A 57,671-nucleotide genomic window follows, 5' to 3' on the forward strand; every position below is an offset into this window, starting at 1 on the left:
TGGTCGCTCTGGCGACGAGCACATCAGGCAACTGCACAACGAGCACACATCAAATCAAAAACGCAACTGTAATGCTAAGCAAATAGAATAAATGAAAGCAAGGAATACCGATTAACTTCGCGGACAGACGTCACCTTTCTTGGAGTTACCCAAGAAAAGAACCAAGCCAGCGGGATAATAAAAAATAGGATATGCTCGCGTATCTACCGATGACCAGAAGATGGACATGCAAATCAATGCCCTAAAAAGCGCAGGATGTAGGCATACATATATACAGATCGGGGGGATTTCCGGCGCTACGCCTGAAAGGCCGGGCCTGCAGCGGGGGTAATCCCGTCAGAAGTTCAGGGAACCATCCAGATTAACTTGCAGTCTTCCTGTGATTTTGCTTTGTGCAAATATGATTGAGTGTGGAATGTTGAATTCGTGGATACCGGAAAATGACAATTCTCGTGACAGGCGGAGCTGGCTATATCGGCTCGCATACTTGTGTTCAGCTGATTGAAGCTGGTTATAGCGTCGTGATCGTTGATAATTTTGCCAATAGCCATCCGGAATCCTTGCATCGCATAGAAAAAATCACCGGACGCGCACCACGCCGCGAGACGGGCGATATTCGTGATCGCGCATTTCTGGAACAGGTTATACGACAGAATAAATGCACCGCAGTTATTCACTTTGCGGGTCTCAAGGCCGTCGGCGAGTCGACCGAGAAGCCATTGTTTTACTACGACTGTAATGTCGTGGGTACCTTACGCCTGTTGCAGGCCATGGAAGCCACTGGTGTCAAGACATTGGTGTTCAGTTCGTCGGCAACGGTATACGGCGATCCGCAAAGGTTACCGATTGTCGAAAACGAACCCCTTACTGCAACCAATCCGTATGGCCGAACCAAGCTGGTCATCGAAGACATGCTGCGCGATCTCTATAATAGCGACAATAGCTGGAAAATTGCCATTCTGCGCTATTTTAATCCGGTCGGTGCGCATGAAAGCGGCTTGATTGGCGAAGATCCCAAAGGTATTCCGAACAATCTCATGCCCATTATTGCGCAGGTTGCGACCGGACGCCGCGAAAAGCTCAGTGTATGGGGCAACGATTACGCGACGCCCGACGGTACCGGGATTCGCGACTATATTCATGTGGTCGATCTGGCGGCGGGCCATCTCAAGGCGCTTGAAAAACTTGATGAACCACAATGTTTTTCGGTCAATCTGGGTACCGGGCAAGGCCATAGTGTTCTGGAAGTCATTAAGGCGTTCGAACATGCCTCAAATCGTGAAATAAAATATGAGATAGCCCCTCGCCGTCCCGGTGACGTGGCTACATGCTATGCGGACCCAGGTTTCGCGCGCAATTTCTTGGGCTGGTCAGCTGAAAAGAACCTGCGCGAGATGTGTCAGGATATGTGGAACTGGCAATCAAAGAATCCGAACGGGTATGAGTGAGCCCCCTTTAAGATCGCATCCGTCGTCCCGGCTTCTCTTTTTCTTTTTTAAACCAGGGCGCAGGTTCTTTTGCCTCGACATACGGCAGCAAGCGTAAGGGCTGCGGTTGCAGATGGCCCGTAATGACCGGATACACGGAGATTGCTTTTTTCATCACCTGCAAGCTGGCAATATTCGTATAACGTGTCTCTCCCTCCGTTCGGCCCAGATGCCCGGTAATGTCTTCCATGATCGACATTTCTATCCCCTTCTGTTTCAGCGTGTTGCTGAAACCATGCCGCAACGCATGGATTGCGCTACCCCAAAGCTGATCACCAAGCCCCGTTTCCGCTTTCAGCAAAGGGACAAAGCTCTTGTAGAAACGATCACCGGTATCGTTTTTGCGTCTTGGAGCGACCAATTCCGGAAATAAATATCTGTGTCCGAGTTCCTTCAAACGCTTTGCGTAGTCGATAAAACCCAGTCGGATAAGCTCATCTGGTACGGGGAGATCGCGGACTGATTGGAGGTTCTTCAGTCCTCGGAGCTCATTTTCCTGAATTTTGATGGACCAGATACCTTCATCCTTTGCATAAACCACCTCATCGACCATGAGGCCCGTAAATTCGGCGCGTCTTGCGCCCAGATATGCGTAAAGCATTGGCACATAATAAAGGGACGAATGATATACGGCCTGCCCAAACTCCCGCATTTCCTGCGACATGGGCCCGGCACAACCGGCGAACACCGGAATCTGGAAGATCGGTTCAACCTGCTCAGGACCGGGTTTAGCAGTCAGCGCCCGAACGGATGCGAGGCTGCGTTTCTTCGGCTTGATTCCTTTGAACGTAAACGCCCGTAACATGAAACCTGAGGCGACAAGATGGTTCAGGAACTGTTCGAGATTACCGAGGTGGCGTCTGATGGTCCCGCTAGACAAGCCGACCTTGGGTGCTGGCAAATTAAGTTTTTGTGCGCGGATTACTTCCCGTTCTGTCGCCTCACGTAATTGCACGGTCGTCATTGCCACGTAACGCGAACTGCTTCCCCATCTCGCAAGGATGTTATTGAAATGCTGACGCAACGCCGCCAAGTGGGTCTGATTAATGGCACTGCTCGTGAGAACATTGTGCTCGCCCAGAATACCACAAAAAATGCGAACAACTGTCTTGACGTCCTTTGCCGTGCCTTCGTTCCAGTTCTCACGGTTGTTGGCGATCAGAAGATCGCACTGCTTCATGAATTGCTTCACTGGCAGGTCCTCCCCAGCAAGCCCCAGCATGTCAGATGCTGATACAGGAACAGGATTTTCCACGACCGGCTGTGGCTGTGGCTGTGGCTGTGGCTGTGGCTGTGGAATGAAATCCGGCACAGGTTCCACATTTACAACCGGAACAATTGGTGCTGGCCGGGCAGGTTCTGGTTCAGCCTGCTCGTCAGGATAATCAATGAGATAGCGATCATCGGTATCGAGAAGAACGTCTGCACGCGCTTTGAAATATTCAGCCTTGGCCTTTTCGAAATTAAGGATCGAATAAGACAGACCATGCTCTTGCATGAGCGCACGCATTTCGTCGACGAAGCGCGAAGATTCTGCGTCCTCGCGCTCGCCGCGATAGGTTGCGGCGATCCCCTGATACAGGCTCTGCGGGACCTTCGATTGCTCCAGAAAGCGCCAACCCTGGCAGCTTTCCTCTTCAAACAAGACACGACGGGTGCCAAATTTTTCCAGAAGCCTGTATGCCCACCCGACTTCCAGATCGGCGGCCAGATTATCGATCTGATGGAAACCTGTCGGGGTGCGCTGGCCTGCAAATTGCAGGTTCTCCATATGATCATTCATCCGCGCGATTTCGGACTGAAACAATCGTTCGAGGGCTTCTTTCGACATCAATGCACTTCGCGGATTTTCTGCTATTTCAAACAGCATCAGATTAAGCTTGCGGGCCATACGACCCGCCTGGCGATGATCTGATTGTTTAAGGCTGAATGCAAGATGACGCGCGCCGATATGCGCGCTCATCCGTGCTGGAAGACGCGGACGCCAGTAAAAAATATTTCCGCGCCGCTGAAGGTTTTGGACCTGATGTCTGACTGCCATAAGAAGCTCGCCGTTTGGAGCCACGAGACAAGCCGACCAAGGCGAATCGGCATGTGTCATAGCTCTGTGTCACAGTTTCGTGCACATTCGGCGAAATGGAGAAAAGCTTGAGGATTCCCAGCCGGGAAACATTAAGTAAAATCAATAAGTCATTGATTTTACGCATGATTCATGGCTGGGGCGCCTGGATTCGAACCAGGGAATGCCGGTACCAAAAACCGGTGCCTTACCGCTTGGCTACGCCCCAAACTGCTAATCAGCAAGCAGGCGAGCGGCTTATAACCATTCACAAACCGAAGTGCAATCAGCAAAAATGATTTATTGGTGGATTAGCGGCAAATAAGAATCTTATCCAAAATTGATATAGCGCGTCCAGTCCGGTCGGACTATGAGTGTCGAATGATGTCCAAACGCACTGGTTATATATATGCTCTTCTTGCAGCTGCGATCTTCGCGGCTCAGGACGGCGTTTCAAAATATCTCGGCACACATTATTCGCCAATTTTCATCACCATGGTGCGGTATTGGACATTCGCGGCTTTCGTCATCCTTCTTGCCATGCGTTCGGGAGGTCTTGCCAAGGCGGCATCGACAAAGCGTCCATTCTTACAGGTTTTTCGCGGCGTTCTGCTGGCAACTGAAATCGTGATCTTCATCTTCGGCCTGACCCGCGTCGGGCTGGCCATGGCGCAATCGATCTTTCAGGTCGGTCCCTTGTTGATCACCATGCTTTCCGTACCGTTTCTTGGAGAAAAAGTCGGCTGGCGGCGCTGGACGGCTATATTTGTGGGCCTGCTCGGCGTCCTCCTTATTATCAATCCGGGGGAAGTTCAGTTTGACCTCAATCTGCTTTTCCCGCTTACTGCGACGTTTTTATTTGCCATCTACACCATCGCGACCCGCGCCGTCAGTGAATACGACACAGCCATGACGAGCTTTTTTTATACCGGAATCGGCGGAGCGGTTGTCCTGACCGTGGTGGGCATTTTTTATATAGTTCCGATACCGCCCGCAGACTGGTTCTGGATGGCAGCGCTTTGCGCCTGCGGCATAGCCAGTCATTATTGTCTTATTCAGGCTTATAATATTCTCGAAGTCGGTGAAGTACAGCCTTTAAGCTACCTGCAGCTTGTCATCGGCGCGATCATTGCGATGGTGATTTTCCACGAGCGCCTTACCTGGAACATTATTCTTGGTGCAGCCATCGTGGTTGCGGCAGGACTATTCTCTATCCTGCGCGAACAACAGCTCGCGAACAAGCAAGATCACCCTGGAACTCGCGCCTAACATTACAAATAATTAACTGGTCCATTCACATCAGGTTCATCTAAATTGACCGAAAGTACATGTACGTCATTTGACGATAACCTGTATAAAGTAATGGAGACCAACAATCATGAAATCTAAGACATTTTATATTGCTGCCATCACCTCTGCACTTCTTGCCACTTCTGCTTTCGCGCAGGATAAAAGCAATGACGCTGCCAATACACCTTCAGCAGAGACATCCATTACGCAAAAAGATGGAGCGAAAGGCAAGCGTGCGCCGGTTGATCTTGAGAAATTCTCACGGATGGAACAACTCAAAAACGCTGATACCGATGGCGACGGCATCCTTTCGCGCGCAGAAATCGAGGCGCTGGCACTCAAGCGTATCGTCGCCCGCGCGGCTGATCGTATGGAACGCCGTCTCGATATTAATGGTGACGGCAAAATCTCGCTCGAAGAAATCGAAAAACAGCGCCAGAAGGAATTCGCCGCACTTGATCGCAATGAAGACGGCACGCTCGATCGGAGCGAATTGCGCGCCGGTGGCAAGTTCCACCACAAAGGTGCCCATCATCATGGCAAGGGCAAAATGGGCCATCACTCCCATAAGATGCAGAAATAACCTGGTTCGCATGGCTCCGGATCCGTCCGGGGCCATTTTCATTCATCGCGCCACGAAACTTACGTTCCCGGCCTCTGGTTCCCGTCAGGTCGCGGTGACGATTTAATGCGCGCCTTGGGATGCACGATGAACTCCCCATCAATTTTCACAAGATGGGCGCTGATGCTGTAGACATTTTCAAGCAGCGCGGAAGTCAGCACCGCTTCCGGTTCACCATCGGCGACGATCCTGCCCTGATCGAGGACAATCAACCGGGTACAATATTGGGCGGCAAGACCAAGTTCATGCAGCGATGCAATCACCGTCCGCCCCTCTTTTGCCTGCTCTGCGAAAGTTTCCATGAGCGCCAGTTGATGCGCCGGATCAAGTCCAGCAACCGGCTCGTCCGCAAGAATAACAGGCGTATCCTGTGCAAGCACACGCGCAATCAATACCCGTGCCTTTTCACCGCCTGACAACTCATTGACCGGACGATCGCGAAAGGCAGTAACATCCATGCGCTGCATGGCAGCTTCGATCAGGGCCGCGTCTTCCGCGTCCTGTCCGGCAAAAACCGGCTTTAGTGCTGAACGGCCAAATGAAACCACCGTCTTGACGGAAACCGGCCAGGCCACATCACGCTCCTGCGGCAGATAGGCAATTGCCCTCGCCCGATGCGCGCTGCTCATGCGATGCAGTTGATGTCCGCCAAGGGAAATCTCGCCATCCGCCCGGATCAAACCCAGAAGCGCGCGCAGCAAAGTCGTCTTTCCTGCTCCGTTAGGGCCAATCAGGCCGATGAAATCGCCCTGTTTCGCCTCGAAACCAATACCCGTCAGCACGGGCTTGCCGCCCCGCAATACGCCAAGATTCCTGACTGTAAGAGCACTCATACCAGCCGCCTGCGATATTTGAAGACAAGCCAGAGGAAGAATGGCGCCCCCACAAGAGCGGTGAGCACGCCGAGCTTCAATTCGCGACCCGGCATGAGAACGCGCACTGCGACATCTGCCGCCAGCAAAAGTGCCGCGCCGCCAAATGCACTGACGATCAGCAGGCGTGAGGGACGCGCACCAACCAGCGGACGCAAAAGATGCGGCACGACCAGCCCGACAAAACCGATAGCGCCCGCAATGGCGGTCGAGGCGCCGACACAAGCGGCGGTGCCCACGATCGCCAGTATCTGCACACGCGAAAGATTGACCCCCATGCTCGCAGCCGCATCAGCGCCCAGTGTAAGACTGTCGAGCGAGCGGCCAAGCGATAAAAGCATGATCCAGCCCACAATGATGAAGGGCGCGGCCAGCGCAACATGTGTCATCGAACGGTCGGCAAGCGAACCCAGCATCCAGAACACGATTTCCATCGCCGCATAGGGATTGGGAGACAGGTTGAGCGCCAGTGCTGTCAAGGCGCCCGCAAAGCTGGTGACGGCAACGCCCGCCAGAATGACCGCCAAAGTCCCCGCATGTTGCCCGGCAAGCGCCTTGACCAGAAAGACGGACATGAATGCGCCGACCAGCGCCAGCAACGGCAGGGCAAGCGGAAACACGACCGAAAGCCCTGTATAGATCGCAATGACCGCGCCAAGCGAAGCCGATGCGCTGACGCCAAGCAATCCCGGCTCGGCCAGCGGATTGCGCAGATAACCCTGCAGGGCGGCTCCCGACAATCCCAGGGAAGCACCGATCAGCAATGCAAGCAATGCTCGCGGCAGGCGGATTTCACGCATCACCAGAACCACGGCATCGCTATCGCCCTGCCCTGAAAACAGGGCATTGATGCTCTGCACAAGCGTCAGGGAAGCGGGACCGATCAAAAGTGACACGGCAAAAAGCACGACCACCAGCAAGGTCAGCCCTGTCAGCAGAATAAGGAAGCGGGAAGTCTCACTCACGCGCAGCCTCCGCCAGTTGCGCCACCGCTTCAACGCTGAAGGGGCCACCGCAAACTGTAAGATTATCGGCAAGAGAAATCATGCGCGCTTCCGTTCCCAAGGCGTGCAATGCCGGATGCTGGAAGTTTTCGAACGCCAGCGCTGGAGCCTGCCCGCGTGAGCTGCGCACGATCATATCAGGCTTTTCCACCACCAGTAATTCCAGCGGCAATGTGGCTGAACCGCGAATGCCGAGCTTCTCCGTCAGATTATCAAGCCCGGCCCGACGCACGGCATCATCGATCAGCGTGCCCCTCCCCGCCGTATAGCTGTTGGCATAATAAAGTGCGACGGTACGGCGATGTGCAGGCTTCCTGATCGCGGCCAGTGCGGTTTTCATCGCGGCAATCTGCTTGCGCGCTTCATCTTCCCGCCCCAGAAGAGTGCCCATGCGTTCCATATGCGCCATAATATCTTCGAAATTGCGCGCCGGGGCGAATTCCTCTACCCGGACCCCTAATTGACGCAAGAGTCCGACTGTGGCGCGTGAAGAAAATGTTCCCGCCAGCACCAGATCGGGTTGAAGCAGAAAAACCTCTTCCGCCTGCGCACGATTGACAGGCAGCCTGTCTGCCTTGTCGGCCATGACCGACATCAGCGGATCACGCGCAAGGTTGGATACAGAGCGCAGCTGCCCATCCTGCGCAAGCACCATGGCCAGTTGATCCGTACAGACATTGATGGAAACGACCCGTTTTGGCACTGGCTGCGCCTGAGCACCCGATAAGCCGACCAGAAACAGCCCTGCCATGAGGCAGGCGCTGAATCCCCGGTTTGCGGGCCGTTTTCTCATCCGTTTCCTGCCTGTAATCAGAAGTTGCGTGTCAGGCCGATATTAAAGGTGCGGCCGGGCGCGATATAGCCTGATGCGGTCTGGTAATCTTCATCGAAAACATTCTCGACCGAGAGTTTAAGCTGCGATTGCTTGTCGATCTGATAAAGCGCGATGAAGTCGGCGGTTACATAGCTTTTCAGTTTGACCGAATTGGCCGCATTGGTATAGCGCGGACCACCATAAAGCAGCCTTGCAGTCAGATCGAGCTTGTCGACAGGCTTGAAATTGACTTCCGCGGTTGCCTTGAAACGCTCGCGATAGGGAAGATCATTATCTGTTTCCTCGTCGATCGCGCGTTTAACGTCGATGGAGCCTTTCGCGCTCCATTGTTCCGTAAAACGATGGCCGAGCGTCGCTTCGAAGCCGGTAACGCGGGCGCGCGCCACGTTGTAAGGCAGATAGTCGGGGGCCGTGCTCATAATCGCATCACGCAGCCAGGTCTGGTAGAAAGCCATATCAAGGCTCGTATCGACGCTGGCCTGCCAGTTCACGCCGATCTCATAGGAACGCGACTTTTCCGGCTGCAAATCGGGGTTGGCGAAACCGGGATAGTAAAGCTCGTTGAAAGTCGGCGCGCGAAAACCCGTCCCGAAGGAAGAACGCAGCACCAGATCCGGCAGGATTTCATAGCTTGCGCCCAGATTATAGGTCACGACATCGCCGAATTGCTCGTTATAATCGTAACGCACCCCGCCATCGAAATTGAACGCTTCATATTCGAGCGAGTATTGGCCGAATACAGCCGCAAGATCGCGGCTCGTCTCGTCATAAGTGACGGTCGAATTAACCTTTTCGCGGTAAGCTTCCACACCGCCGGTCATGATATGGGCAAATTTTCCGACATCGAATTGCTTTTCCGTGGATGCCAGAACGCCGAAACGTGTCGTCTTGTAGCGATCCGAACCGGGAACGCCCTTCTTGTAGTCGCGGCTGTTGTCCAGCCCGCTGCTCAGCTCGATGGTGGAAGACCAGTCAGCCGTATGGTCGACGCGCGTGCCGATCTTGCCGGCAAAGTTCGTGCTATAGCCCTCATTCGTCGAATAGCCGTCATATTCATTGTGCCAGCGGCTTACCAGGCCGTCGGCATAAATCCGGCCCCAGTCGAAATCCTTGCCCAGCGCGAAATTGAACGAACCTTGCAGGAAACCGTCCCGGTCGGGATCATGCCCGGAAATTTTCGGCGTCGTAAAATTATAACCCTGCGTGCCGATTACCGACGCACCAAAAGCATAATCGACACCCGATTCACTGCGGCCCTGAAGGGAGCCCGAAGCATAGCCGCCCCATGGATGGGTGACGCCTGTTGTCAGGCTGGCGCACCATGGGCGTTCACCGCAGGCACCGCCCTGCTTGGTGATGATATTGATGACGCCGCCCATCGCATCGGCGCCATATTGTGACGAATGCGCGCCCTTGGCGATCTCGATACGCTCGATCGCACTGATGGGAATGCTCGCAAGCGCTGTCGCGCCGGAAGTCGCCGAGGCGGTGCGCACGCCGTTGATCAGAACCACCGTCTGTTTCGATGCCATCCCGCGCATGTATAAATTGGAGGAAGAACCCTGCCCGCCATTGGCGGTGATGCTGATGCCGCTGGAATGTTGCAGCAGCGATGGCAGATCCGGCGCGGCTGAGCGTTCAAGCTCCTCCTGATCGATCACCGTCACCGACGATGTGGAGCGTTGCAGCGAAGACGCACGGCGAAGCGGCGTCACGACAATCGTATCCAGCGTCACCCCGCCCTGATCGCTGGGTAGCGCCTGGGCCATGCTTTCGAACGGAACCGTCGCCAGAATTGTCGACGCCGCCAGAACGGATAATTTGAAGCTTTGCATTTGTTCCTCTCCTGCTCGCAAATCGTGCTTCACCGCAGGGTTGGAAAACAGATGCAATCCGTCCTCGCTGCGGCAACATTTCTCAATGTCACCGCTACGGACGGCCGCGCCAGAACACACCCCGTGTCAGGCATAGGTGACGAGATACGGCAGGTCTCCTGACTTCCGGGTCGTTATCGCTTCTCCGCCTTCCCGAAAGCATTTCGCTTTCAGTGGCTTCAATCGCTATTGCGATCAATGGAGGACGACTCTCCGGTCACAGTTGCGGGGGCAGTCGCGGTATTGGTCATTGACCTCACCGTGTTCCCTTTTCATCCACTTGGAAGGTGGAACCGTTTCCTGAGCGAGCGATAGCAAGCCGATGAAGGATTCGCAACTCCATCCGGGCCTGTCTGATGAACAATTATTAGAAGAAATCCAGTTTTACCGGGCAAATCATCGGGCGCGGGTGCCGGTTTTGAGATGGAGGGCAATGCTGACAGCACCCGCTGGCTGTCGATAGGCACAACATTGCGGAAGATCGCGCATAAGCGCTCGACAGATTTCGTTAAAATAATCAGATTAGCCGGGGCACGCAGGTTCGGTTCGAACACTCCGGCCCCGGGTTGCCCGCTCTGGTGGAAACCGGCAACGATAGTCTGATAGCATCGGCCCACAGCGCATTCCTTGATTTAAATCAATCGCAGCTGCTATTTGGCTATTTCGACCGGCGACACTTGCCCCAGCTGCTTTTGAGATATTGCGAAACCTTTTTCAAACGCGGATCGGAAAGAAAACCGTGGCGAAAGAGGATGCTCCCCTTCACTTCGGGCAGCGAAGCATTGAACTCGAGCTGTTTCTTGATCTCATCGACGCCTCCGCCCGCCTGCCAGTCCGGTTCGGCCTGGCTTTTGGTCCCCGCGCGATAAAGCGCCATGCCGATATAAAGATCGGTTTTGGTGTCGCGGACCGTATCGGCCCACCATTGAACAATCGGGCCATAAGGCACTTGCCTGCGCCCGAAGGACCAGTAAACCTGCGGCGCAATATAATCGATCAGGCCATCCTTGACCCAGCGCCGCGTATCCGCAAAATCTCCGTCATAATTGGTCTTGCCAGCCCGTGTCGGCGAGCCGAGAGGATCGACCGCTGCATTGCGCCAGACACCGCCGGGGCTGATCCCGAAACGCACATTCGGCTTGATCGAGCGGATTTTCTGCGAAATCTCCTGCACCAGCCTATAGGTATTATCGCGCCGCCAGTCATATTTATTGGAAAACCGCGTTCCGAACCGGGCAAAACTCGCATCATCATCGAGCCGCGATCCGGCGGTCTCATAATAGAAATAATCGTCGAACTGAATGCCGTCGACATCATATTTCTGCACGACCTCGGCGGTGATATTCGTCACCCATTCGCGCACCGCCGGAATACCCGGATCAAGCACATAGCGGTCAGCGGACACGCCGATCCATTCGGGCCGCAGCTTGTAGATACTGGACGGAGAATCGGAAGACGAGTTTTCAAGCGCCTTTGCCGTAGATGGCTTGTCATCCATCGAAACACGATAGGGATTGAGCCAGGCGTGCAGTTCAATACCCCGTTTGCGTGCTTGAGCGATGGCAAATTCGAGAGGATCGAAGCCGGGATATTTGCCAAGCGCTCCGGTCAGATAAGACGACCACGGCAGATAATCCGATTTGTAGAATGCATCGGCGGCTGGCGACACCTGAAAAATGACAGCATTGATTCCATGCTCTTCAGCCTCATCGAACAGTCGCACCAGTTCCTGCTTCTGACGCTTCACCCGCTCGGCATCGTCCGCGATTCCGGAAGACGCTTTTGACGGCCAATCCAGATTGAGAACCGTCGCAACCCAGCTTGCATGAAACATATCGCAATCAAGTGGCATAGATTATCGGTCCTGCTGTGCCTCCGCCTGAAGCAGAGCCAATCCATGTAAATAGGGAAATTTCGCTCAAACCTGTTCCCTTTTTCCTGCGATATGTCTTATCGTCCAGATGACCGGCAGTCACACCCTTGCCTGCCGCATCATGAGGCCAAATCAAACTGAGGATACCATGTATAAGAATATTCTTGTCACCACTGACGGTTCGGAATTTGCAGAACGCGGTCTTATACATGGTTTCGATGTCGCCAAAGCCATGGGAAGCAAGGTCACAGTCGTCACGGTGACCGCCCCCTATTCCGTTTCCGGCCTTCCGGGCGGCTGGACCGACAGCCCGGCGCTCATCGAGCGTTTCGAGCAGGAATGGAAGGAATATGCGGACAATACCCTCGCCCGTGCGCTTGTGCTGGCAAACGAGGCGGGCCTGGAAATCCACACGCGGCATGTCGTGGCACCTCATCCTGCCGCCGCCATCATCGAAACGGCAAGGGAACTGCAAAACGATCTGATCGTCATGGCATCGCACGGGCGACGCGGGCTCAAGGGCATGCTGCTGGGCAGCCAGACCTATGAAGTTGTGACGCGCAGCTCCATTCCCGTGCTTGTTGTTCGCTAGAGCGGTTCCTGTTTAAACGGAATCGTTGGAACCGCTCCAGATGGGCCTTACAAGGCCCACTGAAAGGCTCGTTGAAGCGATCAGTTCGTTTCGTGCCCGGTGGCGCTTTCAATATCGACACGGAAAAAAACAGGGGTGAGTTTACGCTGCTCGCCGCTGCGGGTGACGGACTTCGTATAGGCTGGCTCCCACCAGACCGGCTGGTTCGCCATCATATTGACGATGGCATTCTGCTCTTCTTCACGAATGATTTCGCGATAACGGCCATTGACGACCACACTGCGCCATTGCGTCGGTGAAACGATGTCGTCAAACAAGATACAGACCGCATCGTTCTTGCGCATGCCATCTGTCTTCTGGCCAATCGTTGTGAATGAATAAAGCGAGCCCCCGCTGAACCGAAAGCTTAATGGCACCACATAGGGACGTCCCTCGTGGATACAGGCCAGCCGTCCCACATGGGTATGCTGGATCATATCGCGTATATCATATTCCGACATTTCCTGGATAATCATGATTGCGCCCTCGTTAAACAGCCATCTTCATCAGACGAACAGGTGGCCTTCCGCGATCTTGACCGCTGTTCCGCCGATGCGGGCAGCCGTGAGTCTCTGTCTGGATACATCAAGTTCAAGGCGTATTCGCGATGGCCGGCCCATTTCCATGCCCTGCTCGATCCAGCACTGCGAACTGCCGTCCATCGGCTTGTCATTCTGCTGGATCATGCCTGCAAACGCGGCCACGGCCGATCCTGTCGCCGGATCTTCATAGACATTAGCGCCTGTCACAAACATCCGCGCATGATAATTGCTGTCGAAAAGTATCGTTTCCCGGCAATAGACATAGATCGGCAATGGTCGTTCGCCGACATGAGGCAGGCTTTCGCTGACATAGACCGGATCGATGGAAACCTTGGCTGCGGCGATCAGATTATGCACCGGCACCAATAGATAGGGTGTTCCCGCACTCCAGATAGCCGGGATATGGTTTTCGAAACCGATTTCATGCGTGCCCAGCCCGATTGCGGCAGCAGCTTCTTCCTTTTCCACTTTGATGTCGATCTTTTCCGGCAGGCGCGGCAGATCGAATTCGGCAAAGGCGCTGTTGTCGCCTAAAATCACACCACAGCGAACAATGCCGACCTTTTCCTCCAGTGTCACCAGCCGATCGGCCTCGTCGCCGGTCTTGCGGCGGCGCGCAAGCGAAATCGCGGCCCCCACTGTGGGATGCCCTGCAAAGGGCAATTCGTAATCCGGCGTAAAAATACGCACCATCGCCTCATGCCTGGCATCGGAAGGCGGAAAGATGAAAACCGTTTCAGAGAGATTGAACTCGCGCGCAATGGCCTGCATGTGGGTGTCCGTCAATCCCTCGCTGTCATGGACGACAGCCAGCGGATTTCCAGCCAGAGGTTTGTCGGCAAAAACGTCAAAAACTTCGTAAAATCGGCCGGACACACCCGCTTCACTCATATTGCGCTTCTCCCTGAAGATTGATTTCCCCAAACCCTGTCTGATGCGAGCATAGTCAATTTCGTGGCGCTGTCATCTGTCAGTACAATTTGTCTGGCTGGGGATTAGGAAAAATGCCACTCCGTAAAAGCCCGCACATAGGAAGGCATCGCATCGCTCAGGTCTTGCGCATGGGTGAAGGGGATGATTTCCGCAAGTTCCGGCAATTCCTGTGCCGCAACATGGGCATGAATACGGCTAAGCAGTTCCGCAGTGGAAAGATCGAAACGATAGCGCCGGAAAAGCGCCACGCTGCGATTGGCCGTCACCAGATTAATGCTGTTTTCCGCCTGCGCTTCGCCAAGATCGAGCCCTGTTTCCTCGCACACTTCGCGCTGCATATTGGCTCGATAATCGACCCGGTCGCCGAAAATATCATTATCATCGATGGAACCGGCAGGAAAATAAACGCGGCCACCCACTGCGCTGTGATCACCCATGCGTGCGGCGAGCAGATGCCCTTCTGCCGAAACCACCACCCCGACCCCGAAAATGTGCCAGGGCCGCTCACGTTCCGCATCGCGCCGCCAATACATAAGCGTGGCAAAGCTGGTGCGCTGAAATTCTGCGTGGAATACACCGCTTTCAAGCTGTGCTTCCGGTGCCAGATAGATTTCTCCATCAAACAGCGTGGGCTTGGCATCACATTCCCTGCGCCAGTTCTGCGCAATATCCATCCTGTTTTTTTCGGCGTAGGCCAGTGTGCCGGGCCGGACCCGGACATCCACATGATCGATGACATAAACCGTGTTTTCTTTCACATGCCGCATCATTCGCCAGCCTCAGCCATTCTCAAACAATATTCAGCGTCGCTGCGACGGGACAATGATCACTGGCCTTCGGCCGGTCCCAGCCGGTCCGCGGATAACGATCCACATCCTGACCCGGCGGGAAAATAGTGCGCCAGGGCTGGCCGCGCCGGATGATCTTCGGAACAGCCTGCTCATTCTTCAGCGCAAAAGACGGTGACGCCAGAATATAATCGAGCTGGCACAAATGCCGCTCCTCCGGGCCGCGCGTATGATAGAGCGTCCAGCGATCCGTGACCGGGCGGCGCTCTACGAGATTGACCGCAAAACCATCCGCAAGCAACGTATCGAGCGCACTGATCTCCTCTGTGACAGGCGTGAATGTGTAGCCGTTCCACTCATCCCCGCCAATGACGAGCCGCTCCCGGTAATCGTTGAAATCGCCGCAAATCAGCCAGCGTTTACCGGCTGTCCGTCCTGTTCCGAACTTGTCTTCGATTATACGCCGGATAGCGCGGGTTTCAGCCTGCCGGACAGGCAGGGATGAGGTTCGCCCATCGAAACCATTGCGTGCGCCCGTCATCGATTTCAGGTGAACGACGAAAAGTGACAGCCGCTTGCCGCCGATGCGCAAATCAAGCTCCAGACAGTCGCGCTTGAAAATACGATCGTGCGGCTCAAGCCCAAGCTCGGCCAGCACCGGCTCATATAGTCCAAAATCATTATAGGTAAGATGAGCATGGCTCGTGACTTCCAGCACTTCTATCGGTTGGCCGTCGCGCGTTTTGTCGCGCACCATCACCGCCACATCGATGCCCCGGCTGTCATTTCCGTCAACAAGATATTTATGGCGGTAGCCATGGCCGATCATCTTGAAAAGATAGCCATATTCGAAAGCGGCAAGGGCAGCGAGATTATCCACCTCCTGCAAACAGAGAATATCGGCACGGCATTCGGCAACCGCCAGCGCAGTCATCTGTCTGGTATCGTCGGCATGGGCGATAGCGCGCGCCTGCTCCAGCAGGCGATATTGCGCTTCATCGCCAATCTCGAACAGCTTGAGTGTGCGATCCTGATGCAACTCGTTGCGAAAACCGGAGAAGTCAAACCGGCGCATCAGGTTTTCGACGTTAAATGTAGCTATTGTAAACATGGTCCCGCAATCTTGCGGCTCGCACTGTGCTTGGCAAGGACTTCTTGCATTCGTGCACAATCAAGCAAGCCAGGCAGGCTTTTTTCCTGGGCCACAATCCCTATATGAAGGACTTAATCAGGAGCCCACCATGCTGCCGGTCAATTTATTGCGCATAATTCTTTGCTCATCCCTGCTCATAACCGCGCATATAGGAATGGCAGGGGCGGTGGAGTTGCGCAAATCACCCTATCTTCCGTCCTTGACACCCGGCACTCCGGCCATTCCCGGCGGCGATGCCCGCACCACCGGCCCCAAGGCTGGCTCCAGCAAGTGCTATGGTTCCGTGGGATGCAGCGATAGCGGAAACTACATTTCCGGTGAAGGCATCGTTCGCTATAAAAACGGCGAGCCGTTGCAGGTACGCCCCTCGACACGCCCGCCGGTCAAAACATTCGGGCCGAGCGTCAATCATATCCAGTGGTGCTCGAACCGCTATCGCAGCTATCGCAGTTCCGACGACACTTATCAGCCTCTGGCCGGGCCGCGCACAAGCTGCAATTCACCGTTCAAATAAAAAGCCGGAGCGAAAGACCCCGGCTTTTCAACATCAGGCAGCTGCCGATTTCATATGTGCCCGGATCAACCGGCCCAGCCGCTTGATGCCCTCATCGATCATTTCATCATTCGCGCATGAATAGCTCAGCCGCAGCGTATTGGCACCGGTGCCATCGGCGAAGAATGCCTTGCCCGGCACGAATGCAACTTTTTCGCTGTCAATGGAAGCCGCAAGCAGGGCCGCGCCATCCATGCCTTCCGGCAGGGTCACCCAGACGAACATGCCGCCTTCAGGCTTGGTCCAGTCCGTGCCTTCCGGCATATATTCAGCCAGTGCCTGCAACATCCTGTCACGGCGATGCTTGTAAACGCGGTGCAGCTTGGCGACCTGTGCGTCAAATCCACCGGCGGCCACGCGTTGAATAGCGAGCTGATTAATCGTCGGCGAATGCAGATCGGACGCCTGCTTGATCAGCACCAGCTTGCGAATGACATTTTGCGAAGCGACCACATAGCCGACGCGCAGCCCGGGCGCGAGCGTTTTGGAGAACGAGCCGCAATAGACAGTGCGCGTCTTTTCAATATCGCCGCCATGGCGGGCAATATCGAGCGAAAGAATGGGCGGGATCGCCGCCCCGTCATAACGCAGATATTGATAGGCAGCGTCCTCGATCACAGGAATATCGAGTTCATCCGCATTCGCCAGCAGCTTTTCACGCTCGACAAGATCAACCGTTTCACCGGTCGGATTGCTGAAATCGGGCGAAAGATAAGCAAATTTGACTGCACCGCCCGCCTTTTCAGCGGCTTCCTTATAGGATTGTGGCGTGCGATTGCCATTTGCGGTCAAAATATCATAGGTCGGCTCATAGGCATTGAATGCCTGCAAGGCGCCAAGATAGGTCGGCGCGGTGACCAGTGCGGTATCGCTGGGCGAAAGAAACAGCTTGCCCAGATAATCCAGCGCCTGTTGCGAACCCGATGTGATGAAAACATTATCCTCGGTGCAGGGAATACCGATCTTGGCAAGTTCGCGCACCAGCCAGCTGCGCAGCGGCTTGTAGCCTTCCGAGACGGAATATTGCAAAGCCGCGTTGGCTTCGGGGCCTGTGAGAATGTCCTTATAGGCATTCTGGAATTCATCATGGGGGAAAAGCGCAGGGTCGGGAATGCCGCCAGCGAACGAGATAATATCCGGCCGTTCAAGCAGCTTCAGAAGCTCACGGATTTCCGAAGCGCGCATGCGTTGCGAGCGCGTTGCAAATACACTTTCCCAGTCAACCACGGGAAGTCTCCTCAAACTTTACGACGTAAAATAAAGCGATAGCGCAATTTCCGCTCCACGAGAACACCCCTGTCGATGCTCGAATGGAATTAAGATATTCGGAATTGTTCTGGTATGGCATTGAGCCGGAAGGACGCTAGTGTGGCGAATCCGAAATTCGTATCACTCTGGAGCAAGGCTGCGAACGAATTTCGGGTTCAAAGCCACACTAGCAATAAGGGGGCGCAATACGCCCCCTCAAACAGTGCCAATCGATCAAAGGATCAGTTACGAGCCTTGTCGACCAGCTTGTTCTTGGCGATCCACGGCATCATGGCGCGCAGCTTTTCGCCAACTTCTTCGATCTGGTGGCTGTCATTCATGCGGCGAATGCCCTTGAAGCGGGCAGCACCCGAATGCCATTCCTGCATCCATTCGGAGGTGAACTTGCCGGTCTGGATGTCCTTGAGGACGCGCTTCATCTCGGCTTTGGTTTCTTCGGTGATGATGCGTGGGCCGGTGGCGTATTCGCCCCATTCTGCCGTGTTCGAGATCGAGTAGTTCATGTTGGCGATGCCGCCTTCATAGATCAGGTCCACGATCAGCTTCACTTCGTGCAGGCATTCGAAATATGCCATTTCCGGCGCATAGCCAGCCTCGACCAGCGTTTCAAAACCAGCGCGGATCAGTTCGACCAGACCGCCGCACAGAACAACCTGCTCGCCGAACAGATCGGTTTCGCACTCTTCCTTGAACGTGGTCTCGATAACGCCGGAACGACCGCCGCCAACGCCCGATGCATAGGACAGCGCCAGATCATGCGCATTGCCCGACGCATCCTGATGAATGGCGATCAGGCAGGGAACGCCGCCGCCCTTCTGGTATTCGCCGCGCACCGTATGGCCGGGGCCCTTCGGCGCGATCATGACGACGTCGATGGACTTCTTCGGCTCGATCAGGCCGAAATGAACGTTGAGGCCATGGGCGAAAGCGATTGCAGCGCCATCGCGCAGATTGTCGTGGATATGATCCTTGTAGATGTCCGCCTGAAGTTCGTCCGGTGTTGCCATCATCATGAGATCGGCCCACTTGGCGGCATCGGCGACATTGAGCACTTCAAAGCCGTCAGCTTCGGCCTTGGCCTTGGTCGCGGAACCTTCACGAAGGGCAACGCGCACATTGGCGGCGCCGGAATCCTTGAGGTTGAGCGCATGGGCGCGGCCCTGGCTGCCGTAACCGACAATAACGACATTCTTGGACTTGATGAGGTTAACATCCGCATCGCGATCGTAATAAACGCGCATTTCCTATTCCCTTCATTCACATTGTTCTGCGGCTTCCTTGCGTCTGCCGATCGATTATGCCCCGTAAAGAGCGAAAAACTGCCGGGTAGCGCGCCGGGCATCCCGGATAACCACCGCATCAGTCAGTTCAAGCCGGTCGCCAAGCAGCAGCCGGATCTGCATATCCCGGACCACGAGTCCGAAAAATGCACGAAATGCTTCGTCAATATCGTCGAAGGCCAGCAGGTGCGCATCCTGCCCCATTTTGAGAATTGGCTTCAGACGCTCAGCCATGGCCACCGGCCCATTGGCGAGAACGATTTCCCCCAGGGCCGATTTTCCGGACGCCGTGTGGCTGACGGCAAGACGATTGAGCGCAATGGATGTCGGGCCGGATAGCACCAGCAGCCAGTCACGGGCAAAATGCTCCAGACTGGAGAACAGCGATTGCGCATCGAGCTTTTCGCGCGCCACCGGGACAACCCGAACCTTCGACGCCTGCCAACGCACCATGGCCGTCAGCAAGCCGTCGCGATCACCAAACCATTTATAGAGGCTTTCCTTGGAGCAATTGGCGGCGCGGGCAATGCCTGCCGTCGTAAGAGCGCGGTCGCCCCCCTCGACAAGCAAGCGCAACGCCTGCTCCAGAACATCGTTCTGACGCGGCGAAAAAGACGGCTGTGCCGGAGCCGGATTCTTTTCGCTTTTACCAGTCACGGCTTTGCCTCCTCGTTTTGTACCGTACGGTACGGTTCTATTTATTACTCACTGCCCTTATGTCCGTCAAGCAGGATTCTTCCAAAGAACGCAAAATTATGTAATCGAGACGAAACAGAAAACCGCGACGCGATTTAGATATTCACCTGCGTTCCGATCTCCACGACCCGCCCCGTCGGTATCTGGAAATATTCGGTTGCATCCGAAGCAGTTCGCGCAAGCAGGATAAACAGTTTGTCCTGCCAGATCGGCATGCTCGAATGCGCCGAGGCTTTCAGCGAGCGGCGTGAGAGGAAAAACGAAGTCGTCATAATATCGTATTTCCAGCCGAGCTTGCGGCAAAGCCCCAGCGCTCGCGGAATATTGGGCTGCTGCATATAGCCAAATGTTAACCTCACCTGCATGAACCGCTCATTATATTGCGAGATACGCACGCGGTCCGCAGAGGCAACCCATGGTTTCGATGCGGTGATGACCGTCAGAATAACATTGTTTTCATGCAGGACTTTATAATGTTTGAGGCTGTGCATCAGTGCAGTCGGCGCACTGGCGGGATCGCCCGTCAAAAACACCGCCGTTCCCGGAACGATGGTCGGCGGTCGCTTCTGCATCTGCTCGACGATGAGATCAAGCGGCACTTCGGCTTTGCGCGTCTTGTGGAACAGGTGCCGCGTACCGCGCACCCATGTCCACATGACAATCGCGAGAATTGAAGCAAAGCCAATCGACGCCCAGCCCCCGTCATGCACCTTGATGATATTGGCACTGAAAAAAGCCATGTCCACGATCAGGAAACCGGCAATGAGCGGCAAGGCGCGCACGACGCTCCAGTTCCAGATGCGGGTCATGACGATATAGAGCAAAATCGTGGTAACCAGCATATTGCCGGTCACCGCGATACCGTAAGCCGCAGCCAGATTGTTCGACTTTTCAAAGCCGAGGACCAGAATGATGACTGCCAGCCCCAAAAGCATATTGACGCGCGGAATATAGATCTGCCCGTGGCGCTTTTCAGATGTGTGCTGGATTTCCAGTCGCGGCAGAATATTGAGCTGTACCGCCTGACGCGCCACAGAAAACGCCCCGCTGATGACCGCCTGAGAGGCAATCACCGTTGCAGCGGTTGCAAGCAGCACCATGGGCCATAGCGCAAAATCCGGCAGCATCTGGAAGAAGGGCAAGGCTGCGGCTTCGCCATGCGACAAGACAAAAGCCGCCTGCCCGAAATAATTGAGCAGCAGGCAGGGAAACACGATCCATAGCCATGCGCGCACGATTGGCTTGCGCCCGAAGTGACCCAGATCGGCATAAAGCGCTTCTGCACCCGTCATGGCGAGAAAAACCGCGCCAATCGTAACAAAGGCAACGCCGGGGCTGACAATCAGAAACCGTCCGGCGTAATAGGGGTTGAGGGCGGAAAGAACCGTTGGATCGTCAAAAATGTGCCAGAGTCCGAACACGCCAAGCGCCAGAAACCACAGCGCCATGACCGGGCCGAAAACAATCGCCACCCTGCTGGTCCCGTATTTCTGAACGAAAAAGAGCACCAGCAGGATCACGACCGTTATGGGGACCACGAAGGGTGTCATATGGGGTGCAACGATATGCAGCCCCTCCACCGCCGAAAGCACCGAAATTGCTGGCGTAATGACCGCGTCGCCAAAGAAGAGCGCAGCCCCGCAAATCCCTACCCCTAAAATAATATCGGGCCGCCCTTTCAGAGCAGCCCGCGCGAGTGCCATGAGCGAGAGAATGCCGCCCTCGCCATTATTGTCGGCACGCAGCACGAAAAGCACATATTTGATGGTGACGACCAGCAAGAGCGCCCAGAAGATCAGCGATACGACGCCAAGAATATCGCTTCGCACGAGCATTCCGTCCGAAGTCGCGGCATGCAGGGCCTCTCGAAAAGCATAGATGGGGCTTGTGCCAATATCGCCATAGACGACGCCAAGCGCGCCAAGCACCAGCATTTTCATGCTTTCATTCTGATGATCACTCTCATCAGCAATCAAGGCATTATCGGAGACAGGCCCCGATGACAGCATATTTTGCATGCCTGCCTGCCCATCGCCCGAAGCTGAGGCGTCATTACCAGTCTGCTCGTTGTTCATTCGCTAGACCCTCGCAAGGCCATAAATACTTATATGAAGAACCAGAGAAAAACGTGGCGGGCGGTCTATATACTATTAGCTCTTTGTACAAATGCAGACTGCGCAGGGCTCGCCTTCCAGCCATGCGTTCTGTGCACCCCTTTATCCATTTGTGGCGGCCAGGGCTGCGATAAAACGGCTTACCGTAACGGGCATGCCATACATCAGCGCATCCGCCGTCAGGCCATGACCGATGGAGACTTCGCTCAGCTGCGGCACGCGTTTGACGAGGCTCGGCAGGTTTTCTACCGTCAGATCATGCCCCGCATTGACCGCAAGCCCCAAGGCCAGCGCGGCATCCGCCGCCTTGCCAAGCCGGCCTATCTCCCGCGCTGCTGCCGCCGGATCATCATAGGTCGCTCCATAAGGCCCGGTATAAAGCTCAACCCGGTCAGCACCAATCGCTTTCGCCCGCTCATAACCCAGAGGGTCGGGATCGGCGAATAGCGAGACGCGCATGCCTTGCGCCTTCAGCCGCGCGACAACCGGTGCCAGAAAATCAGCCTTTGAAATAAAATCCCAGCCATGATCGGATGTCGCCTGAAGCGGATCGTCGGGAACCAGCGTCACCTGTTCGGGCTGGTGTTTTTCCACGAGATCGAGAAATGCGTCCGTCGGAAATCCTTCGATGTTGAATTCGGCCTGCGGATATTCATCATCGATCAGGGCGCGAATATCGCCGAGATCGGAAAAGCGGATATGCCGCTGATCAGGGCGCGGATGCACGGTCAACCCCGCAGCGCCTGCTGCAAGCGCCGCCCGTCCCAGCCCGATGACGTTTGGCCAAGGAAGATCGCGCCGGTTGCGCAGCATGGCGATGGCGTTCAGATTGACGGACAGTTTTACAGGCATGAAGCTCGCTCCCCAAAATCGGCATAGGGCTTTATATCCCTCACGGCCAAAAAGTGTGAGCGCTTTCCGATCTCACCGAAGCGCAATCCCCAGAAGCTGGTCATAACTTGCTATCGTTGCACTTTTACTCCGGTTTTCGCAACTTTGTACGGTCCCGAACGTTTTATCGAACCCGACAAGACGTTCATAAACTGGAGGTCCATATGCGCAACGAGAGCGTTCCTGTCATCCGCCGCATTCCAACTGAACGCGATGACCTGTTTGCCTTTGCAGTCGAGGGCCATCTGAATGATGCCTCTCTTGAAAACCTGTATGGATTGCTTGAGGCCGCCTATGATACCCACGAAAAAATCGACCTGCTGATCCGCCTGAACGGCTATGATGGCATGGATTGGGGAGCGGCTTTTTCCGAGAATATGCTGAGCATGCGCGCCAAATCTCTCAAGCACCTGCGCCGATATGCCATTGTTGGCGGCCCTTTCTGGATGCAGGCCAGCATTCGCCTCATGCAGCCCTTCCTTTCAATCGAAATGCGTACATTCGAGGAAAGCGAAGAAAAAGAGGCCTGGAAATGGCTCGACGCGACGCCGGAGGAACCGTGATTATTTCACGACGGTCAATTGTTCGGCAGCGCGGGTGATCGCCGTATAAAGCCAACGCTCGCGCGTATCGCGAAAAGCAAAGCTCTCGTCGAACAAAACGACATTGTCCCACTGCGAACCCTGCGCCTTATGCACGGTCAAGGCATAGCCATAATCGAAATCGTCGAAACGCTTTTTGGTTTGCCATGGAATATCGGCATCCGGATTTTCAAACTGCGCCTTGAGCAGTTTGATCTTGGCGACACCGCGATCCTCGTCTTCCGGCGAAACCAGCAGATTGATACCAGGTTTGACCGTTTCCTTGGAGGACGTCATCACTTTCCAGAGCGAACCATTGAGCAGCCCCTTGGCCGGATCGTTGCGCAGGCAGACAAGCTTGTCACCCGCCTGCGGATAATCCGCATTGAAACCCTTGAGCTCGCGCAGACGCTGATTATAGCGCTTGCGCGTCCGGTTGGTGCCGACCAGCACCTGATCGGCGGCAAGAACCAGTTCCTGCGTCACCTCATGGCGCGAAATGACCTTGGCCCGACCTTCATCGCCATATTGAAGTTCCCTGCCCTCACGAACATCCAGCGCCATGCGGATAATCGGATTGTCGCGCGCCTGCCGGTGAATTTCGGTGAGCAGGAAATCCGGCTCATGCTCGGTGAAGAAACCTCCGCCTGAAATCGGCGGCAACTGCCCCGGATCGCCCAGCACCAGAATAGGGGTACCGAATGTCATCAGGTCACGCCCCAGCTGCTCATCGACCATGGAACATTCATCGACGACGATCAGCGCGGCCTTGGCGACAGGGCTCTGTCGGTTGAGCGAAAAGGTCGGCGCAATCGACGTCTTGCCGGTGGTTTCGTCCTCGATCGCTTCTTCGCCGCGCGGGCGATAGATCAATGAGTGAAGCGTGCGCGCATTGCTCGCGCCCTTGGAACGCAGAACCTGCGCGGCCTTTCCGGTGAAAGCTGCGAATTGAACGTCACCATCCACATGCTCGGCAAAATGGCGCGCAAGCGTGGTCTTGCCCGTTCCCGCATAGCCAAACAGCCTGAAGATCGGGGAGCGCCCTTCCTTCAGCCATTTTCCGACTGCCTTTAAAGCCTGTTCCTGCTCGGGTGAAAACTGCATGCCCTGTTCAGACAGGATTCGCCCGACAAGAGCAAGGGCAAGGTGAACAAAGAGTGAAGATTATTGCAGCAAAAGCTGCAAACGCGCGATCACGAGATCAGGGACCGGTCAACATAGGCTGGCCGGTCCGAACGGATCATAGCCCTTGCGGCCCGCGATTCATTGCAGCGACGCCGGTGCGGCAGACTTCCACCAGCCCCAGCGGCTTCATCAAGGTGATGAACTGATCAATCTTTGTCGTCTTGCCGGTAAACTCGATGATAAAATGCTCTACCGTCGCATCGACGATCTTGGCATTGAATGCATCGGCCAGACGCAATGTTTCCGCACGCGCCTCGCCCTTGCCCGCCACTTTAATCAGTGCCAGCTCCCGCTCGATCGGGCGTTCATGCCCCAGTTCGACAGCGCGATGCGTCATATCGACAACGCGGTGTACTGGCACGATTCGCTCAAGCTGATGGCGAATCTGATCGAGCACGCTTGGCGTGCCGCGCGTAACAATCGTGATGCGCGACAGATGCTGCTCATGCTCGGTTTCTGAAACCGTCAGGCTTTCAATATTGTAACCGCGGCCTGAAAACAGTCCGATGACACGGGCGAGAACGCCCGGCTCGTTATCGACGAGTACCGAAAGCGTATGCGTTTCCGGCGTTTGCGTATCGGCTGCAATAAAATATGCCGAGCCGGATGCTAGATTTTGTGCGTTCATTTTCTTTCTCCGGATCAGACGAGCGCGCGGCCCTTGGCGTCGATGGCATTGGCGACAGCTTCATCCGTCGCCTCGTCGGGCAGCAGCATTTCATTATGTGCCTTGCCGGACGGGATCATCGGGAAGCAGTTGGCAAGATTGGCGACACGGCAATCAAAGATCACCGGCTTCTTCACCTCGATCATTTCCATGATGGCATCATCGAGTTGGGCAGGCTTGTCGCAACGAATGCCATGCGCGCCATAGGCTTCCGCCAGCTTGACGAAGTCCGGCATAGCCTCAGTATAGGAGTGCGACAGGCGGTTGCCGTGCAGCAATTGCTGCCATTGCCGCACCATGCCCATATATTGATTGTTCAGGATGAAAATCTTTATCGGTGCATTATACTGGATAGCCGCCGACATTTCCTGAATGCACATCTGGATCGAAGCATCGCCCGCAATATCGATGACCAGCGCATCGGGGTGCGCAATCTGAACGCCCAAAGCCGCTGGCAGCCCATAACCCATGGTGCCCAGACCGCCCGATGTCATCCAGCGGTTTGGCGCTTCGAAATCGAAGAACTGCGCCGCCCACATCTGATGCTGGCCAACCTCGGTGGTGATATAGGTATCGTGTCCCTTGGTCAGATCATTGAGCCGCTGCAAAGCATATTGCGGCATGATGACGTCTTTATTCGGCGTATAGGCCAGAGAATTGCGCGAGCGCCAGCGGTCGATCTGCTCCCACCATGCGGCAATCGCCTGCTTTTCCGGCTTCTTTTCGGCTGCGCGGAACTGGCGGACAATATCTTCCAGAACATGGGCAACATCACCGATGATCGGCACATCGACGCGAACATTCTTGTTGATTGACGAAGGATCAATGTCGATATGAATTTTGCGCGAATGCGGCGAAAATGCATTGAGGCGTCCGGTGATACGGTCGTCGAAACGCGCACCTATGCACAGCATGACATCGCAATCATGCATGGTCATATTGGCCTCATAGGTGCCGTGCATGCCCAGCATGCCGAGCCAGTTCTTGCCCGATGCCGGGTAGGCACCAAGTCCCATCAATGTCGAGGTGATCGGGAAATTGCTGATTTCAACCAGTTCGCGCAGCAATTTCGTTGCCGCAGGCCCGGAATTGATGACGCCACCGCCCGAATAGATTACCGGTTTTTTAGCGGACAGCAGCAATTCGACAGCTTGCGAAATCGCGTTCTTGTCCCCTTCCAGCGTCGGGCGATAGCTGGTCCGCGGTGTGGTCTGCGGCGGCGTATAGATGCCCGTTGCAAACTGGATGTCCTTGGGAATATCGACCAGAACCGGCCCCGGTCGGCCCGTCGAGGCGATATGAAAGGCTTCATGCAGGATGCGCGACAGATCATCGATGCTGCGGACCAGCCAGTTATGCTTGGTGCAGGGGCGCGTAATGCCGACCGTATCGGCTTCCTGAAAACCATCCGAACCAATCAGCGTTGTGGGAACCTGCCCGGAGATGCAGACCAGCGGGATCGAGTCCATCAGCGCGTCCTGCAAGGGCGTTACCGCATTGGTCGCACCGGGGCCGGACGTGACCAGCATGACCCCGACCTTGCCGGTCGAGCGTGCATAGCCTTCGGCAGCATGTCCCGCACCCTGCTCATGACGAACCAGAATATGCTGAACCTTGTCCTGCTGGAAAAGCTCGTCATAGATCGGCAGCACGGCCCCGCCGGGATAGCCGAAAATATGCTCCACGCCATGATCGATCATGGCCTGAACCACCATTTCCGCGCCGGTCATTTCGCGTTGCCCTGCGGACATTGTCGCCGCCTCGCCTTTTGCTGCCGTCATCGTCGTTACTTCCCGTCTGCTTTACATATTCAATGTCGTTGGTGTTTTGATAACAAAAAAGGCCCCCGAGGGAGCCTGTCTTTCGCGCATGGGAGCTTTCGCCGGATGGTTACACCATCCTGCCCATGCGCGTTCGTACCACAAGAATAAGAGCTGTTCTGTTCATGGGCGGAAGACTAATCACAGCAGACCATGTCGTCAACGCATAAATGCACACATTGCGATATTTTCTTTTAGCCAGATGCCATAAAGAACAACTTTATTGCCCTGACAAAACATCCTCGCCAGAAGAAAACAATTTCCAGCTTTCATCAAGCTGGTTGCGGAACCATGTTGACTGCCGTTTGGCATATTGGCGCGTTGCAATGACAGCGCGCTCGATGGCTTCTTCACGCGACATGGCGCCATCCAGAAAAGCTGAAATCTCGCGCACGCCGATTGCCTTCATGGCAGGCAATGCCCGATCGAGATTCAGCGCCAGTAAAGCGCGAACCTCATCAATCGCACCGCGATCCCACATAAGATCGAAACGTTGGGCGATACGCTGCCCCAACCAGCCGCGGTCTGGCAGAAGCACGATCTTGCGTGCCGTTTTATCGTCGACCAGCGGCTTGCCCTTCGCCTGCTGCCAGTCAAGCAGGGATTTCCCCGTCGCCTCGAAAACTTCAAGCGCGCGCACGATACGTTGGCTGTCGGTAGGGCGCAGTGTTTGCGCAATCGCCGGATCGCGCTGTTGCAATGCCGCATGAAGAGCTTCCGGCCCTTCATCTTCCATCCGCCGCCGCCAGTGCTGACGCAAATCAGCGGGCACTTCCGGCATCTGTGACAGTCCGCCCAACAGTGCACGAAAATAAAGCCCCGTACCGCCGACAAAGATCGGCACCCGGCCTTCAAGCTCGGGGCGCGATAGAAGTGCTTCCACATCCGCAAACCATTTGCCGGTGGAATAGGAAACCGAAGGCGGCACATGACCGTAGAGATAGTGATCAGCCTTGCGAAGATCATCCATCGATGGCCGCGCCGTCAGAAGATCGAGCACATCATAGACCTGCATGGAATCGCTGTTGACGATGAAGCCGCCCACCTTCTCCGCCAGATGAAGAGCAAGAGCCGACTTGCCGCTAGCCGTCGGGCCAGCTATCAGGATTGCATCCTTCACCGCATGTTCACTCATCGCAGGAAATGCTCCTCATGTCCCGACCTGTCTCTCTCATTGCCACACTGATCGCGAATCCGGCCAAGGCAGCGCTTGTTCCATCGCTTGGGATTAAAGCCTCGGCAGCAGTGAATGCAACCGGACTTTACTGGCTGGCCGACGGCATTGCCTGCGACATCCCGCTTCCCTCCGGCATCAGCGCGCAGGAAGCAGACAGCGCGCTGCGCACCACCCTCGACAATGCACCCATCGATGTCGTGGTGCAGGAGCAGGACAGTCGGCGCAAGAAAATTCTGATCGCGGATATGGACTCGACCATGATCCAGCAGGAATGCATCGATGAACTGGCCGAGGAAGCAGGCCTGCGCGAGCAGGTCTCGACGATCACGGCGCGCGCCATGAACGGCGAGATCGCTTTCGAGCCAGCCTTGCGTGAGCGTGTGGCCTTGCTCAAGGGCCTGCCGCTTTCGGTAATCGACAAGGTCATCTCGACGCGCATTTCGCTGATGCCCGGCGGACCGGAACTTGTCCGCACCATGCGCAAGCACGGCTCCTATACAGCGCTTGTTTCCGGCGGCTTCACCTCTTTCACGCAGCGCATTGCCGAAATGATCGGCTTTAATGAAAACCGCGCCAATTTGCTGCTGGATGATGGAACTCACCTGACTGGCGAGGTCAGCGAGCCGATTCTCGGACGCGAGGCGAAAGTTGAAAAACTGGTCGAAATAGCCGACCGCCTCGGTCTGACGCCCCAGGATGCCATCGCCGTGGGCGACGGCGCAAACGATCTGGGGATGCTCCAGCTTGCCGGAACCGGCGTGGCGCTCCATGCCAAACCCGCCGTCGCTGCGCAAGCCAAGCTGCGCATAGACCACGGCGACCTGACAGCGCTTCTCTATATTCAAGGCTATCGCAAGTCTGATTTCGTCGAATAGAGCATTTCCAGCAAAACTGCGTAGCGGTTTTGCGTCCGGATAATGCGACCAAACAAAGAATTGGAGCGGCCTGATGATAAAGGGAGCCGCTCTAATTTCCACCTGAATCACATTCGCAGAAAAGCGACATAAAGGATTCAAAACACAGGGAAACTTTCCATTTCCCTGTGTTGGATTTAAAACTCAGTCGATGCGGATTGTCACGAAGCGCAGCTCGCCGGAGCGCGAGGCGAGCATGAGAAGCGCGTTCTTGCGCCCTTCACGACGCAATGCATCGATACGCTTCTTCACATCGTCCGGCGTCTTGACCACGGCCTGATTAATATCGACGATCACGTCGCCGATTTCGATGCGCTTTTCACCTGCCGCCGAACTGGGCGCAACATAAAGCACCGCCACACCCTCGACATCTTCGGCAATGCCGAACTCGCCGCGAATCTCATCGCTGATTTCGCCCAGGCGCATGCCCAGAACCGAAGGAGCCGGGGCGGGATTGGTCGTATCGGGCTGCTGTGTCGAAGGTGCGTCGGGCAATTCCTGCCCCTCTTCGCTGTCGTCCATATCGGGTGCGGGGATCTGGTCTTCGATGGCCTGATCGCCGCTCTTGTCATCCTCGACAAGCCGTCCAAGCTTGACCTTCACCGTCTTTTCCTCGCCCTCGCGGATAACGACGATTTCCACCTCGTCGCCGACGGCGCTTTCGGCCACCAGACGCGGCAGATCGCGAGCGCGTTCCACGGGCTTGCCATCATAGCGGATCACGACATCGCCCGCTTCAATGGCCTTATTATCCACGCCGGAATTTTCAATCAGACCGGCGATCAGCGCACCTTTGGCCTCTTTCAGACCAAGACTTTGCGCAATATCTTCCGTCACCGGCTGAATGCGCACACCAAGCCAGCCACGACGAACCTCACCAAACTGCTTGAGTTGATCGATGACACCGACCGCCATTTCAGCGGGAATCGCAAAACCGATACCGATCGAGCCGCCCGAAGGCGAATAGATCGCCGTATTGATACCAATCACCTTGCCGTCCATATCGAAGAGTGGACCGCCGGAATTGCCACGATTGATCGCCGCATCCGTCTGGATGAAATCATCATAGGGGCCGGATTGAATATCGCGCTTGCGCGCCGAAATGATGCCCGCCGTTACCGTTCCGCCAAGACCGAACGGATTGCCGATCGCCAGCACCCAGTCACCGATGCGCGCCTTCTCGGAATTACCAAATTGCACCGCCTTGAGCTTGTGCTTGCTCGGATCGACTTTCAGCACGGCAAGATCGGTTTTAATATCCTTGCCGACCAGTTCCGCTCTGAGCTTGGAACCGTCGACGAAATTCACCTCGATCTCGTCGGCATCGGCGATGACGTGATTATTGGTGACGAGAAAGCCTTTTTCGGCATCGATGACGAAGCCGGAACCGAGCGATTGCACCTTGCGCGATTCGGCTCCCTGCCCGCCGTCCTTATCGTTGAAAAAATCTTTGAAGAACTCCTGAAAGGGCGAGCCTTCCGGCACCTTCGGCATCTGCACGCCGCCATCATCGTTCTCGTCATCCTTGACGGTTTGCGATGTGGAAATATTGACGACGGAATCAAGCAGCCCCTCTGCAAGATCGGCGACTGATGCCGGTCCCTTCTGCGCCGATTCCTGGCTCTGCCCCTGCTCCTGCAAGGCCGTTTGCGCCATGGCGCCGGGCGCGCCGCCAATATTGATCATTCCCAGAGCAATGGTTGCCAATAGAGTGCGCGTCAATCCCGCCTTGGGTGCAATTGCCATAAAGCCCTGCTCCGTTCTTTCTGCCTTCGGTAATATCCAGAAAACTGGATCACTGCAAAATACGGCCTGTTTGCGGCTCCGCATAGGTCAGCGGTGAAAATATAACGGAAATCTGCCCTTATCCCCTGGCAAGCCATACAAGCCCCACTCCGATTGCAAGCGCTGCAATCCCCGCGATCCGCAACATGCTTTCGGGGGCCTCGCTTGCTTCGCGCGCAAGCTTTCTCGCCAACAACGGAAAGCCGCCGTAGAGCAGCCCTTCAAAGACGAAGAGAAGTCCTACGGCGGCCAGAAAATCGCTCATTCGCGATGATCTCCTTTACCGGGAAGGCGTCGCAAGCTTGCCACCCGCATCACGGAAGAACTTGAAGAACTCCGAGTCCGGCGAGAGAACCAGCGCTGTATCGGGCGTTTGCAGTGCTTCGCGATAAGCGGCCATCGACCGGTAGAATGCGAAGAAACCCGGATCCTTGGATGCTGACTGCGCGAAGATTTCACTGCGCTGCGCCTCGCCTTCACCACGAAGGATTTCAGATTCCTTGCGTGCCTCCGCCAGCGTCTCGACAACCTGACGGTCGGCGACCGCACGGATGCGCTGCGCCGCTTCACGCCCGCGTGCGCGCAAGCGCTCGGCTTCCGCCAGACGTTCAGCTTTCATGCGGTCATAGGTCTGCTGCGAAACTTCCGCGGTCAGATCCGTGCGGCGAATGCGAACATCAGTGATGGTCAAGCCCAGCGAGGTTGCATCCGGGCGAAGCTGGTTCGCCACTTCGCGCATCATGTCGCCGCGTTCTTCCGAAAGCGCCGCTTCAAATCCGCGCTGGCCGTAAACGCTACGCAGCGCCGCATCCAGACGCGTACGCAGCCGCTGCTCGGCCAGAAGCGTGCTGCCCGAAACCGTCTGGCGGAATTTGCGCGCATCCGTGATGCGATAGACCAGGAATGCATCCACGTCGTAGAACTTGCCGCCCGAAACCTGCACGCGAATATCATCGAGATCAAAGCGCAGCAGACGGTCATCTATCATCTGCACCGTATCGGCATCGAGGAAGCCGAAAGGCAGTTTGAAATAGATGCCGGGATCGGTTTTCACATCCACGATCTGGCCAAAGCGCATCACGATTGCCTGCTGGCGTTCGTTAACGATGAAAATCGAGGAATAGATCAGCAGAATAACGACAGCGACAATACCGCCAATGATCGGAAGCCTGTTCTGAGCCATTATTGGTTACCTCCGCCAATGGTCGTTGTAGCCGGCGCGCTCGTGCCTGTTGTCGGCGCACCCGTCCGCGGTGCCTGCGGACGCGTAAGTTCATTCAAGGGCAGATAAGGCACGATTTCTTTTCCCGGCTCCACGATAACTTTCTTGGTGCTTTTCAGGACATCTTCCATCGTCTCAAGGAAGAGACGGTTGCGGGTGACTTCCGGTGCTTTCACATATTCGCTGCGAACTGAATCGAAACGCTGCGCCTCACCTTCGGCTTCCTGTACGACGCGGTTTTTATATGCCGCAGCCTCTTCACGAAGCTGGGCTGCCTCACCGCGCGCCTGACCCAGCCGCTGGTTGGAATACTGATTGGATTCTTCGACGAAGCGGTCTTCGTCCTGCTCGGCGCGCTGCACTTCATCAAAGGCATCAGCCACTTCGCGCGGGGGAGCTGCATCCTCGATGGAAACGGCATTGATCTGGATACCGGCTTGATAATTGTCGAGCGAAGCCTGAACAATGTCCCTCACACTTTCAGCGATTGCCGAACGATTGTCCCGGAAAATATCCTGTGCGGGCCTGCGGCCGACGATCTCACGGATCGCGCTCTCTGAAACCTGCTGCACCATGGCGTCGGGATTGTCGACATTGAACAGGTAGGCTTTTGGATCGGAAACGCGATAGAGCACGGAGAACTGAACATTGACGATATTCTGGTCCCCTGTCAGCATGAGACCGCGTGCATCGGTGCGCGAGCCCTGCCCGCCGATATTGACCTGTTTTTCGACGATCTGCGCCTTTTCATAGGTTTCGATCGGCCACCAATGGAAATGCAGACCCGGCTCGGAGACTTCGTCCTTCGGCTTGCCGAAGCGCAGCTCCACCGCCAGTTCATCCGGCTGCACGGTATAGATCGACTGGAAAAGCCAGAAGCCCAAGACGGCAGCGCCTATCAGAAAATAGATCGGTTTGTTGCTGCTGCCCTTTCCGCCACCGCCGCCGGGGAAAACCTGCTTGAGACGGTCCTGGCCTTTGCGGAGAATATCTTCAAGATCGGGCGGAGTGTTCTGTCCACCGCCGCGCGGTCCCTTCGGCCCCTGCCCCCAGGGCCCGCCATTATTATTTCCGCCATTATTATTATCGCCACCACCGCCCCATGGGCCGCCGCCGCCATTTTGATTACTCCAGGGCATCCTCACCTCTCGTCCGGAGACGGAAAGCAAGACCCACCTCCCGTCATCAATTAATGTTTCCGTTTTATAGGCATCGCGAGGGCCGCTTTCAACGCAATGCGGCGAATTTGTTGCGCTTATTTTACCCTGTTTGCCGTTGATACTGAATATAGCGGGTCGGGTAGCTGTCTTTTTCACCGGCCGGCACGTTTTCGCTCGACACGGCCCGCCAATGCGTCGAATCGATTTGCGGGAAATACGTGTCCCCCTCGACCTGCGCCAGAACGCGTGTCAGATATATCCTGTCTGCCAGAGGCAGCGCCTGTGTATAAATCTTGCCGCCGCCGATGATGAAGATTTCATCGCTTCCGCTTTCCCGCGCAAGCTCATTTGCAAGATCGAGCGCCTGCGCAAGAGAATGCACGATCAGCGCGCCTTCCGCCGCGAAATCCCTGTTCTGCGTAATCACGATGTTCGCGCGCCCAGGCAAGGGCCGGCCAAGGGATTCCCACGTCCTGCGCCCCATGATGACCGGCTTGCCAAGCGTGAGCGCCTTGAAGCGCTTGAGATCGCTGGAAAGGCGCCACGGCATGTCATTATCGCGTCCGATAACATTGTTTTCGGCAGCAGCAGCGATGATGGATACAACCGGCTTGTCAGAAATCATGAATTTACACCGCGATCGGCGCCTTGATTGTGGGATCGGCTTCGTATCCCTCCAGTCGGAAATCCTCATAACGGAAGGCAAAGAGGTCTTTCACATCGGGATTGATATGCATGACAGGCAGTTTTTTTGGTGTGCGTGTCAGTTGCAGCCGCGCCTGCTCGAAATGGTTCGAATAGATATGGGCATCGCCAAACGTATGAACGAAATCGCCCGGCTCCAATCCGCTCACCTGTGCAATCATCATCGTCAGCAAGGCATAAGACGCGATATTGAACGGAACACCCAGAAATATATCCGCCGAGCGCTGATAGAGCTGGCAGGAAAGCCTGCCTTCGGACACATGGAACTGAAACAGGCAATGGCACGGCGGCAATGCCATCTCATCGACCAGCGCCGGGTTCCACGCCGATACGATCAGCCGCCGCGAATTAGGATTTTCGCGCAACATCTTCAAAAGTGAGGCAATCTGGTCGATGTGCCGTCCGTCCGGTGCGGGCCATGAGCGCCACTGATAGCCATAGACCGGTCCCAGATCGCCGTTCTCGTCCGCCCATTCATCCCAGATCGAAACACCGTTTTCCTTCAGATAGGCGATGTTGGTGTCGCCCTTCAGGAACCACAGCAATTCATGGATGATCGAACGCAGATGCAGTTTCTTCGTCGTAAGGACGGGAAAGCCCTCTGCGAGATCAAAGCGCATCTGATAGCCGAATACCGAGCGCGTGCCCGTACCCGTGCGGTCGTCACGGTCGACACCATTGTCGAGCACATGCTGGAGAAGATCGAGATAGCTGCGCATTGGAAAACTTTCAGGCCGATTCGTCTGTCGTCATTATAAAGAAAACCCCGGCGCAGGCGGCACCGAGGTTCGGTAGTCCCCAAAGGAATGAGGGTCAGAGATCGCCCAGCTTGCCGAGCTGCTTGGCGACGAGATAATAGAAGGTGACGCGACCCTTGTTGCGATCGCCCTTCATGACTTCCGCCACATGCGCGACGACTTCATCGCCCTTGGCTTCGTCAGCAATGCCGAGCTTCTTGGCCACCCAGTTCGTGCGAACGCGCTTCAATTCCTCAGGATCGGTTGCCGAAACGAGCGAGGAATCACGATTGCGCAATGCAATGCCCAGATGCTTGACGATCTTTTCAACGACAGCTTCGTCAGCGCCTGCATCGTAACGACGAACATCCGCGAGATATTCACTCATCTATCCACTCTCCTTAGATTGGGAATCTGCCCCGTTTCGATCTTTAGCGCAGACCGGAAGACTCATCTCTTGTCCTGCCAGTCTCGATAATAGGGCGAGGATTGACCAGCCGACGCGCACTGTCAATGGAAAAAGAACACGATGGGCGATGATGAAACATCTTCGCATGGCGCGCTAAATCTCGCGATTTCCCTCTTCCAATCGCAAGCCGGCGCACCTATATAGGCAGTGCTGGCGCAAGTCAGCTATGGCGATAAATGGACGATGTAATAACCCCATTGGACCCGGGGGCGGTACCCGGCGCCTCCACCACAATGCAGCTCACCTGATATAAGCGGGCTGCACTGCGGCGGGGGCGAAACAGGATCGACAAGGGCGTAAAGATCGATCTTTTGCTCGGCATGATACCACCGTTATCGGGTCAATTGAGTAGTTGCAAATGACAACAAAGCTCAGGGTTACGCTCTCGCTGCCTAATGGCGGTGCGGGAAACCCACTCTAAGCCCTTAGGGTTAGCACCTTAAGGCGGGGTTCGGAGGCACCTGGCAACAGAAGCCTCCACTTTATTTTCCCCTTGATTCAGATGGCCGCGGCTCTGGCATCCTGCTCTTCCCCACGGGAAAAGACAATCAGCGCGAGCAGAAACGCGGTTACAGCACAGATCGCAATTCCCCCGACCATCGGCAGCGCCGAGCCATCAAAAAATGCGCCGGTAATGCCGATAGCAAAACCGCCGATCACGAAATGCAGCGTTCCCAGCAGCGCCGAAGCCGTACCGGCTATTTCTCCGTATTCATCAAGGGCAAGCACCGCCGTCGTGGGGATCACGAGGCCGAGAAAGCCATAGCCCGCAAACAGGAAGCCTGCGATCAGCCACAAGGATTGATGCCCCATAAGCACGGCAGCAAACATGGCGAGCATTATTGCCGCAAAGCTTGATACGGCCATGCGAACGACGCGCTTCAGACCAAAGCGTGCGCCAAGCCATCCATTGAGCTGCGAAGCGCCAAAAAATGACACCGCATTGGCGGAAAATGCCAAGGCATATTGCTCCGGCGTCAGGCCGTAATGGTCGATCAGCACGAAGGACGAATTGGCGAGATAAACGAAGAATGACGCCACACCGAACCCGCCAATGCACACAAGCCCCATAAAATAACGGTCCTTGAGCAGGCGGCCATAACCGCGCAAGGCGCTGCTGATATTGCTCTCGAGCCGGGCTTGCGCACCGCGCGTTTCGTTGAGCAGCGTGGCCACCAGCACCAGGCCGACCAGCGCCGACACCAAAATTGCCCAGAAAACGCCGCGCCAGCCGATAAAGCCGATCAGCACCGACCCGGTCAAAGGCGCCAGAATAGGCGAAATCGAGAAAACGAGCATCAGCAGCGACATCAAACGCGCCGCATCCACGCCCCGGTGCAGATCACGCACGATGGCGCGCGGAATAACCGAACCGGCCGCTGCCCCTGCCCCTTGCAGCAGCCGAAACAGCACGAGCACGTCAATATCGGTCGCAAGAGCCGAACCGACGCTGCCAATGGCAAAAAGCGCCAGCCCGCCATAAAGAGGAATCTTGCGCCCGATCATGTCGGAGAGCGGGCCGCAAAAAAGCTGTGCAATCGCCAGCGCAAGAAAGAATGCGAGCAGGCTCATCTGAACTGCGCTGGTTTCCGCATGCAGATCGACTGCGATCATCGGCAGCGCCGGCAGATACATATCAATAGCAAAGGGACCGATAGCGGACAGAAGCCCAAGAATAGCTGCATTGCGCACAAGACCGGAAGCCATGGGGGACGCGCTTTCATCAATGTTTCGTGATTCGTCCGCCGCAATTCGGATCATCAGCATCGCTTGGGAGGATGTAAACCAAGAATCCGATATTGCGGTGACGCATTCTATCTTTATGTTATTACGATCTTATTTTAGAAAAGCGACCGCGATTAACGCTTTCATCGCCTTTCAGAAACAAGGAGGTGGGCCTTCAATATAGACGGGACATCAAACTGATTTGACACTAATGTCAAAATAGACACTATTGTCCAAACCGTCAACCCACCCTATGCTATAGGTATGAAACCTGCTGACATCATCGACATAGCCGCCACGGACTTCACTCCCGCGAAGGATTTGAAATCCGTGGCAATGCGCCCCGGACAATGCACGAAGCGCGACTTCATCCTGTGCGCTGCGGCTCGTATTTTTTATCGTGATGGTTTTCAGGGGGCGAGTATCGACCTGATCGCAAGCGAGGCGGGCGTTTCGCGCCAGACCATCTATAATCATTATCGCGATAAGGAGACCCTGCTGGCGAGCGTGATCGAAGATGCGCTGGACCGGATGACAACGGGTCTGTTTGCAGTCCTCACCACCTTTCCTCAAACGGGCGAGAACCTCGAAGCGAAGCTCATTGCTTTTGCGATAAGAATGAACCGCCACTGGGTTTTCGACCCCTCCAGCACATTTTTGCGCAAACTGATGCAATCCGATCATGAAGCGCTGCCGCTTGCCCCCAATATCTGCCGCAACAAGGGGCCGGGTCAGGCCATACCCGCCATCGCAGCGCACTTGTCGCGCCTCGCTCTTGCCGGGGAACTGGAAATAAGCGATCCCGATCTCGCAGCCTGTCATTATCTGGCGCTCATCAATGCGGATATTCATCATCATCTGCTGACAGGCGGGAGCATCGATGATGCCATTATCGAAAAAAGCTCGATCAATGGCGTGCGGACTTTCCTGATGGCGTTTGGAAACCGCCGCCGCGACGCGCTTTAGAACCCTTGCCAGCGAAAGTGTGAAGCCGCTTTGTCCCGGATAAGCCGGGGCCGCTCCGGCTGGCTCACTCTTGCAGCTCTGGCACAAACATTTTTTCTGACATAATTGTCGCTTCCTGCCAGAACAAACTTGACATCAACCCACGAATCCGTGGGATAAGCAAACTATGGTACAGGACCTTATCCGTTACGATATTTTAGCTCAGGAAGCCCTGCGCGGCGTCATTCGCAAGGTACTTGCGGAGGTGGCTGCAACTGGCTTGCCGGGAAACCACCATTTCTTCATCACGTTCCTGACAGGAGCGCCCGGAGTGCGGATTTCATCGCGCCTCAAGGAGAAATATCCCGAGCAGATGACAGTGGTGTTGCAGCATCAGTTCTGGGACATGTTGGTGACGGACCAGCTTTTTGAGGTCGGCCTGTCTTTTGGTGATATTCCCGAAAAACTCACCGTTCCCTTTTCAGCCATTCGCGGTTTCTACGATCCATCCGTAAATTTCGAGCTGGAGTTCGATGTTTCGGTGCTTCAGCCCGCCAGCGATAATGATGAAGGCGGCGAAGTCTCTTCAATCGAGCTTATCCCTTCCGAAGAAATATCGGAAAAGCCGCAGAAGCCAAAAACGCGACCGCGCAAGGCGGCGACTGACAAGGATAAGACCGAAGCAGCTGACGGCGCGGACAAGGCGGCAAAGCCTTCCGCCGATGTTGTTTCGCTGGATGCATTTCGCAAGAAGTAACAGGCGATCCGGCATGGTGTTTCCGCAAAAACGGCTTCGCAATCTTGAAAGAGCAATGGGCTTTCATGGGTGAAATCGTTAATCTGCGGCAGGTCAGAAAGAAAAGCGCCCGCACCGCAAAGGAGCGGGAGGCCGAGCAAAACCGCATCCTGTTCGGCAGAACCAAAGCCGAGAAGGATTTTGCGCGCAACGAAGCCCGCAAGGCGGAGCAGTTTCTTGCCTCGAACCGGCTGGAACCCGCTGGCAAGTCCGATGCAGACCCGGACGAAGGCCCGGATCAAGACAAGTGAACGCGTCCAGCCGCCTGCGCAAGCGATCTGTCAGCATTCATGGCCACGCCACCAGCTATACGCTTGAAGACCCGTTTTACGAAATGATCGAAAAGATTGCTGCTGAACGCAATTTATCCGTCGCCGCTCTTGTCGCGGAAGTCGACACCCGGCGCGAACGCACGGTAAATCTTTCTTCCGCCCTGCGCCTGCATGTACTCGACTGGCTGAAAGCAAAACTTTCCCGTCAGGACTGAGCGGCCTCACGGCAATATATTCGGCAAAGATTCGGGCGGCTGCTCAAGGGTTTTCAGAAAATCATCCAGCGACTGCCCTTCCTGCCCTGCCAGCGGCGGCAATTGCTCTGCAGGGGCCGCACCGGATTCCTCTGCTTCCAAAGCGCGCTGCCGCTCTTCTTCCTCAGCCTTTCTTGCGGCCTCTGCCCGTGCCTGTGCATCAGCCCGGCGGCGCGCTTCCTCTTCCTGCAAGGCACGTTCTCGTTCGGCCGCATCAGCGGAAAGCAGATCGAGTTGCCGGCGCAAGTTCTGCTTCTCCATGATGCTTGCCTGCATGGCTTCCACGCGTTCCTGCTCCCGCTCCAGCGCGCGCTGTGTCAGATATTGCACCAATGGTTGATGCTCGAACTCGATTTGCGGCTCATCATAATCCCCGGCCAGCAGATAGCGCACATAAGGCTCATTGCCGGGCTGGGCGGCTTCCCCGTCCCGGAACGAAAAAATGCCGCCGCCGTTCAAACCCAGAGTGGAAAGATCAAGCTGCGCCTCACCGGTCAGCGCCGCATTTGCATTGTTGAGCTCGAAAGGAGCAAGACGGGCGACGCCCCCCGCCACTGTAAAATCAAACCGCGTATTCCCGCCGTTAAAATGTCCCGCCCCCGTCGCCTGCTGGGCGATGGCGGCAAATTGCGCGGCTTCGGGAGCCCGAGCTCCATCCGGACGATCTCCGAGCGCATCAGCCGCTGCCAGCATATCCGGATAGGCTGTTTCATCCAGCCCATTGACGATGAGGTTTTCGGCTTCAATGCTCCCTGAACCCGCGAGCGACGCGACCAGATCGGCCAGGCTGTCCCCGCTGCCATTAAGCGTCAGCGCCGCCTTGAGCGTTCCGTCGAAGGGGGCAGCACTATCAGCAGGCCGGTAAACCTCCGCCAGATTGGCGCCGCTCCATTTCATGTCTGAACTCAGCAGCGCCACCCTTTCATTATTGCGCAGGGAAACAGTGCCAACAAGATAGCCTCCGCCCCAATTGCCGGTCAGTTCGCTCACGCCCAGACTGTCCATGCCCTTCTGAAGCCGGGAGGAAAAGTCCTTGATCGTCCCGAACCTGCCCATCTGCGCCTGCGCCACATTCAGCTTCATATCTATAAGCAGCGGCAGCGAAGGTCGTGTCGCGAAAGTGCCATCCGGCCAGATCGACCCGGTTTTGCCCTTCACTGGCGCAAGGGCGTCCTGCCCCAGCATGATGGCGACCAGACTGGTCATATCGAGCGTTTCAAGCTTTGCCTCGCCCTTTAATTGCGGCATGCCGCTATCGGCAAAATTGGCCTCGATGCGAGCGCTGACATTCTCCTCTCCCAGCTTTCCGCTAAAATTCGGAAACCGAAGAAACCCCTTGGCGAACTGGAAGTCGCTTGTCAGATCGGCTGACAGCCCCTGACCGAAGCCCGGCAGAACATATCCAGCCGTTGCGATGAATGGCTGCAAGTCGGCGGCATTCACCTGCGCCTTGCCGCTCGCCGCCACATCTCCCCCGGCGAGCGAGAGAATGCCATCTGCCACAGCCGTCCCATCGGGAGCCGTGAGTTTGAGTTGTGTGCGCATTCCTGCGCTCGGAGCCCCCTGCATGACGACATCCGCCGTCAATTCGCCGACAAGGCCAAGCGGCAAGGCTGGCAGGCCAAGCAAGGCCAGCACTGTTTCACCATTGTCAGAAGTTGCGGTTCCGTTAAGCTGCATCTGCATGGGGTCGTTTTCCGCACCCCCGCCGCTTGAAGTGCCGGACAGATCAAGCTTCATGCCCCCGGCCCGGCCGGACAGGCTGAAGGATACTTCACCGCCATTTGCGGCAGCTTTTTCTGGGCCGTTTTTGCTGCGCGCCGCTTTGCCGCCATCGCCAGTCCCGTTCACAGCATTTGCATCATCCGTTTCCGCTTTGGGCGGCGCAACGGCATTGGCGATAATATTGATCTCGCTATCTTCAAACAGGCCCGCATAATTATCCGCCCGCGCCGACAGCGAACGGAAGAGCGGAACCTGCGGATGTCGATGCGCCATCAGAATAATGAAATGCGCCAGATCATCGGAAAGCAGCGTTGCATCAAGAGAGCCAGAAGGTGCTGCGGCAAATGGCTCATAGGCACCCGTTGCCGTCAGCGTCGCGCCCGCGACATTGTTGATCATGAGGCGGTCGAAATCAAAGCGGCCATTGCTTATGCGGACCGCCAGATCGACATTCTCCGCTTCCATATCCTCATACTGCACCGGCCCTGCTTTAAGAGCGATGCCAAGCGTCTGCCCTTCGAGCAAGGAGATGCCCTCGCCGCTTGTAAAGAAGCCGGTAAAGGCTTTCAGCGCATCGCTATTAACCGCGCCGCCATTCAGATCAAGGTCGATCGCCGGTTCAGCCGAACCGACTACTTCCCGAAGAAAGCTGCCCTTGAACGAGGTCTGGTCGAGCACGATTTCAAGATCGTCGACGCGCTGCATACCGCTGCGCAAATCGACCTTGCCGGAGACGCCGGCACTTTCAAGCCTGCGGATCGAGTCATCAACCCTCTCATTAAGCCAGGATACAAGCCCGGAGGGCTGGCGCGAGGCGACGAGCATCTCGCCCATAAAGCCGAAATCGCTTCCCACAGACAATCTGCCCCTGGCTTCCACTTTCGTGCGTCCGGGCAGATCAGCCGCAAATTGCCGGATATTCCAGCCATTTCCGTCCGGCTCCGCGCTAATCGTAACCTCGCGGATTGTCGTGCCCCCGGCAATCACCGCAGGCAAGCGCAGATCGACGCTGCCGGGAATATCGGGTATCGGCAATTGTTCGAGCATTCCATGCGCCAGCGCGATACGCTCGGCCAGCGGCATGGGTGCAACCGGCTCCTGTTGCTGTATGTTCTCCGACGGCCCCCAGAAAATCTGCTGTCCATCCGCGCTGATCTCAAAGCGTGCTGCGTCGCCATAATCGATGAGAGCCTTGCCGTTCACCACATAGGGATTATCCCCCGGCCCCTGCTCCATGCGAAATTCTCTTGCTTCGAAATGATCTCTGTCAGCCTTAAACTTCCCGTTCACGCGCACATCGCTGAAGAACGGCTTTTCGACTGTAGCATCCGGCTTCTTGTTGCCGAGCGCATCCGCCGAGCGTAGTGAAAAATCACCCGCATAGTTCAGGCGGCCATCATCGAGTTTCATGTCGCCATCGGTCTCGAAGACCGCAGGGACGGACTGGGGTGAAACGCGCAACCGCATACGCAGCGAGCCATCGGGCTTGGCTTCGCCGCTACTTGCATCGAGCGCCAGCCTGCGACCAAGAATATCCACCGTTCCATTGGCCCGCCATGGGCCGGACAGTTTGCTTGCAGAAAGAACGGCATTGAGTGCGGTGGCTTTGTGAATGCGTCCGCTCGCCTCGTCGCGAAGCGTCACCGTGCCGTCATCAATTGCAAGGCGCTCCACCTTGATTCGCGATGGAGCGATGGGGCTTGACGGGCGGAAAGCCCAATCGACCCTGCCTTCCTTGTCGAGCGCGATATTGATATGCGGATGCTCTACACGCATATCGTAAATGAGCAATTGCCCGCGCAGGAACGGCATCAGTTCCGCATCCATCGAGAATGTATCGACGCTCATCACCGGATTTTCCGGGTCCGCGCCCACCCGCACATCGGAGAAGGCCAGCGAGGGAAAGGGCAGCAGCCTTACATTGACATCGCCCGTCACCTTGACGGGCCGACCCAGAATATGGCCGGCCTCCCGCTCAAACTCGGCCCGATAGCCACTCCAGTCGACGAAAGGCGGCACCACGAGCGCTGCTGTCAAAAGCAACACCAGAAGTCCGCCGACAATGACGAATATGCGGCCCAAGGAAGAGCTCCGGTCAAAAATAAAACTGCGCTGCTGCTATCGCTGGCGCTGAATCACGCCGTTTGTAGCATTGCAACATAAGGGCATCGGTTCGACGACAACAAGGCAAAACACCATTTCCCGGAGTGAAATTACAGCAGAGCTGAATCGCATTCTGAAAAACACTGCTTAAAAGCCTGATTTGAATCGCAAATCCAGCCTTCGCTCAGGCTTTTGCCAAAGCAAATCCCGCTGCATCCTGCTGCAAATATCCGGCGATTGCCCGCACCACCAGATTATGATCGTCTCGCTGCGGCAGCCCCGAAACGACTGCCGCGCCGATCACGCCCGCATTTCGGACGCGGATCGGAAACCCTCCCCCCGCAAGCGCATAATCGCAAACATCGAGTGCCTTGTGCGGAGCGAACATGCGATCTTCCCGCGCCTGTTCCAGAACCAGCCGATAGGTCGAAGCATGAAACCGTCGCACCACATTGAACTTGCGGCGCAGCCATTCCTGATTGTCGAGCGTGGCTCCCGCAGTCGCGGCATAAAACAGCCTGCGGTCCCAAAGCGCGATTTCGATGGCCACAGGCAATTTTTCTTTTACGGCAATATCGCGAATCCTGTGTCCCAGCGCGAAAGCCTCATCCTCGTTGAAAGAGGGGAAAACCAGCGCCTGCTCCTGCCGGATAATCTGCCTGATGTCGTCGTTCTGAACCATTGTCGCTCTTCTTTCCATGGTCTTTAAGGGAGGCAGGCCACACCATCCAGCTTGATTGATCGCTCACAAGCGGCTAGTGGAAGCCTTATGGCTCAGAACCCTATCGATGTACCTTCAAAAGACAATCGCATACCGGAATTTGTGGAAACTGCCGTCTTCAAGCGTGACGTATTTTCGGAAACGCGTGCCGGTTATTTCGCAAATGATCCCGACACGCGCATAATCCGCCGTGTCGTCAGTGCAGCGCCCTGGTGGTCGCGACCCTTGGCCTGGATTCTGGCGAAGAGGGAGATTCGCGGCCTCAAGACCGTTCGCGGCATCGAAGGCGTTCCACAGCTTCTTTTTACAGACCGCGATGGGCTTTACCGCTCCTGGACGGAAGGCACCCCGCTGCACCTCGCCCGTCCCACCAATCCTGAATGGTATCGCACCGCTCATCATATCCTGCGCAACATGCGCCGTCTCGGTGTCACCCACAATGATCTCGCCAAGCCGCAAAACTGGCTGATGACCCCGGAAGGCAAAGCCGCCGTCATCGATTTCCAGCTTGCGAGCGTACATAGACGGCGCGGCGCGCTTTATCGCCTGCTGGCCTATGAAGACTTCCGCCATCTCATCAAGCAGAAGCGCGCTTTTGCCGAACATCTGATGACCCCGACCGAAAAGCGCGTTCTGGCGCGCCGCTCGCTGCCTTCACGCATCTGGCTGGCCACAGGCAAGAAGGTCTATAATTTCATCACCCGCGGCATTTTCAACTGGTCCGATGGTGAAGGCACCGGCGACCGGCTGGACAATGAAGGCCCCGCCATTCTCGCCGCATTGAAATCCGACCCGCGCGTGAAAGACGCAGCGCTGATGCTCTATTCGCTGCCTGCCAAGGGTGTCGGCATCTATGCCTTCGTGGAAACGCTGGATGCGGATGAAAAAAGCCTGCGTGCGCGCCTAAAAGGTCAGAAAGTGGAACTGATCCAGCCGGTGGCCTATCTGCCGCGCCGCGCAGATGGTACAGTCCGCGACGATATTTTGCGGCTGATCGCAATGAACCAGATGACCGAACTCGACGACCTGCTCAACCGCGAGCCGGAAATGCGTGGTCTGGTTGAAGCGCTAGCTTCGCATCGCCTCAATTTCACCGACCGGCGCGTGACACAGCTTGAGTAATTTAACCCTTTCACTGGCCTTTCCCCAGCGAATCACTACATTCGATTGAAATGTCCGATTTTCCAGACGATATGCCGTTTTTCGGCGATGACGCACCGGCTGGCCGCACGCCCATGGCCGGAAGCATTGCCGCGCGCGCGATGGCCGCGCGCAATCAGCAGCGTGGCGCCGAACCCGACTATCTCAAGGGGCTGAACCCCGAACAGAAGCAGGCGGTCCTCACCACCGAAGGCCCGGTTCTTGTCCTCGCCGGTGCAGGCACTGGCAAGACGCGCGTGCTGACCACCCGCATCGCACATATCTTGACGACCGGCCTTGCCTATCCGAGCCAGATTCTCGCCGTCACCTTCACCAATAAAGCCGCGCGTGAAATGAAAGAACGTATCGGCCATCTGGTTGGCGGCGCCGTGGAAGGCATGCCGTGGCTTGGTACGTTCCACTCTATCGGTGTCAAGCTTTTGCGACGCCATGCGGAACTGGTGAATCTTGGTTCCAATTTCACCATCCTCGATACCGATGACGTGATCCGCCTCATCAAACAGCTCATCCAGGCTGAAGGGCTGGATGACAAGCGCTGGCCTGCGCGCACCTTCGCCAATATGATCGACGGCTGGAAGAACAAGGGTTTCAGCCCCTCCGATATTCCGGAAGGCGATGCGCGTTCCTTTGGCAATGGCCGGGGCCGCGAACTCTATCAGGCCTATCAGGAACGCCTGCGCACATTGAATGCATGCGACTTTGGCGACCTGCTGCTGCACCCGATCCGCATCTTCCGCAATCATCCCGACATTCTGCGCGAGTATCATGCGAAGTTTCGCTATATTCTGGTGGACGAATATCAGGACACCAACACCGCGCAATATATGTGGCTGCGCCTGCTCGCCCAAAGACCGCAAGCAAGAAATGCAGCATCTGCTGCTACGACGCAATTCGGCAGCGCACCCATACAGCCCGCTAGGGCGTCCGAGCCGATGCGAGGCCCTCGCGGAGCCGGTGAGCGCAGCGAATTCGGCGTGAGCGAAAACAAAGTCAACCTGTGCTGTGTCGGCGATGATGACCAGTCGATCTATGGCTGGCGCGGCGCGGAAGTGGACAATATCCTTCGTTTCGAAAAGGATTTCCCCGGTGCCGTGGTCATCAAGCTTGAGCGCAACTATCGTTCGACTGCCCATATTCTGGGTGCGGCGGCACATCTGATCGCCCATAATGAAGGCCGGCTCGGCAAGACGCTCTTCACCGACGCCCCCGATCCCGACGACACACGCGTAAAAGTCCATGCCGCCTGGGATTCGGAAGAGGAAGCCCGCGCCGTCGGCGAAGCCATTGAACAGGCGCAGCGTCAGGGACACCTGCTCAACAATATGGCGATCCTTGTGCGCGCCTCATTCCAGATGCGCGAATTCGAGGACCGTTTTGTCACGCTCGGCCTCAATTACCGCGTCATTGGCGGACCGCGCTTTTATGAACGCCTCGAAATCCGCGATGCCATGGCCTATTTGCGCGTGGTCGCCCAGCCAGCCGACGACCTTGCGCTGGAGCGCATCATCAACACGCCAAAGCGTGGGCTTGGCGAGGCAGCGATCCGGCAAATTCACGACTATGCAAGGGCGCGCGATATTTCAATGTTTGCCGCCGCCTGCGATCTGGTCGAAACCGAGGAACTCAAGCCCAAACCGCGCTCTGCCTTGCGCGAAGTGGTCGACAATTTCCGCCGCTGGCAATCGCTCCTCGACAACACGCCGCATACGGAACTGGCCGAAACCATTCTCGATGAGTCCGGCTATACCGCCATGTGGCAGAACGACAAATCCGCAGAAGCGCCGGGACGGCTGGAAAACCTCAAGGAACTGATCCGTTCCATGGAGGACTATGAGAGCCTGCGCGGTTTCCTTGAGCATGTCGCCCTCGTCATGGATGCGGAAAAGAATGAAGATATGGATGCGGTCAGTATCATGACGCTCCATTCCGCCAAGGGGCTGGAATTTGAAACCGTCTTCCTGCCCGGATGGGAGGAAGGTCTTTTTCCGCACCAGCGCGCGCTCGATGAAGGCGGACGCTCCGGTCTGGAAGAAGAACGCCGCCTTGCCTATGTCGGGCTGACGCGCGCCAAGAAGAACCTGCATATCTGGTTCGTCTCCAACCGCCGCATCCATGGCATGTGGCAATCGACCATTCCCTCGCGCTTTCTGGAAGAACTCCCCGAAGCGCATGTGGAAATTGCCGAAATGGAAGGCAATTATGGCGGTTACGCCAGCAGCGGCTATGGCCAGTCCCGGTTCGACAGGGCCGACCCGTTCCAGAATTCCTACTCCACCCCCGGCTGGCAGCGCGCGCAGCAGAACCGTTCCGACGCCACCCGCAACAATTGGGGCTCGCGTTCGGGCAGCCGTGTCGAACGCATCGGCTATGGCGAAACGGATTCAGGCTTTGGCGCCGGACGCGGTTCGGTAAAAGGCCGGACTATTGACGGGGAAGTTGTCGCCAAATCGGTGACTACGACACCGTCAAGCTTCGCAAGCGGTGATCGCGTGTTCCATATCAAGTTCGGAAATGGCACCATCGCATCCGTCGATGGCAACAAGCTCACCATCGATTTTGACAAGGCCGGACAAAAGCGCGTGCTGGACAGTTTTATCCAGCCTGCATGACCAGCGCCTATTCCGGCTTGCCCGCCTGCCACGTCACATCGCCCTTATAGAGCGGCACGGTGGAAAGCGAGGTCTTGGCCGAGCCGTCCTGAACCTGCGCCGCATGGGCAAGATAAAGCAGGGTATTATTGGCCTCGTCGTAAATGCGTGTAACGACCAGCTTTTTCCAGATCAGGCTGGTGCGATCTGAAAAGACCCGCTCACCGCCTTTGCCAAGCTTTATGTCGCCGATAATGATCGGCCCGGTCTGCTCGCAGGAAATCGACGCATTGGAAGGATCTTCGAACCAGTTGCCTTTTTGCAAGCGGTCAATCATCCCGCGCGAAAAAGAAGCAAGATGACAGGTGACGCCTTTCACTTTCGGATCGGGCACCGCATCGATCACAATATCATTGCCGAACCAGTCGACGCCGACCTTGCCGACTTCTTCGGCTGATACCGCGCTCGAAGCACCAAGCAGAAGCATCGGTGCAACCAGCAACCAGACGGGATATTTGAGCTTGGGCATTCCGTGTCTCCAATCCTGTTCTTCATGAAAGTGGAGAAGCAGGCAATCTATTGCAAGATGGCTGTATTCATGCGCCCCATTTTTCCAGAAACGCTTCAATTTCAAGCGCCTGAATATCAGGGACCGCCTCATAAAGCTTTTCAAGAGGCCAGTCCCACCAGCAAAGTCGCAGCAAGCGCTCTATGACGGCATCGTCGAAACGCTTGCGGATGAGCCGCGCCGGAACGCCGCCCACCACATGATAGGGTGGAATGTCTTTTGTCACCACCGCACTGGCCCCGACCACCGCCCCGTGACCAATCGTAATGCCCGGCGTGATCACCGCGCCATGACCGATCCAGACATCATGCCCGATCGTGACCTTTCGTGCCTGTCGCCTTGCGCGGAATTCGCCGTCCACGCCCAGATAGCGAAAATACTCATTGGGCCGGTAGCTCACCTTATGCGTGGTCAGCCGCTCCATCGGATGTTCCAGCGCATTGATGCGCACATTGGCGGCAATTGAGCAAAACCTGCCAATATCCGCATAGATGCCTTCGCCATTGCGTTCAAAATAGGTGAAGTTTCCCACATTCACCTCACGCAGGATCACCCGCTCGCCAATATCCACATAGCGGCCAAGCGTTGAGGCTTTCAGTTGCGCGGTGGGATGAATACGCGGTTCGCTGTTCTGGAAACGAAGATCGGCCCCCTGCGTCATTTCAAAACTTTCTGAAAATTTCGTATTCTGTTACGCTATGCTTATGGTTCGGATATGGACTGAGGCGGTTTGCGCCAGCATATATGATAATTCAGATTCGCACTCGTTTATGCGATAACATACAGAGTAAAATACAAGGTTGACCGGACATGAAAAAGTTCCTGCCCATCTTCATCATTGCCTTCGTTGTCGTGGTCGTTGGCGCTGCCGGCTTCAATCTCATCCGTGACCGTCAGGCCGTGGACGAACCTTTCGGCGGACCCTTCACGCTGGTCGCCATGGATGGCCAGCCCTTTACCGAAAAAGACTTGCGCGCCACGCCTTCTGCCATTTTCTTCGGCTTCACCCATTGCCCGGACGTATGCCCGACCACGCTCTACGAGCTTGACGGCTACCTCAAGCAGCTTGGTTCGGAAGCCGGTAATGTCAAAGCCTATTTCATTTCCGTCGATCCGGAGCGCGACACGCAGGAAATCATGCAAACCTATGTCAGCAATGTATCCGACCGCATCATTGGCGTTACGGGAACGCCGGAAAACATCGCCAGCGTAGTCAAGTCCTATCATGTCTACGCGAAGAAAGTCCCCACCGATGACGGTGAATATACGGTCGACCACACGGCCTCCGTCTTTCTGCTGGACGAAGGCGGTCGCTTCCGCGGCACTATCGCCTATCAGGAAAATCCGGATACCGCTCTGGAAAAGTTGAAGAATCTGGCTAAAGGCCGCACAAACGGATAAACAAGGCTTTCCTTGGAGCATTTCCAGCAAAAGTGTGAAACGGTTTTGCGTCTGGATAATGCGTAAAAACAGATAGATAGAGCGGTTCCGATGATTCCGTTTAAACAGGAACCGCTCTAGGTTTGAGAGCTTTATTCCATGACCCAATCACGACTGTTCTTTTCAGCGGACAAAGCGGAAGCTGAACGAATTTACAACATCCTCGAACGCGAATTCGAGGAAGACGGTTTTCCCCTCGCGATAACCGAGATCGATGAAGACCGGCAGATTTTCGAAGTTTCCGTCTATACCGAGGATGGCGTCACGGAACTGGCCGCTCGCATCGATACGCTGGTCGGTGCCGACAGATTCGAGAGCGAGGAACTGCCCGATATTGATTGGGTCACGCATTCGCTCGAAGGCCTGAAACCCGTACGCGCCGGTCGTTTTTTCGTTCATGGCTCCCATGACCGCGACAAGATCGAAAATGACGACATAGCCATCGAGATCGATGCCGGGCTTGCCTTTGGCACCGGCCATCACGGAACGACGGCGGGTTGTCTCGAAATGATCGAGGAAATCGTCCATGGCGAGCATCCGACCAATGCGCTCGACCTTGGGACCGGCAGTGCGGTGCTGGCGATTGCGATTGCCAAACTCGCACCGATCCCGGTGCTCGCTACCGACATCGATCCGGTTGCCATCACGGTCGCCGCCGAAAATGCGCTCAAGAATGGCGTCGGGGAACACGTCATCACAGCCACGGCGGAGGGCTTTGACCACCCGGTTTTCCGCTCTTACACGCCTTTCGACCTGATCGTTGCCAATATTCTCGCCAACCCGCTGATGGAACTGGCGCCTGCGCTCAAATCCCATCTCGCTTCGAATGGTTCAATCGTTCTCTCGGGCATACTTGACAGCCAGCACGATGCGGTGCTCGCTGCTTATCAGGCTCAGGGACTCACCCATCAAAAAACGCTTCACCGCGAAGGTTGGGTAACGATCCATCTGAAATAACAGAAATTTTTAGCTTTGCGCGAGTTGCTCTCATGGCTTTTCAGACTTTCGATGTGACCACCGATCCCGCCAATGGCGCTCCGCGCATCGCAAGGTTGCGCCAGATTCTGACCGAACAGGGCCTTGATGGCTTTCTCGTTCCCCGGGCCGATGAGCATCAGGGAGAATATGTGCCGCCTCATGCACAGCGTCTGGGCTGGCTCACCGGCTTTACCGGCTCGGCAGGTGCAGCCCTGATCCTCCGTGACCGCGCCTATATCTTCGTGGATGGCCGCTATGAATTGCAGGTTCGCGACCAGACCGATCCGGCTGTTTTTTCCTATGAGAACCTCATCAGCAATCCGCCCGCAAGCTGGCTGGCCGAACACGGACATGGCCTGACGATTGGTTTTGACCCATGGCTGCACACGATTGCCGAAGCCCGCGCCCTGCGCAATGCGCTGGAAAAACAGGGCGGCAAGCTCGTTGCCATCACCAGGAACCTCGTGGACTTGATCTGGGACGACCAGCCCGAAGCGCCGCTCGCACCCGTCACCATCCAGCCTGCACGCTTCGCAGGGCAGGAGGCCGAAGACAAGATCCGCGAAATGCGCAAGGCCGTAGCCGCAACTGGAGCGGGAGCGAGCGTGCTCACTGATCCTTCGTCGGTCGCATGGATATTCAATATTCGCGGCAAGGACGTCTCCAATACGCCCTTGCCCTTGAGCTTCGCTATCATTGCAGCCGAGGGCGAGCCGGAGCTTTTCATCGATGAGCGCAAGCTTGCCATCGAACCTCGTGCCTATCTCACCCAGCTTGCCCGCCTGTCGGCACCGTCAGCCCTTGAAGCCCATCTGAAAACCTATGCTGCCAATGGCGCGGGCGTGCTGCTCGATCCAGCACTCGCCGCCGAAAAGCTGCGTCTCATTGTTGAGGAAGCAGGCGGCCGCGTCATCGAAGGTCAGGACCCTGCCCGGCTTCCCCGTGCCATCAAGAACGAAGCCGAGCTTGCCGGATCCCGCGCAGCCCACGAACGCGACGGCGTTGCGATGGTCAATTTCCTCTCCTGGCTCGACGTGCAGCAGCCCGGAACCATTGACGAAATCGGCGCAGCCAAAATGCTGGAAGCGGCACGTACCAAGGCGGGTGAGGATTTCCAGATGCCACTGGAGGATGTGTCCTTCGACACGATCTCCGGTGCCGGGCCAAATGGCGCTGTCATCCATTATCGCGTCAACACTGCCACCAATCGCACGCTTGCGGATGGCGAACTTTATCTCGTTGATTCAGGCGCGCAATACCGCGACGGCACGACCGACATAACCCGCACCGTGGCGATTGGCCGGATTTCACCGGAAACGGTCCGCTCCTTCACACTGGTGCTCAAGGGCATGATCGCCATTTCCACGGCGCGTTTTCCCAAAGGCACACGCGGACAGGATATAGACGTGCTGGCGCGCATTGCGCTCTGGAAACAGGGCTTCGACTATGCGCATGGCACTGGCCATGGCGTCGGCGCTTACCTTTCCGTTCATGAAGGCCCGCAGAACCTTTCGCGCAGGGGCACCCAGGAGCTTCTGCCCGGCATGATCCTTTCCAACGAGCCTGGTTATTACAAGCCGGGTGCCTATGGCATTCGGATTGAAAACCTGATTGTGGTAAAGGAGCCGGAAGTGCCGCAGGGCGGCGATCTGCCGATGATGAGCTTTGAGACCCTCACCTTCTGCCCGATCGATCGCCGCCTGATCGACAAATCGCTGCTTTCAGAAGAAGAACTCGACTGGCTCGATAATTATCATATGCAGGTGCGCGAAAAGCTGTCCGGCCATCTCGATGATACCCGACGCCAGTGGCTGCAAACGGCTACCGCGCCCTTATAATATCCGGGCACAAGATCAGCCGGGAAAGAAGTGTCGCAATCCGATCAGCAGGGCTGCGCCTGCAAAAAACATGGTCATCAGGCTCATTCTCAGAGATAGAATGACACAGACGGCCAGTACGAGCAGTTCTCGCCAGCCCTGATCAGATGCCGGCGCTGCAACGATTGCGGTCAACACCGCTGCCGGAACGGCATTCAGCGCCGCCTCCACCCGATAATGCACGCGCTCAAAACGCGACAAAACGAGATGACCGCCAATTCGGGTCAGATAAGTAAAGAAGCCGCCAGCAAGAATAATCCAGAAGGTTGCAGACATCTGTTTCACGCCTCTTCGTTCTTAGGCTTGGCAAGGAGTGCAGCAAGGAGAACACCACCGCAGGCCCCGAGCGTTACATGCCAGGGCGAACCCACCGTCTTATAAGCCGCTACAGCGCAAACCGTACTTGCGATGACCACCGGAACCCAGTTTTTCCGATGACGAAAGCTCATCACCATGCCGAGGAAATATATGGGCAAGAGAAAATCGAGTCCGAAGGCATAGGGATCGGTGATCAGGTTTCCGAATAAGCCGCCAATCAGCCCCTGAAAGACCCAGAACACGTACATGGTCAGGCCCAGCCCCATATACCAGGGAAAGCTGATCCTGATACCCGCCTCTCCGCGAATTTCAACTTCGGCATATTGCGGATCGATCAATACGAAAAAGGCGACGGCTTTTTGCAACAAGGTAAAATGCCGTATTCGCCGCCCAACCGCCGCCGAATAGAGAACATGACGGAAATTAACCGCAACGATTGAAAGCACGATCATCCAGGGTGCAATATTCTGGCTGAACAGATCCAGCCCGACGAGCTGGCTGGCACCGGCATAAATCGTAGCGCTCATGAACACGGCTTCGCCGACGGAAAGACCGCTATCAACGGCAATCGCACCAAACAACAGCCCAAAAGGCGTGCTGGCCACGACGATCGGAAGCGCACGTTTGGCTCCGGTCAGGAATTCAGCATATGATGAAGCCTTGGCAGGCTTGAAAGTCTGATCCACAGATTCGCTCCCTCGAATAAGGAAGCATTAGAGCATTTCCAGCAAGGTGTGCAACGGTCTCGCGTCTGGATAATTCGCCAAAACAAAGACTTAGATCGGAGCCGTTAGCCCTCCCCAACCAGCGCGAACCACGCATCCTCGTCAATGACTTCAATGCCCAGCTCGGATGCCTTGGCAAGCTTGGAACCCGCGCCCGGCCCGGCCACCACCAGATCGGTCTTTTTGGAGACAGAGCCTGCGGTTTTTGCGCCATAACGTTCGGCCATCGCCTTGGCTTCATCACGCGACATGCGCTCAAGACTGCCTGTGAAGACCACCGTTTTACCCTCGACCGGCGAACCGGTCGCAACCCGCGCAGCCTCATCAAGCGGCGTTACCTCGGCAAGAAGTGCTGCCAGCACCTCGCGATTATGCGGCTCATCGTAAAAATCGACCACCGCCTGCGCAACTATCGCACCGATCCCCTCGACGGAGGTTAAATCCTGCCACGCCTCGTTGCCCTTGTCGCTGCGATCGCCTTCTTCGGGCGACACCGCCTCGCTCGCCGCCTGCGCGAAGGCGCCATAGGAAAGATAAGCCCGGGCAAGCCGCCGCGCATTGACTTCGCCCACATGGCGTATGCCCAGCGCATAAAGAAAACGGCTTAAAGCGATTTCACGCCGGTCATTGATCGCGTCATAAAGCTTTCTGACCGAGGTAGCGCCGAAACCTTCGATATTTTCCAGTTTCTTAAGCGATCCGGCCTGCCGCTTCTGCAAGGTGAAAATATCTGCCGGTGATTTGATCGCAAGGCTCTCATCTTCAGCATGGAAGAAGAATTCGACCTGTTTCTCGCCCAGCCCCTCAATATCGAACGCGTTGCGCGAGACAAAATGCCGGATGCGCTCTACCGCCTGCGCGGCACATGTCAGGCCGCCCGTGCAGCGATAGACCGCCTCGCCTTCCTCACGCACCGCATGGCTGCCGCATACCGGACATTCATGCGGAAACTGAAATGGCACTGCTTCCGCCGGGCGCTTTTCGAGCACCACATCGACAATCTGCGGAATGACATCACCCGCCCGCTGGACGATCACCGTATCGCCGATGCGGATATCGCGACCTTCGCGGATCGGTTCGCCCCTAGCGCCGATTGCCCGGATATAATCTTCATTATGCAGCGTGGCGTTGGTTACGACCACACCGCCGACCGTGATCGGCTCCAGCCGCGCCACCGGCGTCAGCGCGCCGGTGCGCCCCACCTGAATATCGATACCACGCAGGATCGTCGTCGCCTGTTCTGCCGGAAATTTATGCGCGGTCGCCCAGCGCGGACTGCGCGAACGAAAACCAAGCCGCGTCTGCAAATCCAGCCGGTCCACCTTATAGACCACGCCGTCAATATCATAATCGAGATTGGGGCGCTCCAGTCCAATGCTGCGATAATGGGCAATCAGTTCATCGACGCTGTGAAAGCGCTTCATCAGCGGATTGACCGGAAAACCCCATTCACGAAAGACCTCGACCATCCCCATCTGCGTATCCGCAGGCATGTCCGACATTTCACCCCAGGCATATGCGAAGAAGCGCAGCTTGCGACTGGCGGTCACTTTCGGATCGAGCTGGCGCAACGATCCCGCAGCCGTGTTTCGCGGATTGACATAGGTCTGCTTGCCTTCCGCTTCCATCTGCGCATTGAGTGTCAGAAAGTCGCTTTTGGCCATATAGATTTCGCCCCGCACCTCCACTACCGAAGGCGCACCAGCAGGCAGGCGCTGCGCAATTTCGTCGATAGTACGAATATTGGCGGTCACATTCTCGCCCGTCGTTCCATCGCCGCGCGTTGCCCCGCTCACCAGAATTCCGTTCTCATAACGGATCGATATGGACAGTCCGTCAATCTTCGGCTCTGCCGTAAAGGCGATGGAATTATCCGGCAGCCTGCCCAGAAAACGATAGACGCTGCCCACGAAATCCCGCACGTCTTCATCGGAAAACGCATTACCGAGCGACAGCATCGGGCGCGCGTGGAGCACCTGCGCAAATTTCGCCGCAGGAGCGGCACCGACGCGCTTCGACGGGCTGTCCTCACGAATAAGATGGGGAAAGAGGCCTTCGATTTCCTCATTGCGCCGCTTCAGCGCATCATAATCCGCGTCCGAAATCTCCGGCCTGTCATTGGCATGATAAAGCTCGTCATGATGGGCAATCTCGCGCGCCAGCCGTTCCAGTTCGGCTGCTGCCTGCGTTTCGGTCAGCTTCTCTATGGCAATATCGGACATATGCGGAAATAAACCTGCTAATTCAGTGAGCTATAGGGCATTTCCATCATAGCCAAAAAAACCCGCCGCGCCTATAAGCGGCAGGCCGTTACGAACAGGGCTTTGCACAATCAGGAAACCAGCGTGTGATTTTCGGAAAGCAGGCGCTCGGCAGCAGCGCGCGCTTCTTCGGTAATGCTTGCACCCGCCAGCATCCGCGCAATCTCTTCCTGCCGCTCATTGGTCTCCATCACCCGGATGGATGTCGCCATGCGGTCTTCATCGGTTGCGGATTTGGCGATCAGGAAGTGCGTGGAGGCACGCGCCGCCACCTGCGGCGCATGGGTAACAGAGAGAACCTGTACGCGCGATGAAAGACGTGCCAGCCTTTGCCCGATCGCATCGGCCACCGCACCGCCCACGCCCGTATCGATTTCATCAAAAACCAGCGTCGGCGCGGAACCACGATCGGCAAGCGCAACCTTGAGCGCCAGAAGGAAGCGCGAAAGCTCGCCTCCTGAAGCGACCTTCATCATCGGTCCCGCACGCGTGCCGGGATTGGTGCGCACCCAATATTCAATCGTATCGATGCCCTCGGCGGCGCGCGCTTGCGGATCGCTGGTCATCTGGACGATAAATTCAGCGCGTTCCAGCTTGAGCGCGGGCAATTCCGCCATGACTGCGGCCTTGAGATGTTCCGCCGTTTCCCTGCGTTGCTCCGAAAGCGCGCTTGCCGCCTCATCATAAGCAGCGCGCATGTCCAATGCCTGCGCTTCCAGCGCTACCAGTTTCTCCGTACCGGCATCCATATCTGCGAGATCGGCGTCCATTTTATCACGCAGGGCTGGCAGATTTTCGACCGTGACTGAATATTTGCGCGCGGCGGCGCGAAGCGCGAAAAGCCGCTCCTCAACCTGTTCAAGCACGCGTGGATCAAAATCAATCTCGCGCATGGCGTGATCGATGCCATCCTGCGCGACCGCAAGGCTGTCGAGCGCCTCGTCGATTGCCTTGATAACCGGCTCCAGCAGATGCGGCGCTTCCTGCGCCTTGCGCTCAAGACGCCGCACAAGGCTCGCCAATGAAGGCACCGGCGACCCCTGCCCTGAAAGCAGTTCACCTGCCTCATTGACGTCACCGGCAATCTTTTCCGACTTCATCATCGTGGCGCGGCGTTCGGCCAGTTCTTCTTCCTCGCCCGGCTGCGGATCGAGCTTGGTGAGCTCCTCCACCGACGAGCGCAGATAATCACCTTCGCGTTCCGCTGCCTCGACTTTCGCACGATGGCGCGACAGGGCATTTTCGGCGTCGCGCCACGCCCGGTATCGTTCCCGCACCCCTTCCGCCTTCAGGTCGAGTCCGCCAAAGGCATCGAGCAATGTGCGATGCAGTCCTGTGTCGATCAAGGCGCGATCATCGTGCTGACCGTGAATTTCCACCAGCCTGCGCCCAAGCTCGCGCAGCAAGGTGACGCTCGCCGCCTGATCATTGATGAACACGCGTGTGCGCCCATCCCCCATCTGGTGGCGGCGCAGGATGACGTCACCATCATCGTCGAAACCATTTTCACGCAGGAAAGATCGGGCCGGATGCGTGCCCGGCACGTCAAATACTGCCGTCACCTGCCCCTGATCGGCCCCATGGCGTACAAGCCCGGCATCGCCGCGCGCACCAAGCGCCAGCGAAAGCGAATCAAGCAGGATGGATTTGCCCGCACCCGTCTCGCCGGTAAGCACCGACAAGCCAGCCTCGAACTCGATGTCGAGCCTTTCAATCAGAACAATATCGCGGATCGACAGGTGCGACAGCATGACAATATCAGCTTATGAACCACCGCCCGTAATGAGCGCTGAAGCCTTGGCCAGCCAGGAATTGCCGTTTTCACGCGGCTCCAGCCCGCCGCTCTGCAGCAGCTTGTAGGAATCCTTGTACCAACGGCTGTCGGGGAAATTCTTGCCCAGAACCGAAGCGGCCATTTGCGCTTCCGAGGTCAGGCCAAGCGCGTAATAGGCTTCGACAAGACGAGCCAGCGCTTCTTCCACCTGCCTTGTATTGGAGAATTCCTCGACCACGATGCGGAAACGCT

General features: G+C 56.3%; 53 protein-coding genes, 1 tRNA gene, 1 other RNA gene and 1 riboswitch (1 of these 56 running past the window's edge). Of the genes, 18 read left to right on the plus strand and 37 right to left on the minus strand.

From position 1 onward, the window contains the following. Nucleotides 1-184 precede the first annotated feature (184 nt). On the plus strand, nt 185-331 hold the full coding sequence (locus DKP76_RS19645) for a recombinase family protein (RefSeq protein WP_280953554.1): 147 nt from the start codon (nt 185-187) through the stop codon (nt 329-331). A 109-nt stretch (nt 332-440) separates the two neighbouring features. Then, entirely contained in the window at nt 441-1,448 is a 1,008-nt protein-coding gene (galE, locus tag DKP76_RS12910; RefSeq protein ID WP_109707227.1) for a UDP-glucose 4-epimerase GalE, read from the plus strand. Between the two features lie 7 nt (nt 1,449-1,455). Here galE and DKP76_RS12915 read toward each other — a convergent pair whose 3' ends face one another. Then, nucleotides 1,456-3,528, minus strand: a complete 2,073-nt coding sequence (locus tag DKP76_RS12915) for a DUF6538 domain-containing protein (protein ID WP_109707228.1) — start codon at nt 3,526-3,528, stop codon at nt 1,456-1,458. Between the two features lie 172 nt (nt 3,529-3,700). After that, nucleotides 3,701-3,775 (minus strand) — tRNA-Gln (locus DKP76_RS12920). A 152-nt stretch (nt 3,776-3,927) separates the two neighbouring features. Here DKP76_RS12920 and DKP76_RS12925 point away from each other — a divergent pair. Together DKP76_RS12925 and DKP76_RS12930 are read left to right on the plus strand one after the other, a co-directional pair. Further along, nucleotides 3,928-4,815: a DMT family transporter gene (locus DKP76_RS12925; RefSeq protein WP_109707229.1), complete on the plus strand. Its 888-nt coding sequence runs from the start codon at nt 3,928-3,930 to the stop codon at nt 4,813-4,815. Between the two features lie 109 nt (nt 4,816-4,924). Next, a complete protein-coding gene (locus DKP76_RS12930) occupies nt 4,925-5,419 on the plus strand; it encodes an EF-hand domain-containing protein (RefSeq protein ID WP_109707230.1) in 495 nt (164 codons plus the stop codon). Nucleotides 5,420-5,478: 59 nt separating this feature from the next. Here DKP76_RS12930 and DKP76_RS12935 read toward each other — a convergent pair whose 3' ends face one another. The 5 genes from DKP76_RS12935 to DKP76_RS12955 form a co-directional block, all read right to left on the minus strand. Then, nucleotides 5,479-6,291, minus strand: a complete 813-nt coding sequence (locus DKP76_RS12935; RefSeq protein WP_109707231.1) for an ABC transporter ATP-binding protein — start codon at nt 6,289-6,291, stop codon at nt 5,479-5,481. Beyond that, nucleotides 6,288-7,295 carry a FecCD family ABC transporter permease gene (locus DKP76_RS12940; protein ID WP_109707232.1) on the minus strand — a complete coding sequence of 336 codons (1,008 nt, stop codon included), beginning with the start codon at nt 7,293-7,295 and terminating at the stop codon, nt 6,288-6,290. The genes DKP76_RS12935 and DKP76_RS12940 overlap by 4 nt, the downstream gene beginning before the upstream one ends. Continuing rightward, on the minus strand, nt 7,288-8,127 hold the full coding sequence (locus DKP76_RS12945) for an ABC transporter substrate-binding protein (protein WP_109707233.1): 840 nt from the start codon (nt 8,125-8,127) through the stop codon (nt 7,288-7,290). Before DKP76_RS12945 ends, DKP76_RS12940 begins: the two co-directional genes overlap by 8 nt. Before the next feature lie 17 nt (nt 8,128-8,144). Then, nucleotides 8,145-10,004: a TonB-dependent receptor domain-containing protein gene (locus DKP76_RS12950; protein ID WP_109707234.1), complete on the minus strand. Its 1,860-nt coding sequence runs from the start codon at nt 10,002-10,004 to the stop codon at nt 8,145-8,147. A gap of 131 nt (nt 10,005-10,135) precedes the next feature. After that, nucleotides 10,136-10,356: riboswitch (cobalamin riboswitch) on the minus strand. A 345-nt stretch (nt 10,357-10,701) separates the two neighbouring features. After that, entirely contained in the window at nt 10,702-11,895 is a 1,194-nt protein-coding gene (locus DKP76_RS12955; protein WP_109707235.1) for a glycoside hydrolase family 10-like protein, read from the minus strand. A 169-nt stretch (nt 11,896-12,064) separates the two neighbouring features. On the opposite strand from DKP76_RS12955, the gene DKP76_RS12960 reads away from it, so the two are divergent. Beyond that, nucleotides 12,065-12,508: a universal stress protein gene (locus tag DKP76_RS12960; protein WP_109707236.1), complete on the plus strand. Its 444-nt coding sequence runs from the start codon at nt 12,065-12,067 to the stop codon at nt 12,506-12,508. Nucleotides 12,509-12,588: 80 nt separating this feature from the next. Here the strand turns inward: DKP76_RS12960 and DKP76_RS12965 are convergent, their stop codons facing one another. The 4 genes from DKP76_RS12965 to DKP76_RS12980 form a co-directional block, all read right to left on the minus strand. Further along, nucleotides 12,589-13,023, minus strand: coding sequence for a pyridoxamine 5'-phosphate oxidase family protein (locus DKP76_RS12965; RefSeq protein ID WP_109707237.1), 435 nt, complete (start codon nt 13,021-13,023; stop codon nt 12,589-12,591). A 30-nt stretch (nt 13,024-13,053) separates the two neighbouring features. Next, a complete protein-coding gene (locus DKP76_RS12970) occupies nt 13,054-13,980 on the minus strand; it encodes a PhzF family phenazine biosynthesis protein (RefSeq protein ID WP_109707238.1) in 927 nt (308 codons plus the stop codon). A 104-nt stretch (nt 13,981-14,084) separates the two neighbouring features. Further along, nucleotides 14,085-14,789: an NUDIX hydrolase gene (locus DKP76_RS12975; RefSeq protein WP_109707537.1), complete on the minus strand. Its 705-nt coding sequence runs from the start codon at nt 14,787-14,789 to the stop codon at nt 14,085-14,087. 22 nt (nt 14,790-14,811) lie between these two features. Then, the gene (locus DKP76_RS12980) at nt 14,812-15,921 is read right to left on the minus strand and encodes an endonuclease/exonuclease/phosphatase family protein (protein ID WP_109707239.1); all 1,110 of its coding nucleotides are present in this window, start codon (nt 15,919-15,921) and stop codon (nt 14,812-14,814) included. Between the two features lie 148 nt (nt 15,922-16,069). Here DKP76_RS12980 and DKP76_RS12985 point away from each other — a divergent pair, with 148 nt between their 5' ends. Further along, on the plus strand, nt 16,070-16,477 hold the full coding sequence (locus tag DKP76_RS12985; protein WP_342587842.1) for a BA14K family protein: 408 nt from the start codon (nt 16,070-16,072) through the stop codon (nt 16,475-16,477). A gap of 33 nt (nt 16,478-16,510) precedes the next feature. Here the strand turns inward: DKP76_RS12985 and DKP76_RS12990 are convergent, their stop codons facing one another. The 5 genes from DKP76_RS12990 to DKP76_RS13010 form a co-directional block, all read right to left on the minus strand. After that, entirely contained in the window at nt 16,511-17,743 is a 1,233-nt protein-coding gene (locus DKP76_RS12990; RefSeq protein WP_109707241.1) for an aminotransferase-like domain-containing protein, read from the minus strand. A gap of 263 nt (nt 17,744-18,006) precedes the next feature. Next, entirely contained in the window at nt 18,007-19,026 is a 1,020-nt protein-coding gene (ilvC, locus tag DKP76_RS12995) for a ketol-acid reductoisomerase (protein ID WP_109707242.1), read from the minus strand. A gap of 54 nt (nt 19,027-19,080) precedes the next feature. Then, on the minus strand, nt 19,081-19,722 hold the full coding sequence (locus DKP76_RS13000; RefSeq protein WP_109707243.1) for a TetR/AcrR family transcriptional regulator: 642 nt from the start codon (nt 19,720-19,722) through the stop codon (nt 19,081-19,083). A 134-nt stretch (nt 19,723-19,856) separates the two neighbouring features. Further along, entirely contained in the window at nt 19,857-21,836 is a 1,980-nt protein-coding gene (locus DKP76_RS13005) for a potassium transporter Kup (RefSeq protein WP_109707244.1), read from the minus strand. Nucleotides 21,837-21,977: 141 nt separating this feature from the next. After that, nucleotides 21,978-22,727 (minus strand): pyridoxine 5'-phosphate synthase, encoded by a 750-nt coding sequence (locus tag DKP76_RS13010; RefSeq protein WP_109707245.1) that lies wholly within the window; start codon nt 22,725-22,727, stop codon nt 21,978-21,980. A gap of 203 nt (nt 22,728-22,930) precedes the next feature. On the opposite strand from DKP76_RS13010, the gene DKP76_RS13015 reads away from it, so the two are divergent. After that, on the plus strand, nt 22,931-23,329 hold the full coding sequence (locus tag DKP76_RS13015) for a SpoIIAA family protein (protein WP_109707246.1): 399 nt from the start codon (nt 22,931-22,933) through the stop codon (nt 23,327-23,329). Here DKP76_RS13015 and DKP76_RS13020 read toward each other — a convergent pair whose 3' ends face one another. From DKP76_RS13020 to miaA, 4 genes are all read right to left on the minus strand, one after another. Continuing rightward, the gene (locus DKP76_RS13020) at nt 23,330-24,451 is read right to left on the minus strand and encodes an ATP-dependent DNA helicase (protein ID WP_109707247.1); all 1,122 of its coding nucleotides are present in this window, start codon (nt 24,449-24,451) and stop codon (nt 23,330-23,332) included. A 136-nt stretch (nt 24,452-24,587) separates the two neighbouring features. Continuing rightward, nucleotides 24,588-25,160, minus strand: a complete 573-nt coding sequence (ilvN, locus tag DKP76_RS13025) for an acetolactate synthase small subunit (RefSeq protein ID WP_109707248.1) — start codon at nt 25,158-25,160, stop codon at nt 24,588-24,590. Nucleotides 25,161-25,174: 14 nt separating this feature from the next. Then, the gene (locus DKP76_RS13030; protein ID WP_109707249.1) at nt 25,175-26,980 is read right to left on the minus strand and encodes an acetolactate synthase 3 large subunit; all 1,806 of its coding nucleotides are present in this window, start codon (nt 26,978-26,980) and stop codon (nt 25,175-25,177) included. A 259-nt stretch (nt 26,981-27,239) separates the two neighbouring features. Beyond that, nucleotides 27,240-28,154 carry a tRNA (adenosine(37)-N6)-dimethylallyltransferase MiaA gene (gene miaA / locus DKP76_RS13040; RefSeq protein WP_109707251.1) on the minus strand — a complete coding sequence of 305 codons (915 nt, stop codon included), beginning with the start codon at nt 28,152-28,154 and terminating at the stop codon, nt 27,240-27,242. A 17-nt stretch (nt 28,155-28,171) separates the two neighbouring features. Between miaA and serB the strand changes: the two genes are divergently transcribed. After that, entirely contained in the window at nt 28,172-29,071 is a 900-nt protein-coding gene (serB, locus tag DKP76_RS13045) for a phosphoserine phosphatase SerB (RefSeq protein ID WP_109707252.1), read from the plus strand. 183 nt (nt 29,072-29,254) lie between these two features. On the opposite strand, the gene DKP76_RS13050 is transcribed toward serB, so the two are convergent. The 7 genes from DKP76_RS13050 to DKP76_RS13080 all read right to left on the minus strand — a co-directional run bounded on the left by DKP76_RS13050 (nt 29,255) and on the right by DKP76_RS13080 (nt 35,107). After that, entirely contained in the window at nt 29,255-30,766 is a 1,512-nt protein-coding gene (locus DKP76_RS13050; protein WP_425349406.1) for a Do family serine endopeptidase, read from the minus strand. A 208-nt stretch (nt 30,767-30,974) separates the two neighbouring features. Further along, nucleotides 30,975-31,160 (minus strand): DUF2065 domain-containing protein, encoded by a 186-nt coding sequence (locus DKP76_RS13055; RefSeq protein WP_109707254.1) that lies wholly within the window; start codon nt 31,158-31,160, stop codon nt 30,975-30,977. Between the two features lie 15 nt (nt 31,161-31,175). Further along, on the minus strand, nt 31,176-32,078 hold the full coding sequence (gene hflC / locus DKP76_RS13060) for a protease modulator HflC (RefSeq protein ID WP_109707255.1): 903 nt from the start codon (nt 32,076-32,078) through the stop codon (nt 31,176-31,178). After that, a complete protein-coding gene (gene hflK, locus DKP76_RS13065) occupies nt 32,078-33,256 on the minus strand; it encodes an FtsH protease activity modulator HflK (protein ID WP_109707256.1) in 1,179 nt (392 codons plus the stop codon). The genes hflC and hflK overlap by 1 nt, the downstream gene beginning before the upstream one ends. 121 nt (nt 33,257-33,377) lie before the next feature. Then, complete coding sequence (locus tag DKP76_RS13070; protein ID WP_109707257.1) at nt 33,378-33,902, minus strand: dihydrofolate reductase; 525 nt, start codon at nt 33,900-33,902, stop codon at nt 33,378-33,380. A gap of 4 nt (nt 33,903-33,906) precedes the next feature. After that, the gene (locus DKP76_RS13075) at nt 33,907-34,701 is read right to left on the minus strand and encodes a thymidylate synthase (protein WP_109707258.1); all 795 of its coding nucleotides are present in this window, start codon (nt 34,699-34,701) and stop codon (nt 33,907-33,909) included. A 94-nt stretch (nt 34,702-34,795) separates the two neighbouring features. Continuing rightward, the gene (locus tag DKP76_RS13080) at nt 34,796-35,107 is read right to left on the minus strand and encodes a DUF2853 family protein (protein ID WP_109707259.1); all 312 of its coding nucleotides are present in this window, start codon (nt 35,105-35,107) and stop codon (nt 34,796-34,798) included. A 191-nt stretch (nt 35,108-35,298) separates the two neighbouring features. Here DKP76_RS13080 and ssrA point away from each other — a divergent pair. Next, nucleotides 35,299-35,670, plus strand: a transfer-messenger RNA (tmRNA) gene (gene ssrA, locus DKP76_RS13085). A gap of 16 nt (nt 35,671-35,686) precedes the next feature. Here ssrA and DKP76_RS13090 read toward each other — a convergent pair. After that, nucleotides 35,687-36,895, minus strand: a complete 1,209-nt coding sequence (locus DKP76_RS13090; protein WP_109707260.1) for a multidrug effflux MFS transporter — start codon at nt 36,893-36,895, stop codon at nt 35,687-35,689. A 282-nt stretch (nt 36,896-37,177) separates the two neighbouring features. Here DKP76_RS13090 and DKP76_RS13100 point away from each other — a divergent pair, with 282 nt between their 5' ends. From DKP76_RS13100 to DKP76_RS13115, 4 genes are all read left to right on the plus strand, one after another. Further along, on the plus strand, nt 37,178-37,879 hold the full coding sequence (locus tag DKP76_RS13100) for a TetR/AcrR family transcriptional regulator (RefSeq protein ID WP_109707262.1): 702 nt from the start codon (nt 37,178-37,180) through the stop codon (nt 37,877-37,879). Nucleotides 37,880-38,045: 166 nt separating this feature from the next. Then, nucleotides 38,046-38,615 (plus strand): SspB family protein, encoded by a 570-nt coding sequence (locus DKP76_RS13105; RefSeq protein WP_109707263.1) that lies wholly within the window; start codon nt 38,046-38,048, stop codon nt 38,613-38,615. Nucleotides 38,616-38,680: 65 nt separating this feature from the next. Next, a complete protein-coding gene (locus DKP76_RS13110; protein ID WP_109707264.1) occupies nt 38,681-38,905 on the plus strand; it encodes a DUF4169 family protein in 225 nt (74 codons plus the stop codon). Continuing rightward, nucleotides 38,902-39,141 carry a ribbon-helix-helix domain-containing protein gene (locus DKP76_RS13115; protein ID WP_109707265.1) on the plus strand — a complete coding sequence of 80 codons (240 nt, stop codon included), beginning with the start codon at nt 38,902-38,904 and terminating at the stop codon, nt 39,139-39,141. Before DKP76_RS13110 ends, DKP76_RS13115 begins: the two co-directional genes overlap by 4 nt. A gap of 6 nt (nt 39,142-39,147) precedes the next feature. Here the strand turns inward: DKP76_RS13115 and DKP76_RS13120 are convergent, their stop codons facing one another. Together DKP76_RS13120 and DKP76_RS13125 are read right to left on the minus strand one after the other, a co-directional pair. Then, nucleotides 39,148-43,008 (minus strand): AsmA family protein, encoded by a 3,861-nt coding sequence (locus DKP76_RS13120; protein WP_483419633.1) that lies wholly within the window; start codon nt 43,006-43,008, stop codon nt 39,148-39,150. A 184-nt stretch (nt 43,009-43,192) separates the two neighbouring features. Next, nucleotides 43,193-43,690 carry a heme-degrading domain-containing protein gene (locus DKP76_RS13125; protein ID WP_109707267.1) on the minus strand — a complete coding sequence of 166 codons (498 nt, stop codon included), beginning with the start codon at nt 43,688-43,690 and terminating at the stop codon, nt 43,193-43,195. An 87-nt stretch (nt 43,691-43,777) separates the two neighbouring features. Here DKP76_RS13125 and DKP76_RS13130 point away from each other — a divergent pair, with 87 nt between their 5' ends. Together DKP76_RS13130 and DKP76_RS13135 are read left to right on the plus strand one after the other, a co-directional pair. After that, complete coding sequence (locus DKP76_RS13130) at nt 43,778-44,851, plus strand: serine/threonine protein kinase (RefSeq protein WP_109707268.1); 1,074 nt, start codon at nt 43,778-43,780, stop codon at nt 44,849-44,851. A gap of 50 nt (nt 44,852-44,901) precedes the next feature. Further along, the gene (locus DKP76_RS13135; protein WP_109707269.1) at nt 44,902-47,499 is read left to right on the plus strand and encodes an ATP-dependent helicase; all 2,598 of its coding nucleotides are present in this window, start codon (nt 44,902-44,904) and stop codon (nt 47,497-47,499) included. Nucleotides 47,500-47,506: 7 nt separating this feature from the next. On the opposite strand, the gene DKP76_RS13140 is transcribed toward DKP76_RS13135, so the two are convergent. Then, nucleotides 47,507-48,007, minus strand: coding sequence for a CreA family protein (locus DKP76_RS13140; RefSeq protein WP_109707270.1), 501 nt, complete (start codon nt 48,005-48,007; stop codon nt 47,507-47,509). 67 nt (nt 48,008-48,074) lie between these two features. Next, complete coding sequence (locus DKP76_RS13145) at nt 48,075-48,707, minus strand: DapH/DapD/GlmU-related protein (protein ID WP_109707271.1); 633 nt, start codon at nt 48,705-48,707, stop codon at nt 48,075-48,077. A gap of 149 nt (nt 48,708-48,856) precedes the next feature. Here DKP76_RS13145 and DKP76_RS13150 point away from each other — a divergent pair, with 149 nt between their 5' ends. The 3 genes from DKP76_RS13150 to DKP76_RS13160 all read left to right on the plus strand — a co-directional run bounded on the left by DKP76_RS13150 (nt 48,857) and on the right by DKP76_RS13160 (nt 52,302). Further along, entirely contained in the window at nt 48,857-49,447 is a 591-nt protein-coding gene (locus DKP76_RS13150) for an SCO family protein (protein ID WP_109707272.1), read from the plus strand. Nucleotides 49,448-49,585: 138 nt separating this feature from the next. Then, nucleotides 49,586-50,443, plus strand: a complete 858-nt coding sequence (locus DKP76_RS13155; RefSeq protein ID WP_109707273.1) for a 50S ribosomal protein L11 methyltransferase — start codon at nt 49,586-49,588, stop codon at nt 50,441-50,443. A 32-nt stretch (nt 50,444-50,475) separates the two neighbouring features. Then, complete coding sequence (locus DKP76_RS13160) at nt 50,476-52,302, plus strand: aminopeptidase P family protein (protein WP_109707274.1); 1,827 nt, start codon at nt 50,476-50,478, stop codon at nt 52,300-52,302. A 15-nt stretch (nt 52,303-52,317) separates the two neighbouring features. Here the strand turns inward: DKP76_RS13160 and DKP76_RS13165 are convergent, their stop codons facing one another. The 5 genes from DKP76_RS13165 to DKP76_RS13185 form a co-directional block, all read right to left on the minus strand. Further along, nucleotides 52,318-52,617, minus strand: coding sequence for an AzlD family protein (locus tag DKP76_RS13165; RefSeq protein WP_109707275.1), 300 nt, complete (start codon nt 52,615-52,617; stop codon nt 52,318-52,320). 5 nt (nt 52,618-52,622) lie between these two features. Continuing rightward, complete coding sequence (locus DKP76_RS13170) at nt 52,623-53,345, minus strand: AzlC family ABC transporter permease (RefSeq protein ID WP_109707276.1); 723 nt, start codon at nt 53,343-53,345, stop codon at nt 52,623-52,625. A 104-nt stretch (nt 53,346-53,449) separates the two neighbouring features. Continuing rightward, nucleotides 53,450-55,606: an NAD-dependent DNA ligase LigA gene (gene ligA, locus DKP76_RS13175; protein ID WP_109707277.1), complete on the minus strand. Its 2,157-nt coding sequence runs from the start codon at nt 55,604-55,606 to the stop codon at nt 53,450-53,452. Between the two features lie 110 nt (nt 55,607-55,716). After that, nucleotides 55,717-57,396 (minus strand): DNA repair protein RecN, encoded by a 1,680-nt coding sequence (recN, locus tag DKP76_RS13180; RefSeq protein WP_109707278.1) that lies wholly within the window; start codon nt 57,394-57,396, stop codon nt 55,717-55,719. Between the two features lie 12 nt (nt 57,397-57,408). Beyond that, on the minus strand, nt 57,409-57,671 hold the final stretch of the coding sequence (locus DKP76_RS13185) for an outer membrane protein assembly factor BamD (protein ID WP_199224810.1). It continues 601 nt past the right edge of the window; the window shows 263 of its 864 coding nt (coding positions 602-864); its start codon lies off the right edge, out of view — the gene reads right to left on this strand; the stop codon is at nt 57,409-57,411.

Source organism: Falsochrobactrum shanghaiense (assembly GCF_003149535.1).
In the GTDB taxonomy this organism is placed as follows: domain Bacteria; phylum Pseudomonadota; class Alphaproteobacteria; order Rhizobiales; family Rhizobiaceae; genus Brucella; species Brucella shanghaiense.

Coding starts and splice junctions, on each gene's coding strand:
- galE (WP_109707227.1), top strand. CDS start 441: ATGACAATTCTCGTGACAGGCGGAGCTGGCTATATCGGCTCGCATACT.
- DKP76_RS12915 (WP_109707228.1), bottom strand. CDS start 3,528: ATGGCAGTCAGACATCAGGTCCAAAACCTTCAGCGGCGCGGAAATATT.
- DKP76_RS12925 (WP_109707229.1), top strand. CDS start 3,928: ATGATGTCCAAACGCACTGGTTATATATATGCTCTTCTTGCAGCTGCG.
- DKP76_RS12930 (WP_109707230.1), top strand. CDS start 4,925: ATGAAATCTAAGACATTTTATATTGCTGCCATCACCTCTGCACTTCTT.
- DKP76_RS12935 (WP_109707231.1), bottom strand. CDS start 6,291: ATGAGTGCTCTTACAGTCAGGAATCTTGGCGTATTGCGGGGCGGCAAG.
- DKP76_RS12945 (WP_109707233.1), bottom strand. CDS start 8,127: ATGAGAAAACGGCCCGCAAACCGGGGATTCAGCGCCTGCCTCATGGCA.
- DKP76_RS12950 (WP_109707234.1), bottom strand. CDS start 10,004: ATGCAAAGCTTCAAATTATCCGTTCTGGCGGCGTCGACAATTCTGGCG.
- DKP76_RS12955 (WP_109707235.1), bottom strand. CDS start 11,895: ATGCCACTTGATTGCGATATGTTTCATGCAAGCTGGGTTGCGACGGTT.
- DKP76_RS12960 (WP_109707236.1), top strand. CDS start 12,065: ATGTATAAGAATATTCTTGTCACCACTGACGGTTCGGAATTTGCAGAA.
- DKP76_RS12965 (WP_109707237.1), bottom strand. CDS start 13,023: ATGATTATCCAGGAAATGTCGGAATATGATATACGCGATATGATCCAG.
- DKP76_RS12970 (WP_109707238.1), bottom strand. CDS start 13,980: ATGAGTGAAGCGGGTGTGTCCGGCCGATTTTACGAAGTTTTTGACGTT.
- DKP76_RS12975 (WP_109707537.1), bottom strand. CDS start 14,789: ATGCGGCATGTGAAAGAAAACACGGTTTATGTCATCGATCATGTGGAT.
- DKP76_RS12980 (WP_109707239.1), bottom strand. CDS start 15,921: ATGTTTACAATAGCTACATTTAACGTCGAAAACCTGATGCGCCGGTTT.
- ilvC (WP_109707242.1), bottom strand. CDS start 19,026: ATGCGCGTTTATTACGATCGCGATGCGGATGTTAACCTCATCAAGTCC.
- DKP76_RS13005 (WP_109707244.1), bottom strand. CDS start 21,836: ATGAACAACGAGCAGACTGGTAATGACGCCTCAGCTTCGGGCGATGGG.
- DKP76_RS13010 (WP_109707245.1), bottom strand. CDS start 22,727: ATGCCTGTAAAACTGTCCGTCAATCTGAACGCCATCGCCATGCTGCGC.
- DKP76_RS13015 (WP_109707246.1), top strand. CDS start 22,931: ATGCGCAACGAGAGCGTTCCTGTCATCCGCCGCATTCCAACTGAACGC.
- DKP76_RS13020 (WP_109707247.1), bottom strand. CDS start 24,451: ATGCAGTTTTCACCCGAGCAGGAACAGGCTTTAAAGGCAGTCGGAAAA.
- ilvN (WP_109707248.1), bottom strand. CDS start 25,160: ATGAACGCACAAAATCTAGCATCCGGCTCGGCATATTTTATTGCAGCC.
- DKP76_RS13030 (WP_109707249.1), bottom strand. CDS start 26,980: ATGACGGCAGCAAAAGGCGAGGCGGCGACAATGTCCGCAGGGCAACGC.
- miaA (WP_109707251.1), bottom strand. CDS start 28,154: ATGAGTGAACATGCGGTGAAGGATGCAATCCTGATAGCTGGCCCGACG.
- serB (WP_109707252.1), top strand. CDS start 28,172: ATGTCCCGACCTGTCTCTCTCATTGCCACACTGATCGCGAATCCGGCC.
- DKP76_RS13050 (WP_425349406.1), bottom strand. CDS start 30,766: ATGGCGCAAACGGCCTTGCAGGAGCAGGGGCAGAGCCAGGAATCGGCG.
- DKP76_RS13055 (WP_109707254.1), bottom strand. CDS start 31,160: ATGAGCGATTTTCTGGCCGCCGTAGGACTTCTCTTCGTCTTTGAAGGG.
- hflC (WP_109707255.1), bottom strand. CDS start 32,078: ATGGCTCAGAACAGGCTTCCGATCATTGGCGGTATTGTCGCTGTCGTT.
- hflK (WP_109707256.1), bottom strand. CDS start 33,256: ATGCCCTGGAGTAATCAAAATGGCGGCGGCGGCCCATGGGGCGGTGGT.
- DKP76_RS13070 (WP_109707257.1), bottom strand. CDS start 33,902: ATGATTTCTGACAAGCCGGTTGTATCCATCATCGCTGCTGCTGCCGAA.
- DKP76_RS13075 (WP_109707258.1), bottom strand. CDS start 34,701: ATGCGCAGCTATCTCGATCTTCTCCAGCATGTGCTCGACAATGGTGTC.
- DKP76_RS13080 (WP_109707259.1), bottom strand. CDS start 35,107: ATGAGTGAATATCTCGCGGATGTTCGTCGTTACGATGCAGGCGCTGAC.
- DKP76_RS13090 (WP_109707260.1), bottom strand. CDS start 36,895: ATGGCTTCCGGTCTTGTGCGCAATGCAGCTATTCTTGGGCTTCTGTCC.
- DKP76_RS13100 (WP_109707262.1), top strand. CDS start 37,178: ATGAAACCTGCTGACATCATCGACATAGCCGCCACGGACTTCACTCCC.
- DKP76_RS13105 (WP_109707263.1), top strand. CDS start 38,046: ATGGTACAGGACCTTATCCGTTACGATATTTTAGCTCAGGAAGCCCTG.
- DKP76_RS13110 (WP_109707264.1), top strand. CDS start 38,681: ATGGGTGAAATCGTTAATCTGCGGCAGGTCAGAAAGAAAAGCGCCCGC.
- DKP76_RS13125 (WP_109707267.1), bottom strand. CDS start 43,690: ATGGTTCAGAACGACGACATCAGGCAGATTATCCGGCAGGAGCAGGCG.
- DKP76_RS13130 (WP_109707268.1), top strand. CDS start 43,778: ATGGCTCAGAACCCTATCGATGTACCTTCAAAAGACAATCGCATACCG.
- DKP76_RS13135 (WP_109707269.1), top strand. CDS start 44,902: ATGTCCGATTTTCCAGACGATATGCCGTTTTTCGGCGATGACGCACCG.
- DKP76_RS13140 (WP_109707270.1), bottom strand. CDS start 48,007: ATGCCCAAGCTCAAATATCCCGTCTGGTTGCTGGTTGCACCGATGCTT.
- DKP76_RS13145 (WP_109707271.1), bottom strand. CDS start 48,707: ATGACGCAGGGGGCCGATCTTCGTTTCCAGAACAGCGAACCGCGTATT.
- DKP76_RS13150 (WP_109707272.1), top strand. CDS start 48,857: ATGAAAAAGTTCCTGCCCATCTTCATCATTGCCTTCGTTGTCGTGGTC.
- DKP76_RS13155 (WP_109707273.1), top strand. CDS start 49,586: ATGACCCAATCACGACTGTTCTTTTCAGCGGACAAAGCGGAAGCTGAA.
- DKP76_RS13160 (WP_109707274.1), top strand. CDS start 50,476: ATGGCTTTTCAGACTTTCGATGTGACCACCGATCCCGCCAATGGCGCT.
- DKP76_RS13165 (WP_109707275.1), bottom strand. CDS start 52,617: ATGTCTGCAACCTTCTGGATTATTCTTGCTGGCGGCTTCTTTACTTAT.
- ligA (WP_109707277.1), bottom strand. CDS start 55,606: ATGTCCGATATTGCCATAGAGAAGCTGACCGAAACGCAGGCAGCAGCC.
- recN (WP_109707278.1), bottom strand. CDS start 57,396: ATGCTGTCGCACCTGTCGATCCGCGATATTGTTCTGATTGAAAGGCTC.